Origin of the sequence: Mesorhizobium sp. YR577 (genome assembly GCF_900116595.1) — a bacterium.
In the GTDB taxonomy this organism is placed as follows: Bacteria; Pseudomonadota; Alphaproteobacteria; order Rhizobiales; family Rhizobiaceae; genus Mesorhizobium_M.
On record NZ_FPBI01000018.1, the window covers coordinates 1 to 57,671 of the forward strand.

Annotated in this window: 32 protein-coding genes and 1 tRNA gene (1 of these 33 running past the window's edge); 20 read left to right on the forward strand and 13 right to left on the reverse strand. The window is 63.0% G+C overall.

Annotated features, from left to right (window positions below; genetic code table 11):
• Positions 1–264 precede the first annotated feature (264 nt).
• Genes BM413_RS23290 through BM413_RS23305 form a run of 4 tightly spaced genes read right to left on the reverse strand, consistent with a single transcriptional unit; the run spans position 265 to position 5,958 of the window.
• Positions 265–2,382: a site-2 protease family protein gene (locus BM413_RS23290; protein ID WP_091917246.1), complete on the reverse strand. Its 2,118-nt coding sequence runs from the start codon at positions 2,380–2,382 to the stop codon at positions 265–267.
• Entirely contained in the window at positions 2,379–3,782 is a 1,404-nt protein-coding gene (locus tag BM413_RS23295) for an efflux RND transporter periplasmic adaptor subunit (protein WP_091917247.1), read from the reverse strand. Before BM413_RS23295 ends, BM413_RS23290 begins: the two co-directional genes overlap by 4 nt.
• Positions 3,775–4,521, reverse strand: coding sequence for an efflux RND transporter periplasmic adaptor subunit (locus tag BM413_RS23300; protein WP_091917248.1), 747 nt, complete (start codon positions 4,519–4,521; stop codon positions 3,775–3,777). Before BM413_RS23300 ends, BM413_RS23295 begins: the two co-directional genes overlap by 8 nt.
• Before the next feature lie 33 nt (positions 4,522–4,554).
• Positions 4,555–5,958 (reverse strand): TolC family protein, encoded by a 1,404-nt coding sequence (locus BM413_RS23305; RefSeq protein WP_091917249.1) that lies wholly within the window; start codon positions 5,956–5,958, stop codon positions 4,555–4,557.
• Positions 5,959–6,340: 382 nt separating this feature from the next.
• Between BM413_RS23305 and BM413_RS23310 the strand changes: the two genes are divergently transcribed.
• Complete coding sequence (locus tag BM413_RS23310; RefSeq protein ID WP_091917250.1) at positions 6,341–28,603, forward strand: Ig-like domain-containing protein; 22,263 nt, start codon at positions 6,341–6,343, stop codon at positions 28,601–28,603.
• A 186-nt stretch (positions 28,604–28,789) separates the two neighbouring features.
• Here BM413_RS23310 and BM413_RS23315 read toward each other — a convergent pair.
• A tRNA-Ser gene (locus BM413_RS23315) sits at positions 28,790–28,879 on the reverse strand.
• Positions 28,880–29,122: 243 nt separating this feature from the next.
• On the opposite strand from BM413_RS23315, the gene BM413_RS23320 reads away from it, so the two are divergent.
• The 4 genes from BM413_RS23320 (at position 29,123) to BM413_RS23335 (ending at position 32,655) form a co-directional block, all read left to right on the forward strand.
• Positions 29,123–29,419 carry a hypothetical protein gene (locus BM413_RS23320; RefSeq protein ID WP_091917338.1) on the forward strand — a complete coding sequence of 99 codons (297 nt, stop codon included), beginning with the start codon at positions 29,123–29,125 and terminating at the stop codon, positions 29,417–29,419.
• Between the two features lie 76 nt (positions 29,420–29,495).
• A complete protein-coding gene (gene msrA, locus BM413_RS23325) occupies positions 29,496–30,167 on the forward strand; it encodes a peptide-methionine (S)-S-oxide reductase MsrA (RefSeq protein ID WP_091917251.1) in 672 nt (223 codons plus the stop codon).
• A 216-nt stretch (positions 30,168–30,383) separates the two neighbouring features.
• Positions 30,384–31,373 (forward strand): BMP family lipoprotein, encoded by a 990-nt coding sequence (locus tag BM413_RS23330; protein WP_091917252.1) that lies wholly within the window; start codon positions 30,384–30,386, stop codon positions 31,371–31,373.
• Positions 31,374–31,446: 73 nt separating this feature from the next.
• Positions 31,447–32,655, forward strand: a complete 1,209-nt coding sequence (locus BM413_RS23335) for an MFS transporter (RefSeq protein WP_091917253.1) — start codon at positions 31,447–31,449, stop codon at positions 32,653–32,655.
• Between the two features lie 72 nt (positions 32,656–32,727).
• On the opposite strand, the gene BM413_RS23340 is transcribed toward BM413_RS23335, so the two are convergent.
• Entirely contained in the window at positions 32,728–33,138 is a 411-nt protein-coding gene (locus BM413_RS23340; RefSeq protein WP_091917254.1) for a hypothetical protein, read from the reverse strand.
• A 109-nt stretch (positions 33,139–33,247) separates the two neighbouring features.
• On the reverse strand, positions 33,248–33,457 hold the full coding sequence (locus BM413_RS23345; RefSeq protein WP_091917255.1) for a SlyX family protein: 210 nt from the start codon (positions 33,455–33,457) through the stop codon (positions 33,248–33,250).
• Between the two features lie 208 nt (positions 33,458–33,665).
• Between BM413_RS23345 and BM413_RS23350 the strand changes: the two genes are divergently transcribed.
• The 6 genes from BM413_RS23350 (at position 33,666) to deoA (ending at position 40,003) form a co-directional block, all read left to right on the forward strand.
• A complete protein-coding gene (locus tag BM413_RS23350; protein WP_091917256.1) occupies positions 33,666–35,198 on the forward strand; it encodes an ABC transporter ATP-binding protein in 1,533 nt (510 codons plus the stop codon).
• Positions 35,195–36,334, forward strand: a complete 1,140-nt coding sequence (locus tag BM413_RS23355) for an ABC transporter permease (RefSeq protein WP_091917257.1) — start codon at positions 35,195–35,197, stop codon at positions 36,332–36,334. The genes BM413_RS23350 and BM413_RS23355 overlap by 4 nt, the downstream gene beginning before the upstream one ends.
• Before the next feature lies 1 nt (position 36,335).
• Positions 36,336–37,298, forward strand: a complete 963-nt coding sequence (locus BM413_RS23360) for an ABC transporter permease (RefSeq protein WP_091917258.1) — start codon at positions 36,336–36,338, stop codon at positions 37,296–37,298.
• A 6-nt stretch (positions 37,299–37,304) separates the two neighbouring features.
• Positions 37,305–37,697 carry a cytidine deaminase gene (gene cdd / locus BM413_RS23365; protein WP_091917259.1) on the forward strand — a complete coding sequence of 131 codons (393 nt, stop codon included), beginning with the start codon at positions 37,305–37,307 and terminating at the stop codon, positions 37,695–37,697.
• Positions 37,694–38,500 (forward strand): purine-nucleoside phosphorylase, encoded by an 807-nt coding sequence (locus BM413_RS23370; protein ID WP_091917260.1) that lies wholly within the window; start codon positions 37,694–37,696, stop codon positions 38,498–38,500. Before cdd ends, BM413_RS23370 begins: the two co-directional genes overlap by 4 nt.
• Positions 38,501–38,683: 183 nt before the next feature.
• Entirely contained in the window at positions 38,684–40,003 is a 1,320-nt protein-coding gene (deoA, locus tag BM413_RS23375) for a thymidine phosphorylase (protein WP_091917261.1), read from the forward strand.
• Positions 40,004–40,173: 170 nt separating this feature from the next.
• Here the strand turns inward: deoA and BM413_RS23380 are convergent, their stop codons facing one another.
• On the reverse strand, positions 40,174–41,397 hold the full coding sequence (locus tag BM413_RS23380; protein ID WP_091917262.1) for an MFS transporter: 1,224 nt from the start codon (positions 41,395–41,397) through the stop codon (positions 40,174–40,176).
• Positions 41,398–41,470: 73 nt separating this feature from the next.
• Here BM413_RS23380 and BM413_RS23385 point away from each other — a divergent pair, with 73 nt between their 5' ends.
• Positions 41,471–42,451 (forward strand): AraC family transcriptional regulator, encoded by a 981-nt coding sequence (locus BM413_RS23385; protein WP_091917339.1) that lies wholly within the window; start codon positions 41,471–41,473, stop codon positions 42,449–42,451.
• A gap of 9 nt (positions 42,452–42,460) precedes the next feature.
• On the opposite strand, the gene BM413_RS23390 is transcribed toward BM413_RS23385, so the two are convergent.
• The 4 genes from BM413_RS23390 to BM413_RS23405 all read right to left on the reverse strand — a co-directional run bounded on the left by BM413_RS23390 (position 42,461) and on the right by BM413_RS23405 (position 45,235).
• Positions 42,461–43,018 (reverse strand): TIGR02281 family clan AA aspartic protease, encoded by a 558-nt coding sequence (locus BM413_RS23390; protein WP_091917263.1) that lies wholly within the window; start codon positions 43,016–43,018, stop codon positions 42,461–42,463.
• A 113-nt stretch (positions 43,019–43,131) separates the two neighbouring features.
• Positions 43,132–43,524 (reverse strand): lysozyme inhibitor LprI family protein, encoded by a 393-nt coding sequence (locus tag BM413_RS23395; RefSeq protein ID WP_091917264.1) that lies wholly within the window; start codon positions 43,522–43,524, stop codon positions 43,132–43,134.
• An 8-nt stretch (positions 43,525–43,532) separates the two neighbouring features.
• A complete protein-coding gene (upp, locus tag BM413_RS23400; RefSeq protein ID WP_091917265.1) occupies positions 43,533–44,159 on the reverse strand; it encodes a uracil phosphoribosyltransferase in 627 nt (208 codons plus the stop codon).
• A gap of 101 nt (positions 44,160–44,260) precedes the next feature.
• A complete protein-coding gene (locus BM413_RS23405; protein ID WP_091917266.1) occupies positions 44,261–45,235 on the reverse strand; it encodes an adenosine deaminase in 975 nt (324 codons plus the stop codon).
• A gap of 132 nt (positions 45,236–45,367) precedes the next feature.
• On the opposite strand from BM413_RS23405, the gene ubiE reads away from it, so the two are divergent.
• The 8 genes from ubiE to BM413_RS23445 all read left to right on the forward strand — a co-directional run bounded on the left by ubiE (position 45,368) and on the right by BM413_RS23445 (position 55,273).
• Positions 45,368–46,144 (forward strand): bifunctional demethylmenaquinone methyltransferase/2-methoxy-6-polyprenyl-1,4-benzoquinol methylase UbiE, encoded by a 777-nt coding sequence (ubiE, locus tag BM413_RS23410; protein WP_091917267.1) that lies wholly within the window; start codon positions 45,368–45,370, stop codon positions 46,142–46,144.
• 13 nt (positions 46,145–46,157) lie between these two features.
• Positions 46,158–47,732, forward strand: a complete 1,575-nt coding sequence (gene ubiB, locus BM413_RS23415) for a 2-polyprenylphenol 6-hydroxylase (protein WP_091917268.1) — start codon at positions 46,158–46,160, stop codon at positions 47,730–47,732.
• A gap of 86 nt (positions 47,733–47,818) precedes the next feature.
• Positions 47,819–48,058 carry a FitA-like ribbon-helix-helix domain-containing protein gene (locus BM413_RS23420; RefSeq protein WP_091917269.1) on the forward strand — a complete coding sequence of 80 codons (240 nt, stop codon included), beginning with the start codon at positions 47,819–47,821 and terminating at the stop codon, positions 48,056–48,058.
• On the forward strand, positions 48,055–48,483 hold the full coding sequence (locus BM413_RS23425; RefSeq protein WP_091917270.1) for a type II toxin-antitoxin system VapC family toxin: 429 nt from the start codon (positions 48,055–48,057) through the stop codon (positions 48,481–48,483). The genes BM413_RS23420 and BM413_RS23425 overlap by 4 nt, the downstream gene beginning before the upstream one ends.
• Positions 48,480–49,697 (forward strand): bifunctional phosphopantothenoylcysteine decarboxylase/phosphopantothenate--cysteine ligase CoaBC, encoded by a 1,218-nt coding sequence (gene coaBC / locus BM413_RS23430; RefSeq protein WP_091917271.1) that lies wholly within the window; start codon positions 48,480–48,482, stop codon positions 49,695–49,697. The genes BM413_RS23425 and coaBC overlap by 4 nt, the downstream gene beginning before the upstream one ends.
• 4 nt (positions 49,698–49,701) lie before the next feature.
• A complete protein-coding gene (locus BM413_RS23435; protein ID WP_244537994.1) occupies positions 49,702–50,994 on the forward strand; it encodes an ArgE/DapE family deacylase in 1,293 nt (430 codons plus the stop codon).
• A gap of 230 nt (positions 50,995–51,224) precedes the next feature.
• Positions 51,225–51,482 carry a hypothetical protein gene (locus BM413_RS23440; protein ID WP_091917272.1) on the forward strand — a complete coding sequence of 86 codons (258 nt, stop codon included), beginning with the start codon at positions 51,225–51,227 and terminating at the stop codon, positions 51,480–51,482.
• Between the two features lie 242 nt (positions 51,483–51,724).
• Positions 51,725–55,273, forward strand: coding sequence for a M10 family metallopeptidase C-terminal domain-containing protein (locus BM413_RS23445; RefSeq protein ID WP_091917273.1), 3,549 nt, complete (start codon positions 51,725–51,727; stop codon positions 55,271–55,273).
• A gap of 59 nt (positions 55,274–55,332) precedes the next feature.
• On the opposite strand, the gene gyrB is transcribed toward BM413_RS23445, so the two are convergent.
• On the reverse strand, positions 55,333–57,671 hold the 3' portion of the coding sequence (gyrB, locus tag BM413_RS23450) for a DNA topoisomerase (ATP-hydrolyzing) subunit B (RefSeq protein WP_091917274.1). 136 nt of this gene lie beyond the right edge of the window; 2,339 of the gene's 2,475 nt are visible here — the last part of the coding sequence; the start codon falls outside the window, past its right edge; it ends in the stop codon at positions 55,333–55,335.

Here is a 57,671-nt window from a genome sequence, read left to right on the forward strand (position 1 = left end):
TCGTTCTGCCACCCTCCAACAGCTCCACACCCCAATCCACAGCCCCATCCGCCCCCAACGCAACAGCCACACGATGAATGCGCCACCCTGTCGCCTTCGAAGCGGTCTTCCCCTGGCGATGTTGTATTCGCGGTAGCCTGCTTCATCCGCCCAGTAAGCTCAGGTTCGCTGCATGTTGGCATTGGACTGGAGAGCGTTCACGCCGAGCTACGCGGTGAACTGATGGATGTCTTCGACTTTGCCAGCCACCGAGCCGGCCAAGCCTCACGCTCCTGCCTCGCGAACCAGCACCTTGAGAACCTGTCGCCAGGCGCGGGCCAGCAGGCTCTCGGCGCGGCCGTCCAGCAGGAGCACGCCGCGCCAGGTCTGGGCCGGATCGCCCCGTTCGTCGACCGCGCGTGCGGTCACTGCATACTCCGCGGCGATAGGCACCAGCCGTTTGCCATCGGAGGCATGCACGGCAATCCGGCCGCCGAACTGCGAGGTCAGTTGCGGGATTTCGAGTTGCTGGGCGCCTGATATCGCAACCGATGCCAGGACTACTCTCAGCTTCGGTTGAGTGAGGTCGTCGGGAATGAACCAACCGGTCGATCCGGGTTCGATGCGGGCGCGGTCATTGCCGGACACGTAGCCGCGTATGACCGATCCGTCGTCGGCCGACAGGAAAGCGAGCTGCTCCTTGCGCGAAATCCATTGTCCCGGCGCGATTTCAGCGTTCATGTCGGCGATCCTGCCGTTGAAGGGAGCCTTGATGACGAGCTTCGCCTCACGCTGCGCGAGACCGTCGCGCTTTGCCACGAGGCTGCTCAGCTGGGTGGCGATCACGCCCCGCCCGGCAAGATCCTCCGCATCGGCGCCGATGCGGCCAATGCGCTGCTGCGCTAGGTCGATCTCGATTTCGGCCAGCCCGCGTTCCTGCGCCAGCGTGGGTGAAGAAATGACGAAAAGCACATCGCCTTTTCGCACCATGTTCCCACGCTTGGCATTTATCTCTTCGATGCGACCGGCTTCTTCGGCAAAGAGCCGCACAAACGTTTCCGGCAGGATCAGAGCAGGGGCGCTGACGCGGGTCGAAAGCGGCATGGCCGCGAGGACGGCGAGGCCTGCAACGATTGCGAGGGTCACATAGGTCCGGCGGCTTGCAAAGATGTCGCTGCGCATAGCCCTCCACTCCTTGAGCTCCGACCAAACGGGGCGGATGATGAAAAACCCGATCTCGACGGCAAACAGCATCACGCCAACCAGCTTGATGGTGAAATGATAGACCAGCAGCGCGATGCCGAGATAAAGCGTCAGCCGATAGATCGCCGTGCAGATTGCATAGACCGTCACGATGGCATCGAGGCGCGGCGGGAACGGCTCCGGTGGCGGATAGCCGAGCCCGAACAGGAATTCGCGCAGCCGCCAGCGCATGTGGCGGAACGCCCTCGGCTGCAGGTTCTCGATGCCGAGCAGGTCCGCCAGCATGTAATAGCCGTCGAAACGCATGAACGGATTGGTGTTCACCAGCAGGCTCAACACCCAGCCTGCCGCCGCCAGGACGAAGACAGCGCTGCGCAACGGGCCGTCGGGTATGAACACCCAGAGGAACAGCGCAAAGGCTGCCACGCAAAGCTCGGTGATGACGCCAGCGGAATCGATCGCCATGCGCGAACGGCGGGATTTCAGTTTCCAGGCTTCGGTGACGTCGGTGTAGAGCAGCGGCATCATCACCATGAAGGCAACGCCCATGGTCGGCACGCGGCAGCCGTGCCGGTGCGCGACGTAAGCATGGCCGAGTTCATGCAGCGATTTGATCAGCACGATCGAGACGAGCGAGATCGCAGCACCTTCGAACGAAAAGACATAAGGGAAGGTGCCGATGAATTCTTCCCATTGCCGGGAGACGAGATAGAGACCGGCCAGGCCGACAAGCGCCGCAAAGAGCAGGAAGCCACGGCTGAACAGAAACGAGACATAGGGCCAAGTCGCGCGAATGAACGGCTCCGGCCTGACCAGCGGAATCCTGAAGAACAGATAATTGTGGATCAGTTGCATGAACAGCGAATGGCGCCGCTGCGAGGCATCGTAGAGCCCTCGCCATGATCCGGAGGCCGGCTGCGCCAGGAAAAAGTTTACGTCGAGCATGCGCAGCACCATGCCCACCTCTTCGGCGTCGGTCTGCCGGCCGAAACGGGCATTGAGGGTTCGGTTGAGCGCTCCAATGGTCGCACTGCGGTTCCACACCGAAAGCAACTGGAACATCTCGTAGGTGACGCGGAAGAAGCGATTGCGCAAAGGGTCTAGGACGACCCATACCGGCTCACCGGAATAACTCGTCCCGCCGCGCATGATCTGCAGGTCTTCGCGCAGGGACGGCAGCGGGATGTCGGGCGCGTTCATAGGCCGAGCCGCTGCCTTATCGCGGCAATAGGGCGGCGGAACAGATAGTAGGCCAGCGGCACCTTTTCGCCGGAGACTTGCGCGGTTCCGCGAATGCCCAGCCGCAGATCGGTCTGGTTCTCGTCGATCGAGGCGTAGACGCGGTAGGCGAGCACATTGCCTTCGATCAATTGCGCCTCGTAGGAAGCAGTCCGGACATGGGCGGTGATTGGGCGAAGTGGGTCGGAATCGAGAAATGCTCGCACCCTGGCGCCGGATGTCACGGCGACCGCATCGGCCACGGGAACGTCGACGCGGATCTGTATTTTCTTCGGGTCCGCGATTTCCATCACGCGTTCGCCAGTGGAAACCGGCCGGCCGATCCAGTCCCGCTTGTCGGTGAATATGACGACACCTGAAGCGGGAGCGGTAACTTCGGTGCGCTTGAGAAGATCGCCGGCATAGTCTCGTTTTGCGGTGGCAAGAGACAGCTCCGTGCGCGTGACCGCCAGGTCGCCGCGCACCCGCGGATCTGCCACCGCACCTTGCGAAACCTGCTTGAGCTTGGCCTCGGCCACCTTCACGTCCTGCTCGGCGACAGCCAGTTCGTTGCGAAGTGCAGTATCCGACATGCGAAGGAGAAGCTGGCCTTCCTGCACGCTGGCATTGGGATCGACCACGATCGAGTCGATAACGCCGTCGATTGGTGCTGCAACGATCCGGGGTTCGATCGGCGCGATTTCGGCCGGTGCCAGAACGGTCAGCGGCACGGGATAAAACCCCGCCGCGATCGCCGCCACCGCACCAACTGCGAGCCACGGTTTTAGACGAAACCGCCGCTTCAGCCGCCGTTCTCCCGTCAGCGCCGACCAAGCGTGGCCATAGGTTTCCGCCAGCCGCGCCGCGACGATCAGGTCTCCTTCGTTCCATGGCACTTCGCGGGCCAGAAGCATGCCGGCAAAGACGTGGCCATCGCGCAGCTTCAACGGCAGCCAGACGAGGAAGCGGTAGGGGAACGATTTGTGTTCCTCATCGTCCGGCGGACAATAGGCCGGCAGCACGAACTCACGCTTGCCGTTCAGGCCGGCGTCAGCCTCGAGCGCTCGCACGATACCTTCGATCCAGCGGATGCGCGGTGAGTCCCGCTCGACCTTGCCGATCGAAGACACCGCTTCAACCCTCTGCCGGGCGCGTTTGTTGGCAAAGACGAATATCTGCCGCGCGCGGGTTAGCCGGAGTGTTTCATTGGCGATGAGGAAGACCAGCTCGCCGACTGTCTCGGCCCGCCGGGCTTCCGCCTCGATCTTCAGCAACAGATCGAACGCCTGCTGGTTCGGCGGTTGCTGGGGGCCGAGGGGGGGCTTCGCCTGAATCAAGGTCGGTTTGGCCTGTGCAGGCTGCGGGCCGACTTTCTCAGCCATCGGGCGCCTTGAACTTCGCCGGTCCGCTCATTCCCGGCAGCACGCCGTTCGTATTGCCGGTGAAGCGGCCGATCACCTTGACGGTCTGGCTGACGGGGTCGACGACCGCAGCAATGCGCGACACCTCGGCCGGCAATGAACCGCCGGTTTCCTCGATGCTGAAATCGAAACTCACACCAGGCTTCAGCCATTTCAGCCACAGTGACGGCAACAGCATCTCGATTTCCAGCTCGGACTGGCCGACGATCTGCATGATGGGCTGGGTGCGGTCGGGGATCTCATAAGCATGGGCGCGCATCACCGCAACGCGGCCGTCGAACGGCGCCTTGATGGTGCAGCGGGCAAGCTTGCTTTGATAGGCCTCGACCATCGCCGCAGCCTGGTCCGTCTTGGCCTTGGAGAGCTGAACCTCAAATTTGCCTGCGGCGTTCAGCTTGGCGAGGCGGGAGTTGTTCTCATAAGTGATCTGTTCCGCCCGCAATTGCGCTTCGGCCGAGTTCAATTCGGCCATGAGGTCGCCGCAGTCGAATGTCGCAAGTATGTCCCCCTTGCTGAAGGACTGACCCTCGCGAAACGGCAGCGTCTCGACGCGAAAACCGAGATCGGTGGAGATCCAGGCCTCATCTACCGAACGAACAATGCCGCGGACAGACGTTTCCTCGTTCTGGGACGATGCAGGCAACGCAACCATCAAGCCGACAAGCAATGCCGAGGCAAAGGCGTAGCGTGATGCAATCATGCTTTAGGCTCCTCCCTCATCAACCACTGCCTTCTACTGCAGGCCTGCAACCTCCGTGCCGGCTTTTGTTCCACGCTCGATCCACATGCCCTTGAGCTTTTCGGCGATGACAGCGACGCTTTCGTCCGTACTCAGATTTGTCGGGAACGGATTTAGGCCCAGCGAAGCGTAGACATTGGCGTAGGCGTTCTGCAGGTCGGCATAAGCCATATCCAGCTTGGCATCGGCGAGCAGGGCGTTCATCTCCTCGCGGATCAGCACCTGTTCGCTGGTGCGCTGCGCTGCCGTCTCGGCGCGAACCTGGGTGAGGATGCGATGAGACACATTGGAGAGTGCTGCTGCCGTGCCGTAGGATTTTTGCAGATGAGCGTAGCGGACGCGGCTGATATGGACTTGCGTCATGATCGCCATGGCGACTGAAAGCGACCTTGCGTCAAGGGCTGCCTGTTGTGCTTCCACTTTCTTCATCACCGCCGGCATCGTTGCCAGCTTCATGAGGTTCCAACTGACCTTGGCGCCCCACGATACCCAATCGTTCGAAGAGATGAACTTGTTGGAGTCGTAGTTCACACCGGCATAAAGGTTGAAACTCGGCAGCAGCTCGAGCAGTGCCGCGTCGACTTCCTTCTCGTTGATGCGCATGCGGTAGGCGACTTCACGCATCTCCGGTCGGTTGGTTACAGCGATCTGGAAAAGGTCGCCGGATTTGCCGGGAAGGCCAAGCTTTGTCGTGCGGCGCTTGGGAACGGCCAATGTGTAGTTCGAGCCGGGGGTCACATTCATCAAAGCCGCAAGCTGGCTTTTGGAGACCTTCAGTTCGCCTTCGAGAAGTTCGATCTCCCGTTGAACCTGGATGAGTTCCCGCTCGTAGGTCAAGGCAACGAGCGGTGAGCTTTCACCGCTGCTTGCCAGCCGGCGCGTATCTCTCAGTGCGCCGGCAACACGGCCCTCGAGCGCGCGCATGCGACCGACAAGGCGCTCATAGCTGACCGCGCGCCAGTAAGCCGTGCGGACATCTTCGATCACCCTGTTCACGATCTTGCGCTTCATCTCCTCCTGGATGAGCGCCTCGTCAGCAGTCTGCTTTGCCCGAACATATGAGAGACCGAAGTCGAGAATGTTCCAGGAGAAGGTCAGGTCGTCGGTGAAGATATCCGGATCGCGCGTGGACGGCGTGCTCGAATCAGGGTCGGTGCGGCCCGCATAGCCGGAGTTCACAACGAGTTTCGGTAGTGCTGAATAGTTTGCGAGGTCGAGTTCGCGGACCTTGAGCGCCGCCTCCATGATCTCGACTTTCGTGTCCAGGTTGTATTTCAGAGCCCGGGCCATTGCCTCGTAGAGGCTGATCGAACCGGAGACCGGCTCCTGGTTGGCTGTCGCACGGATAAGTCTTTCGCTGGCGAATGCGAGATTTTGATCCTCGGAAAGAGGCTCCATCTTCAACGCGCAACCAGTCGCCAGCAAGCCGGCGGATAGCGCCAATATCTGCAACCTCAACGCGTCGAACCCCGGTTCTGACCCCGCCCGCCCTGAGCTAAGCCCGTCCCCCGATTCACCACTGGTTACAGCCTTACCTTGTCTTTCATGTTTGTTGCAATTGTAAAAAGACCACAGGCCAGGCAGTAAAATGTGACGTTGACCAAGATAACCGATTCAACCTTGAGGAATTGCTCAAGGTCGTTAAAGGTAGGCAAGTTTGGTGGGGTGAGTATCGAATCAGTCCACTAATGGCTGTTGTTCGGTGGGCTGCCGGAAGCGGTCGGGCGCGGGGGGCTAAACTTCAAGGGTTGCTTTATTAGCAATCTCTGCGAGTGCGGCTATGAATGAACGCTTCCGTGACCCGAAGTCCAGCTCAACCGGCGGTGCCGCTTCTTCTCGCAAATCCCATAATAAATACGCCACCATGCTCATGGAACTCGAGCAGCGCATCGCGTTCGATGCTGCCGGTGCTGCGGCCGCTGAGAAAGCCCAGCATGCAGAGCCGTCGCATCCTGCCGAGGTGTCGCAGGATGGCAGCTCCGGCAATTCCGATCATGCCGCCCTGGTGGAAGCGCTGCGGCACACCGTGCCGGAAACGGGGGATGCTCCTCAGCCAGAAGTTGAGAAGCCCAGTCAGGTTGTTTTCGTCGACAGCTCGGTCCCCGATTATGACGAGCTTCTGAAGGGCATCGAGGGCGATTATGAAATCGTCGTGCTCGATGCCAACAGGGATGGCGTCGAGCAGATGGCACAGGTTCTCCAGAACATGGAGGACGTGCAGGCCATCCACATCATCTCGCACGGCAATCAGGGCACGCTGTCGCTCGGCTCGGCGACGCTGACCACGGAGTCGATGACTGGTGAATACAAGGATGAATTGCAGAGTCTGCGATCTGTCCTGACGGACGATGCCGATATCATGATCTATGGCTGCAACTTCGCCCAGGGCGAAGCCGGCATACGCGCCGCAAATCTGATGAGCGACCTGACCGGCGCCGACGTTGCCGCCACGAGTGACAATACGGGAGCGGAGGAACTCGGCGGCAACTGGGATCTGGAGTATCGCGTCGGGTTAATCGATACCGATGCCATCGATGTCCATGGCTATGACAGCCTGCTTGCCCAGTTGACGATCAACCCGACAGGCGGTGTTTTGGCGAGCGGGGCGGATGGCCTGAGGATCTACGTTACCAATCTCGGCCAGATGCAGGTTCTCTATCAGAACCAAACCCAGTTCTACTCACCGAACAGAACCGATACCGCCATCGACCTGCTCAACGGCATGTACATGGCCGTCGGCACCCAGCTTGTCGGCCCGGACACCAACATTGATGTGGCGGCCAACAGATGGCTGCCACTCAACCAAACACTGACAGGTACCGGCACCGCCGCTGACCCATACGTGGTGACCACCACAATGTACTACAACGCCAATGGCGTCGCCGGCTATCAAGCCAACGCTGACGTTCAGGCAACGGTGCTGACCTCCTACATTGCCGGCGCAAAATACTTCACCAACACTGTGACGGTTACGCCGCCGTCGACCAATACCGCTCAGATAAAATGGTATCACGCGGCAGACACTTACCTTGGCGGCTCCGATGCGGGGCCGGCCTATGCGCTTGCCCCCGGGGTTGGGTCGACAACCAGCACTTCCGCAGACGTCCAGGTGATTGCAACGCGCCGCGACTTCGGCACGGCCAGCGAGGTATTCGTCGGTTTCGCCGAGGTGGATGGCGGACGACAGTTCGATCGCTTCTATTCCGGCGTCTACAATGGTGCGCCTCTTTACAGCACCGGCATGGCGAGCGGCGGCAACATCACCAACACGATCACCACGGCCGCGAGCACGGACAACGGTCTCGGCGTCCAGTTCAACCTCGGTGCCATCACTTCGGCGACGACCTTCAGCTACCGTCTCGTTTTCGATGGCGACACCGCTCTCGACCTCGACGCCAACAACAGTACGGCCACTGGCAACAACTATGTCACGTCCTATGGTGTGGGCAGCAATACGCCTGTCGGCGTCGTCGATTCCGACATTGCCGTCAGCAATGTCATCGCAGACATTTCGCGCGCCACGGTAACCATCGACAATGCGCAGACCGGAGATACGCTGAGCGTCGTCGGCACCTTGCCGTCGGGTATCACGGCGTCGATCGTCGGCAGCACGGTAACACTGACCGGCAGCGCGACTGAGGCGGCCTACCAGGCGGCGCTCCGTCAGGTGATGTTCAATTCAACCAGCGCGGTCCTCGTCAATCGCAGCCTGTCGGTTTCGGTCTTCAACGAGATATCGTCGGATGCGACGACAGCGAACACGACCATCAACATTGGCCGTGCGCCCGTTGTGGATCTGAACTCCGGCACCAATCCGACCGAGATCGTTTCCAATGGCGGCTTCACCGGCACGACCGGCTGGACGACCAGCGGAACGGGTGCAACCAGCAATGGCGGCTTTGCCTGGACGGGAGACAACGCCACCGGCGCGTTGTCTCAATCCGGAATAACAGGCTGGGATGTTGGCTCCGCACCGTCGGGTGCTGCGCAGCTGACATTCGAGTTCGGCTGGAACAACCCGTCGGGTGCGTTGGCGGACAACAGTTCGTCGGCGACGTTGGAAATATCGGTCGGCGGTGTCGTCTATGCGCGGATCACCAGCGGCAACACGTCCGGAGCGGCCAATACGGCGACGATCACCTATCTGAATGGCGCATCGGGCAGTCCCGCTACCGTTGCCAGCTCGACCTTCGGCGCCTGGACGCGCACGCCGATCACAATCAACCTGCCGTCTACCGTCGCCGCGACGGGCGCGCTCGCGTTTGCCTACGACTCGGGCGGCAACATTCTGTTCCCCGGCCGTGACGACATGTTCATCGACAATGTCAGCGTGCTGACCCAGGTCGATGCGACTGCCGGGGTGAATTTCAGCGGCGCCTATACCGAAAACGGAACGCCGGTCGCCATATCGGATACGGACAACACGGTGCGCGATGTCGACAGCACCACCATGGCATCGGCGACGATCGTGCTGACGAATGCTTTCGCCGGTGACGTTCTCAATGTCGGCGCGCTGCCCGCAGGCATCGCCAGTTCCATCGACACGTCCGTCGCAGGGCAGATAACCCTACGGTTGACCGGCGTGGCCACGAAAGCGGACTACGCGACGGCGATCCGCGGCGTCACCTTCTCCAACACCGGAGACAACCCGTCGACGACCGCGCGCGTCATCAACGTGACCGTTAATGACGGCGCGCTGAATTCTGCCGTGGCGACAACGACGATCACGGTTGCTGCGGTCAACGACGCGCCAGTCAACGGTCTGCCGGCTTCAGGCTGGACGACCAATGAAGATACCAGCCTCGTTCTCAATGGATTGTCCGTCACCGATCCGGACGCCGGTGCGGGAACGATCACGGTTACGCTGAATGTCGACACGGGCGCGCTGACCGCCGCGAACGCAGGGAGCGTGACGGTCGCCGGTTCGGGCACCTCCTCGATCACGCTGACGGGTACGCTCGCCAACATAAACGCATATCTCGCCGCTGCTTCCGCGCCTGTATACGTCCCGGTTGCCAACGCCAACGGCCCCGTAAACTTGCAGATGGTGACCAATGACGGCGGCAACACCGGCACCGGCGGCGCTCTGACGGACACCGATGCCCGCACGATCACCATCACCCCCGTCAACGATGTGCCGACGATCGACCTTGATGCGTCAGGCGCGGGGACCGGCTTCAGCTCGACCTACACCGAGGGCGCAACGGCAGCCGTCATTGCCGACACCGACAGCCTGATCGTCGATGTCGACAGTGCCAACATGACGTCGGCAACGATCGTCATTACCAACGCGCAGGCCGGCGATCTGCTGTCGACTGCCGGACCCCTGCCCGGCGGGATCACCGCGACATGGAACCCCGCCACGTTTACGCTCACGCTGACGGGCTCCGCGGCCAAGGCCGCCTACGAGACGGCGATCGAGCTGATCCGCTATTCGTCGACCTCCGACAACCCAACCGCTGGTGGCGCCGCAACATCCCGGACGATCAACGTCATCGTCAATGACGGCGAGCTGAATTCGAATACGGCGGTCGCTGTCGTGACGATCACCGACGTCAACGACGCGCCGGTGAACACATTGCCGGCCGCCGGCTGGACCACCAATGAAGATACCAGCCTCGTGCTGACCGGCATTTCGGTCAGCGACCCCGATGCCAATAGCGGGACGGTCATCGTCACGCTCAGCGTCAACTCCGGCATCATCACTGCGGCGTCAGGGGGCGGCGTCAGCGTCTTCGGTTCCGGCACAGGCCCGGTTACTTTCACCGGCACGCTTGCGGCGCTCAATGCCTATTTCGCCTCGGCCTCGGCACCCGTCTTCACGCCGGCCGCGGACGCAAACGGGCCTGTTACGTTGACGATGACGACCAATGACGGCGGCAACTCCGGCACCGGCGGTGCGCTCACCGACACCGACACCCGCACCATCACCGTCAACCCGGTCAATGATGCGCCCATCCTCGACCTCGATGCGTCGGGCGGCGGAACCGGCTTCTCCACCACCTACACCGAAAACGGTGCCGGAGTGGCGATCGCCGATATCGACAGCCTGATCACCGATGGTGACAGCGCCAACATGACGTCGGCAACGATCGTCATCGCCAATGGCCAGGCCGGCGATGTGCTTGCGATTGCGGGCGGCCTGCCGGCAGGGATCACCGCCAACTGGAATCCTGCGATCTTCACGCTGACACTGACCGGCTCGGCGACCAAGGCCGACTACGAGACAGCGCTTGAGCAGGTGCGCTTCTCCTCGACGTCCGAGAACCCGTCGACGACCCAACGATCCATCAATGTCACGGTCAATGATGGTGCTGCGAACTCCAACACCGCTGTCGCCAGCGTCAATGTCATCGCCGTCAACGATGCGCCGGTGAATGCCGTCCCGGTCTCGGCTACCGTTTCGGAGGACGTGCTGACGGCGATATCCGGCATCTCGGTTGCCGATGTCGATAGCGGCACGGTGACGGTTACCCTGTCCGTCGCCAACGGCACGCTTTCCCCATCCGTCGTCGCCGGCACGGTCACTGGCAACAACACCGGCACCGTTACGGTTTCCGGTACCCAGGCACAGGTGAACAGCGTTCTCGCCTCCTTGCGCTACCAGGGCAATGCGGATTTCAACGGCAGCGATACGCTGACAGTCGTGTCGTCCGATGGAACACTGAGCGATACCGACACCGTCGCGATTTCGGTGACGCCGGTTGCCGATATCGTCGCCGACAATGTCACGACTGCCGAAGATACGCCGATCAGCTTCAATGCCATCACCGGCACCAACGGAGCGTCGGCGGATAACTTTGAAAGCGCAGGGCGCGCGATCACCGCGGTGACCCAGCCTCCGGCGGGGCAGGGCTCTGTCTCGTTCAATGCCGATGGTACGCTCACTTACACCCCGGCCGCCGATTTCAGCGGCACGACATCATTCACCTACACGGTGACATCGGGCGGCGTGACTGAAACCGCGACCGTCACGGTTACCGTCAATGCCGTGAATGATGCACCGGTCAACACCTTGCCCGCCGCAGGCTGGACCACCAACGAAGACACGGCTGTGGCGCTGGCGGGCATTTCCGTTGCTGACTCCGACGCTGGTGGCGGCACGATCACCGTCACGCTGGGTGTCGGCGCCGGCACGCTGACTGCAACTGCCGGCGCGGGGGTCGCTGTGAGCGGTTCAGGCAGCGGCTCGCTGACGCTGACCGGCACGCTGGCGAACATCAACGCCTATCTGGCATCGGCTGCTGCACCGCTCTTTGTGCCGGCATCCGATGCGAACGGCCCCGTGACGCTGACGATGACCACCAATGACGGCGGCAATACCGGCTCGGGCGGAGCGTTGACGGATACCGATACGCGCACGATCACTGTCGCGTCGGTCAACGATGCGCCGGTCAATACGATGCCGGCCAGCTATGCGACGAACGAGGACACAGCGCTCGGCCTGACGGGGCTGCAGATTGCCGATATCGATGCCGCGAGCGGCACCATGACCGTGGTCCTGTCGGTCAGTTCGGGCAATCTCACTGCCGTTGCTGCAGGCGGTGTAACCGTTGCCGGCTCGGGCGCATCCTCGATCACACTGACGGGCACGCTCGCCAACATCAATGCATTCCTGTCGGGTGCTTCGCGCCCGACCTTTACTCCGGCAACGGATTTCAACGGGCCTGTCACGCTGACGATGACAACCAGCGACGGCGGCAACACCGGCTCCGGCGGCGTGCTGAGCGACACCGACACACGCACGATCACCGTCAACCCGGTCAACGATGGACCTGTGCTGGATCTCGACGCATCAGGTTCGGGAACCGGCTACTCCACCGGCTATACGGAAAACGGCGCTGGCGTCGCCATTGTCGACACGGACAGCCTCATCACCGACATCGACAGCGCGAATATGGCGTCGGCAACGCTCGTCATTGCCAATGGCCAGGCCGGCGACGTGCTGTCGATTGCCGGTACGCTGCCGACGGGGATCACCGCGACCTGGAATCCCGCAACCTTCACGCTGACGCTGACCGGCTCTGCAACCAAGGCGGACTATGAGACGGCGCTGGAGCAGGTGCGCTATGCCTCGACTTCGGACAATCCTTCGACCGTCACGCGTACGGTCAATGTGACCGTCAACGATGGTGCTGCGGACTCGAACACCGCCGTGGCTACGGTCACGGTGACGGCGGTCAATGACGCGCCGGTCAACACACTTCCGGCAGCCGGCTGGACCGTCAACGAAGACACCACGCTTGCGCTGACCGGGTTGTCGGTAAGCGATCCCGATGCAGGTGCGAGCACGATCACCGTCACGCTGAGCGTCGGTTCGGGCACGTTGACGGCGGCCAATGGCGGCGGTGTCTCGGTCGTAGGTTCCGGCACTGGCACGATCACGTTGACCGGGACGCTGGCGTCCATCAACACCTATCTCGCATCCGCCGCCGCGCCGGCCTATGCGCCGGTGGCGGATTTCAATGGCCCGGTAACGCTCAGCATGACGAGCAGCGACGGTATCGAGACCGATGCGGACACGCGCACCATCACGGTGACGCCGGTTGCAGATATCGTGAACGATGCCGCCACAACCGGTGAAGACGCAGCGGTCACGATCAATGTGGATGCAAATGACAGCTTCGAAAACGCTGGCCATGCAATCACCGCGGTCAACGGAAGCTCGATCGTAGCGAACGGTGTCGTATCGGTTGCCAACGGCACGGTCAGGCTCAATGCGGATGGTACGCTGACCTTTACGCCGAATGCCGACTACAATGGCGTGGCGAATTTCTCCTATACCGTTACCTCCGGCGGCGTGACGGAAACGGCGACTGTCAGCGTCACGGTCACGGCGGTGAACGATGCGCCCGTCAACACCGTTCCCGGCGCACAGTCGATCGCTGAAGATACCTCGCTTGCCATCGACGGCGTTACCGTGGCCGATGTCGATGGCGGCACGCTGACGACCACCCTGACCGTCACCAATGGCACGCTTGCCGTGACCGCTGGCGGCGGGGCGACGATCGGTGGAAACGGCACGGGCACAGTGACCATTTCCGGTACGGCAGCTCAGATCAATGCGGCACTGGCGGACCTGACCTACGATGCGACCGCGGACTACAACGGCCCGGCGCAGCTGACTGTTCAGACCTCCGACGGTACGCTTTCCGATACCGATTTGGTGGCGATCACCGTCACGCCGGTGGCTGATATCGTCGCCGACACCGTGACGACAAACGAAGACACGCCGATAAGCTTCAACGTCATTACCGGCACCAATGGCGCCTCGGCGGACAGCTTCGAGAATTCGGGCCGTGTCATTTCCGCCGTCACCCAGCCGCCGGCCGGGCAGGGGGTCGTTTCGTTCAACGCCAACGGTACGATCACCTTTACACCTGCCCTGAATTTCAACGGCACGACGAGCTTCACCTACACGGTAACTTCCGGCGACGTGACGGAGACCGCCACGGTTACGGCTACCGTCAATCCGGTGAACGATGCGCCGGTCAACACGGTGCCGACCGCGCAGACGACGGCAGAAGACACCACGATTGTCTTCACGCCGTCCGCCGGCAATCCGATCACCGTCAACGACGTCGACGGCGGTACGCTCACGGTGACGCTGTCGGTTACGAACGGCACGTTTTCGCTGGCCGGCACTGCCGGCCTGACATTCTCCACGGGCGATGGCACGTCCGATACGACGATGACCTTCTCCGGCACGGCGGCGGCAATCAATGCCGCCCTGGCTGGTGCCGGTTATATCCCTACGGCCGATTACAACGGGCCGGCACAGATCAGCATCCAGACCTCCGACGGCACGCTTGTCGACAACAACACGATAGCGATCACCGTTACGCCGGTGGCCGACATAAGCGACGACAACGCCTCGACGGATGAAGACGTGCCCGTAACGATCTCCGTGCTCGCCAATGACAGTTTCGAAAACACCGGCCGTGCCATCACGGCGGTCAACGGGCTTGCTGTCACGCCGAACGGCGCGGCGGTCGCCGTCGCCAACGGCACCGTGCAGCTCAACACGGCCGGGCAGCTCATCTTCACCCCGACGACGGGTTTCAACGGCGGTCTCAGTTTCACCTATACGGTGACTTCCGGCGGGGTAACCGAAACGGCGACGGTGAATGTCGCGGTCGCCTCCATCAACACCCCGCCGACCAACACCCTGCCGTCGGCCTATTCGACACTCGAAGATACCGGGCTCGGTCTTACCGGTTTGCAGATAGCAGATGCCGATGCCGGCTCGGGCACGGTTTCCGTGACACTTTCCGTCGATGCAGGCGCGTTGACTGCCGGCGCGGCCGGCGGCGTCACCGTGAGCGGTTCGGGCAGCGGCTCGATTACGCTCTCCGGCACGCTTGCCGACATCAACGCCTATCTTGCCGGCGCGACACGGCCGACCTATACGCCCGCCGCCAATGCGACTGCCAGCGTGACGCTGACCATGACCACAAGCGACAACGGCAATACCGGCGGCCCGGCGCTTGTCGATGTCGATACGTCAACGATCACGATCACGCCGGTCAATGATGCGCCGGCCGGGACGAACCGCACCGTGACGATTGGCGAAGACACGAGCTTCACCTTTACCGCTGCCGATTTCGGCTTCTCCGATCCGAATGACAGCCCCAACAACACGCTTGCGGCGGTCGTCATCACAACGGTCCCTTCCAATGGCGTGCTGTCGCTCGGTGGAACGCCGGTGACGGCGGGCCAGGTGATCACGGCGGCAAATATCGGCAACCTGACCTGGACGCCGGCCGCCAACGCAAACGGCACCGCCCTGGCGTCTTTCACCTTCCAGGTGCGCGACAATGGCGGCACCACCAACGGCGGGCAGGATACCGACCAGACGCCGAATGTCTTCACCTTCAACGTCACCACCGTGAATGATGCGCCAGAAAATACTTTGCCGGCTTCATACGGTGTAAACGAGGACACCGCGCTCGGCCTTACGGGCTTGCAGATCAGCGACGTGGATGCGGCAGGCGGCGTTGTCACGGTCACGCTGAATGTAGGCTCGGGCACCTTGTCCGCGCTGGCCGGTGCCGGCGTTGGCGTCAGCGGTTCCGGCAGCGGCACGCTTGTGCTCTCCGGTACGGTTGCCAATCTGAACGCATACCTTGCCTCGGCGTCCCGGCCGACCTTCACTCCGGTCGCCAATTTCAACGGCCCTGTTACCCTGACGATGACGACCAGCGACGGCGGCAACACCGGTGCCGGCGGCGTCCTGACCGACACCGACACGACGGTCATCACCGTTGCACCGGTCAACGATGCTCCTGTCGCGGCCGACACAGCGATCGTGACCAACGAAGACGTGCCTTTCACCGGCAACCTGCCGACGGCCACCGATGTCGATGGCGACACGCTGACCTACGGTGCGGGTGCAACCGCGCCGGCGCATGGCACCGTCACCATCAATCCGGATGGCAGCTACACTTATACGCCAGCGTTGAACTATGGCGGCCCTGATACCTTCACCTACACGGTGAACGACGGAACCGTGACGGTGGAGTACACGGTCACCGTCACCGTTAATCCGGTCAATGATGCGCCGGTGGCCGTCAATGATGCGGCGCAGACGGATGCCAACACCGCCGCCAACGTCAACGTCGTCACCAACGACACCGACGCGGACGGCGACACCTTGACGGTCGCGCAGGTCAACGGGGCGCCCGCCAATGTCGGCACCGCGGTGGCAGGATCCAACGGCGGCACATTCACCGTCGGTGCTGACGGCGTGGCGGTGTTCAATCCGGCCGGCGCTTTTGCCGATCTCGCAGCCGGCCAGACGCGAACCACCTCGGTGACATATCAGGTTTCCGATGGTCATGGCGGCGTCGATACGGCGACGCTGACGATCACCGTCATCGGAACGGACGATGCGCCGGTATCGACGCCGATCCCGGGCCAGGCCTCCAATGACGCGCAGGCGGTCACGCTCGATGTAAGCGGCAATTTCAGCGATCCGGATGCCGGCGACACGCTGACCTTCACCGCGACCGGCTTGCCGGCTGGGCTGACCATCGATCCCGCGACCGGCGTCATCTCCGGGACGATCGACCGCAGCGCCAGTGCCTCGGCCCCCTATGCGGTCACCGTTACCGCGACCGACAGCACCGGCTTGCAGACGAGCCGGAACTTTACCTGGGCGGTTCTGAACCCCGCGCCGGTCGCCCGCAACGATGCGCTGGCGACAACTGAAAATACGGCACTCGGCGGCTCGGTCTTTGCCGACAACGGCAACGGCGCCGACAGCGACCCGGATGGCGATCCGATAGTGGTTTCCGCGGTTGGCGGCAGTGCCGCCGGCGTAGGCGCTGCGGTGACGGGCTCCAACGGCGGCACCTTCACCATCAACGCCGACGGTATCTATAGTTTCGTACCCGGAACGAGCTTTGACGATCTTGCTGCGGGGCAGACGCGAACGACGACGGTTGCCTATACGATCTCGGACGGTCAGGGCGGAACATCGACGGCGGTCGTCTCGGTTACGGTGACAGGCCAGAACGATGTGCCGGTTGCAGCCAACGACACCTTCACGACCAATGAGGATACGCCTGTCACGTTCGACGTGCGCACCAATGACAGCGATGTCGACGGCGGCACGCTCGCGGTCACCCAGATCGATGGCCAGAACATTACCGCCGGAGGGTCGGTGGCCGTCACCGGCGGCACTGTCACGCTGAATGCCAACGGCACGCTGACTTTCGCGCCGGCGCCCGATTTCAACGGCACGCCATCCTTCGCCTATACGGTTTCGGACGGGCAGGGCGGCACTGCGACTGCCACGGTGAACGGCACGGTCAATCCGGTACAGGACCCGCCGGTTGCTGCCAATGACACCTTCACGACAAACGAGGATGTCGCCGCCACATTCGACGTGCGCGGCAATGACAGCGATCCCGATGGCGATGCACTTTCGGTGACGCAGATCAATGGCACGAACATCGCACCCGGCGGCTCGGTCGCCGTTACCGGTGGCACGGTTACGCTGAACGCCAATGGCACGCTGACCTTCACGCCGACTGCCAATTTCAACGGCGCGCCGTCCTTCACCTATACGATCTCGGACGGGCAGGGCGGCACGGCGACGGCGACAGTCAACGGAACGGTCATTCCGGTGCAGGACGCGCCAGTGGCTGTCGACGATGGCTTCACCACGAATGAGGATGTCGCGGTGAATATCGCCGTGCTTGGCAATGACAGCGACGCCGACGGCGATCCGCTGACGATCACGCAGATCGACGGCCAGGCCATTGTCGTTGGCGGGTCCGTTGCCGTGACTGGCGGTACGGTGGTGCTTAACGCCAATGGCACGCTCACCTTCACGCCCACTGCCAATTTCAACGGTTCGCCTTCCTTCAGCTATACCGTGTCCGATGGCCAGGGCGGCACGTCGACGGCGGCGGTGAACGGCACCGTCAATCCCGTGAATGACCCGCCGGTTGCGGTGGATGACACATTCACCACCAATGAAGACACCGCGGCTATCTTCGACGTCCGGACTAACGACACCGACATTGAAGGCGATGCGCTCTCGGTCACGCAGATCAACGGCCAGAACATCGCGGCAGGTGGCTCGGTCGCGGTTGCGGGCGGCATAGTCTCGCTCGGCGCGGATGGCCGGCTGACCTTCACGCCCACTGCCAATTTCAACGGTGCGCCATCCTTCACCTATACGATTTCGGACGGGCAGGGCGGCACGGCGACCGCAACCGTCAGTGGCACGGTCGCTCCGGTCAACGATCCGCCGGTGGCGGTGAATGACGGCTTCACCACCAACGAAGATACGCCGGTCATCATCGATGTCCGCGCCAATGACAGCGATGTTGACGGCGACAGCATCACGATCACGCAGATCAACGGCGCGAACATAGCCGTCGGCGGTTCGGTCCCTGTCACCGGCGGCAGCGTGATGCTCAATTCGGACGGCACGCTGACATTTGCGCCCAACGCCAATGTCAACGGTACGCCAAGTTTCACCTACACGATCTCGGATGGGCAAGGCGGCACGGCGACCGCAACCGTCAGCGGCACGGTCGTCGCAATCAACGACGCGCCGGTGTCATCGGATGCGACCGTCACGACGCCGGAAGACGGCACGCTCAACGGCACCTTGCCACCCGCTACCGATCTCGACGGCGACACGGTGACCTATTCGGCAGGCACGACCACGCCGGGGCATGGTTCCGTCACCATCAATCCGGACGGAACCTACAGTTACGTTCCCGGCCCGAACTTCAACGGCACGGACAGGTTCAGTTTCGTTGTCAGCGACGGCAATGGCGGCACGAACGAGTACACGATCACCGTCAATGTCACGGCGCAGAACGATGCGCCCGTTGGCACACCTATTCCCGACCGGTCGCATCCGGACGCAACCAGCATCAATTTCAACGTTTCCGGTTTCTTCAGCGACGTCGATGGCGATACGCTGAGCTTCGCGCAGACCGGGTTGCCGGCCGGCCTGAGCATCAACGCGGCAGGCGTTATTTCAGGCACCATCGATCGGCAGGCAAGCCAGGGCGGGCCGAGCGGAAACGGTGTCTATACGGTCACGGTGACAGCCAGCGACGGCAATGGCGGCACGACCAGCGAGACATTCACCTTCACGGTGAGCAATCCGCCGCCGGTCGCGGTCAACGACACTGCCGCGACGAACGAGGACACGCCGGTCACCATCAATGTGCTCGATGGTTCGGCGAGCGGCGGCACGGCCGATAGCGATCCGGACGGTGACCCGCTGACGGTAACGGCAGCCAGTGCCGCCAACGGCACGGTGACCATCGGCGCGAATGGCCAGGTCACCTATGTGCCGAACACCAATTTCAACGGCACCGACACGATCACCTACACCATCTCTGACGGCAATGGCGGAACGGCCGTCGGAACGGTGACGGTAACGGTCAATGCGGCCAATGATGCGCCTTCGGGCCTGCCTATCGCGGATCGCACGCGCAACGATGGCGACACGGATTCGATCAACGTGTCGGCCTTCTTCTCCGATGCGGATGGAGACGCACTGTCCTACTCGGCCACCGGCCTGCCGCCCGGCCTGACCATCGACCCGGCCACCGGCGTGATTTCAGGCAGGATCCAGAACGATGCCTCCGGCTCGACCGGCGAGCAGATCTATACGGTTACGGTGACAGCCAGCGACGGCAATGGCGGAACGACGCCCGTCACCTTCAACTATACCGTCCTCAACCTGCCGCCAGTTGCCGAAGACGACACTGCAACAACGGCCGAGGACACCCCGGTCGATATCGCCATTCTCGCCAACGACAGCGACCCAGACGGCGACACCGATGAAGTGATCCGCGTCAACAATGTGGTGCTGACGGTCGGCGGCCCGGCGATTGCGACGGCCAATGGAACGGTTCAGCTGGTGCTCAACGGTGCCGGGCAAGAGGTGCTGCGCTTTACGCCGAACAGCAACTATACCGGCCAGGAATCCTTCACCTACACGATCGACGACCGCAATGGCGGCGTCGATACGGCGACCGTCACGGTCACGGTGACGCCGGTCAACGACGATCCGGTCGTCACCAATCCGATCCCCGATCGCGTGCGCGCGGATGGCCAGGCATTCACCTATGACGTCAGCGATTTCTTCGCCGATCCCGATGGCGATGGCCTCAATTTCGTGATCACCGGCTTGCCGGCGGGGCTGACCTATGATCCCGCGACCGGCGTGATCTCCGGCACGATCGACCACAATGCCAGCCAGGGCGGCACAGGCGGCGTCTATGCCGTCAGCGTAACGGCCTATGACAGATCGGGCGCCACCGGGCTTTCGGTCACCCAGACCTTCGACCTGACAGCGACGAATCCGGCGCCGACGGCTGCCAATGACGCCGTGACGGTCAATGAGGATGCGACGGCATCGTTCAACGTCATCACCGGCGCAGGTACCACGAGCGGGGCGGCGGGAGCCGATACGGATCCGGACGGCGATACGCTGACGGTCACCGCGGCGAGCGCCGGCAACGGCACGGTGACGATCGGCGCCAACGGCCAGTTGAGCTATACCCCGAACGCCAATTTCAACGGCACCGATACGATCATCTACACGATTTCCGATGGCGACGGCGGCACGTCGACCGCAACGGTTACGGTGACCGTCGTGCCGGTCAACGATGCGCCGACCGTCGCGCCGATCCCGACACAGATCGACAGTGATGCACAAGCTGTCAGCTACGATGTCAGCGGTTACTTCGACGACGTTGACGGCGATACGCTGACATTCTCCGCGACGGGTCTGCCGCCCGGCCTGTCCATAGATCCGAATACCGGCATGATCACTGGAACGCTGCCGGCGGATGCCTCAAACAACGATCCCTATGTCGGGACCATCACCGCTTCGGACGGCAATGGCGGCACGGTCCAGCAGACGATCACCTGGATCATTTCCAACCTGCCGCCAAAGGCGTTCAGTGACACGCTGACCGTGTCGGAGAATGCCTCCGGCGGTGGCAATGCTCTTTCCAACGACAGCGATCCCGACGGCGATCCGATCGCGGTCGATCAGGTGAACGGCAATGCAGCCGCTGTCGGCCAGCCCGTCGTCGGCTCCAACGGCGGTACCTTCGTCATCAACGCCAATGGTACATACACCTTCAATCCCGGCACGGCATTCGACGACTTGCAACTCGGAGAAACCCGCACCACCACGGTGACGTATCGCATCACCGATACCGATGGCGGCAGCGATACCGCCACGATCACCGTGACGGTCAATGGCGTCAACGACGCGCCGACTGCGGGCACGATCCCGCCCTACACCCACGCCGACGGCCAGTCGATGACGGCCAATCCGCTGAATGTGGCGGCCTTCTTCCATGATGTCGAAGACGACGCGCTGGCCTTCAGCGCGACCGGTCTGCCGCCCGGTCTATCGATGGACGCCGCCGGCAACATCGTTGGCGTCATCGCAAACGATGCTTCCGTCGATGGTCCCTATACGGTGACCGTGACGGCCAGCGACGGCAATGGCGGCACGGCCCAGCAGACCTTCACCTTCAACGTCACCAATCCGGCACCCACGGCGGTCAACGACACCGCGACGACCGCCGAAGACACCGCCATCGACAGCATCGATGTGATCGGCAACGACACCGATCCCGATGGCGATACGCTGTTTGTCGATCCGGCCTTCCCGCCGCAGGCAGGGCACGGCACCGTCACGATCAATCCGGACGGTACGCTGCGCTATGTGCCTGACCTCGACTACAATGGCACCGACACGATCGTCTACCGGGTGAGTGACGGGCAGGGCGGCTTCTCGACAGGCATCGTCACCGTCGATGTCGGCGCGGAGAACGACGCTCCAAGCGTGACGCCGATCCCGAACATGCAGCGCAACGACAGCGATGTCATCAGCCTCAATGTGACCGGCAACTTCTCCGATCCGGAAGGCGACCCGCTGACGTACAGCATCACCGGCCTGCCGCCGGGCCTGACCTATGATCCGGATACCGGCGTCATTTCCGGCAGGATCGCGCCTGACGCCTCCGGCCCGACGGGCAGGCAGAACTATGTCGTCACGGTCACGGCCAGCGATGGCTTCCCGGGCGGCAGTACCTCGACGCAGTTCACCTTCATCGTCAACAATCTGGCGCCGGAAGCGAACAACGATACGGCGACAACGGCCGAGGACACGCCGGTCAACATCCCTGTGCTCGCCAACGACAGCGATCCAGACGGCGATACCGGCGTGGTCATCAGCGTCAACGGCGTCGACCTGATCCTCGACGGCCCGTCCGTGCAGACGACCAACGGTTCGGTCCGCCTGGTCATGGATGGCACCGACATGGTGCTGCGCTTTACGCCGAACCCGAACTATGTCGGCACGGAATCCTTCACCTATTCGATCGACGACGGCAACAGCGGCGTCGACACCGCGACCGTCACCATCAGCGTGACCGCGGTGAACGATGCGCCGGTTGCCGGCACCATACCGGACCGGTCGCAGCCGGATTCCTCTGCGGTCAATCTCGACGTCTCGAATTTCTTCAGCGATGTCGATGGGGACGATCTCGACTTCACCGTCACCGGCCTTCCGCCCGGCCTGAGCTATGATCCCGAAACCGGCGTCATCTCGGGCACGCTTGCCGCCAATGCCTCGCAGGGCAGCCCTTATACGGTGACGGTCGTCGCGAATGACCGCGATGGCGGCGCCGGCCTGTCGGCAACGACGAGCTTCATCTTTACCGTGACCAACCCTGCGCCGGTAGCGGCGAATGATACGGTCGCTACCAGTGAAGACGCTCCGGTAACCTTCAATCCGATCACCGGAGCCGGAACCACCAGCGGCGCCGGCGGTGCGGATAGCGATCCGGATGGTGATCCGCTGATCGTCACGCAGATCGAAGGCCAGCCGATCGCGGCCAATGGAACGGTCGCTGTTGCCACCGGCACCGTGCGCCTGAATGGCGACGGCACCTTGACCTTCACCCCGGCCGCCAACTTCAATGGTACGGCGGTCATCGGCTACCGCATCAGCGACGGCAATGGCGGCTTTGCCGATGCTTCGATCACCGTCACGGTCAATGCCGTCAACGATGTGCCTGCGATAGATCTCAATGCCTCGACCGGGGGAACGGGCAATTCCGCGAGTTTCACAGAGGGCGGCAGCCCGGTGATGATCGCCAATGGCGATGCCGTTGCCTTCGATGTCGAGGACCAGATCGTCAGCCTTGACGTTGCGCTCGCCGGTTTCGTCAATGGCAGCGCCGAGCGCATCCATCTCAACGGGTCGGTCGATCTCGTCTATGGCACTGCCCGTAGCGGCACCATCGCATTTGGCGGCACTACCTTTGCTTTCACCTATGACGGTGCCAGCGGGCTGCATTTCGAGAACGCAGCAGGCGCGACTGCGCCTATGTCGGGCAGCGCGGTCAGTGCCCTGGTTCGGGCACTGCAATATGACAACACCAGCGACAATCCTGCGACCGGCGCCAGAACGCTGACATTTACCGTGACCGATGCGGAGGGCGCGACATCCGCGTCGGCCGTTGCGACGATCACCGTCGTTCCGGTGAACGATAACCCGGTCGCGGTCGATGATACGGCAACCACCGGCGAGAATACGCCGCTGACGGGCAACGCGCCGGGCGTGCTCGGCAACGACAGCGATCCGGAAAACGATGCACTGGTGGTGACTGCCGTTAATGGCGGAGCCGTGGGCGGCACCGTGACGGGGTCGAATGGCGGCTCATTCACCATCAACCCTGACGGCAGCTACAGTTTCGATCCGCTGACGGCCTTTGACGACCTCCAGTTGGGAGAAACGCGCGCAACCAACGTCACCTACACGGTTTCCGACGGCAATGGCGGCACGGCAACGGCGACGCTGACCATCGTCGTCACAGGTGCCAATGACGCGCCCGTCGGCGCGAATGATGCCATCACGGCGGTCGAGGACACGCCCTTTACCGGCACCTTGCCGGTAGCGACCGATGTTGACGGAGATAGCCTGACCTATGCGGCAGCGACACAGCCGGCACATGGCTCGGTCTCGATCAGCGCCGACGGCACCTATGTCTACACGCCCGCAGCAGACTACAATGGACCCGACAGCTTCACCTACACGGTGAGCGACGGCACCACGACGGTCACCTACACCGTTTCCATCGACGTGACGCCGGATCAGGACCCGCCGGTCGGCAGCGACATTCCCGATGCATCCTATGTCGATGCCCAGGCGATCTCCCGTGACGTGTCCGGCTATTTCACGGATATCGACGGCGACACGCTGACTTTCTCGCAGACCGGACTGCCAGCCGGCCTCTCGCTCGACCCGGCGACCGGGCTCATCACCGGCACGGTGGCCAGCGATGCCTCGCAGGTTGGCGGGGGCGTCTATTCCGTGACGATCACCGCGACCGATACTGCCGGCAATCCGGCGAGCGAAACGTTCACGATCACGGTGACCAACCCGGCGCCGATCGCGCGCGACGACAGCGCCGCGACCAACGAGAATACGCCGGTATCCGGCTCGGTCTTCGCCAACAATGGCAATGGTCCCGACAGCGATCCTGATGGCGACACGATCGTGGTCAGCGCCGTGAATGGCGTGCCGGCTGGTGTTGGAACGGGCATTGCCGGCTCGGCAGGCGGCACTTTCACCATCAATGCAGACGGCAGCTATGATTTCGATCCGGGCACGGACTTCGATACGCTGCAGGTTGGCGAAAGCCGCACGACCAGCATCCTCTACACCATCTCGGACGGCCAGGGCGGCACGTCGACGGCAACCTTCACCGTTACCGTGAACGGCCAGAACGATGCGCCGGTCGGCTCGAATACGGCGATCGGAACGCAGGAGGACACGCCGGTCAGCGGCACCTTGCCGGTGGCGACGGATGTCGATGGCGATGCGCTGACCTATGGCGTCGGCTCGCAGCCGGCGAACGGCACCGTGACGGTCAATCCGGACGGCACCTATACCTATACGCCGAACGGCAATTACAACGGCGCCGACAGCTTCACTTACACGGTGACCGATGGCGCCACCACCGTGACCTACACGGTGTCGGTGGCGGTCGGGCCGGTGAACGATCCGCCCGTTGCCCAGGACAACACCCACACGATCGTCGAGGACACGCCGGTCAGCGGATTGATCAGCTTCACCGATGTCGACAATCCGCCCTCGGAAATCACCGTTTCACTGCAAACGGGCCCGGCCAACGGAACCGTAATCGTCAATGCCGACGGCTCCTACACCTACACGCCGGATGCGAATTTCAACGGCACCGATACTTTCGTTGTCCTTGTCGCCGATGCCGATGGCGGACAAACCACGGCGACGGTGACCGTCAATGTCGGGCCGGTCAACGACGCGCCGGTGGCGGTCGACGATACGGCTGCGACGACTGAGAACACCAATGCATCCGGTAACGTCATTCTCGACGTTCCGGGCCGCGACAGCGATGTGGACGGCGACACGTTGACCGTGGTGGGTGTCGGAGCAGCGACGGGCGGCGTGGCGGCCCCGGTCGCAGGCACCAATGGCGGCGCTTTCACAATCCAGCCGGACGGTTCCTTCAATTTCGATCCGGGTACCGATTTCGACAATCTGCCGGTCGGCCAGACACGCATAACGACGATAACCTACACTGTTTCCGACGGTCACGGCGGCACCGATACGGCGACGCTGACGGTCACCGTGACCGGCGTGAACGATGCACCGAACGCGACGACACTGCCTGCGCAGTCGAACTCGGATGGCGCGGCGGTGTCGTTCGATGCGGGCGCGGCATTCTTCGATGTCGATGGCGACACGCTCACCTTCGACGTCACCGGCCTGCCGCCGGGCCTTACCTTCGATCCGGCAACCGGGCTGATCAGCGGCACCATCGATCGCGATGCATCAGGACCGTCAGGCACGACGAACTACAGCGTGACCGTCATGGCCGATGACGGCAATGGCGGAACGATTGCGCGCACCTTCACCTGGACAGTCACCAATCCCGCGCCCGATGCGGTCAACGACAACTTCACGGTTGCCGAAGACGGTAGCCTTTCCGGTTCGGTGTTTGCGGACAACGGCAACGGTGCCGACAGCGACCCTGATGGTGACCCGCTTTCGGCGTCGCTGGTGACACAGCCGGCCAACGGCTCGGTGGTGCTCAACGCGAATGGGACCTTCACCTATATCCCCAGCGCTGATTTCAACGGCGTAGATAGCTTCACCTACCGGATCAGCGACGGCAATGGCGGCTTCGACACCGCGACCGTCACCATCAACGTGACCGCAGTCAATGACATCCCGGTTGCCCGCAACGACAGCTTTGTCGTCAACGAGGATGGGACCGTCGATATTCCGGTGCTGCAGAACGACAGCGACGTGGATGGCGACACGCTGACGGTAACCGAGATCAACGGCCAGCCGATAGCGGCTGGTGGCTCGGTGGCTGTGACCGGCGGCACGGTGACGTTGAACGCCGATGGGACGCTGCGCTTCACGGCCAACCCCGACTTCAACGGCGCGCCGTCCTTTGCCTATACCGTGTCGGATGGCACCGCGAGCGTTCAGGCGATCGTCAACGGCGTGGTTCTGCCGGTCAACGACGCACCGGTCAACACTCTGCCGCCGACCTTCAACGGCACCGAAGACCAGCCGCTGACGCTTGCCGGTCTTGCGGTGACGGATGTCGATGCAGGCAGCGGGCCGATCAGGGTCACGCTGTCGGTGGATGCCGGCACATTGGCGGCAGCCTCGGCCGCAGGTGTCACCGTGACGGGTTCCGGCACCGGTGCCATCACGCTGTCTGGAACGCTGGCTGACATCAATGCCTATCTCGCCGGCGCCTCGGCCCCGGTCTATACGCCGGTTGCCAATTCCAATGATCCGGTCACCCTGTCGATGACGACAAACGATCGTGGCAACACCGGCAGTGGCGGGCCGCTGTCCGACACGGATACGTCAACGATCATCCTGCAGCCGGTCAACGACCTGCCGGTTGCCTCCGGCGCTTCCCACACCACGCGGGAAGACACACCGGTCGCCGGCGTGATCAGGGCAACGGACGTCGATGGCGATGCCCTGACATTCACGCTGGTCGGCCAGCCACCAAACGGCACCGTCGTGCTCGATGCCGACGGCACCTACATCTACACCCCGAACGCCGACTTCAACGGCACCGAGACTTTCCAGGTATCCGTCAATGACGGACATGGCGGGATCACTACCGTAACGGTTGCCGTGACTGTCACGCCCGTAAACGACGCGCCGGTGGGCCAGGACACTGCGATCACCGCGACCGAAGACACGCCGTTCACCGGAACGCTGCCGGCGGCGACCGATCCGGAAGGCGATCCGCTGACTTACGGCCTGGGTTCCCAGCCTGGCCATGGCACGGTGACGGTCGACCCGGACGGCAGTTACAGCTACACGCCGGACCCCGACTATAACGGGCCCGACAGCTTCACCTACACGGTGAGCGACGGCAAGACGACGGTGACCTATACCGTCTCCATCGACGTGACGCCGGTCAACGACGCGCCTGTCGGGTCCGACGCAACGATCGACGCCGACGAAGACACGACGCTTCATGGCAGGTTGCCGGTCGCGGTCGATGTCGACGGCGATCCGCTGATCTATGGTGCGGGTTCGCAGCCCGGTCATGGCACCTTGGTGGTCAATCCGGACGGTACGTTCACCTACACGCCCGATCCCGACTACAACGGTCCCGACAGCTTCACCTATACGGTTAGCGACGGCACCACGACTCTGACCTACACGATCACGCTCAATGTGCGGCCGTCGGGAGAGACGGAACGTCCGCCGCTCGAGATCGATCCGCCGATGGTCTTCCCCGAAGAGGAAATACCGGGCCCGCCCGACGTTTCCGTTGATGGCGAGATATCGGGATCGATTGGGGATCTCGGCAGCATCTATGACGGCATCACCGCCGACGGGCCAATAGACAGCGTCGTCAACGCCTTCCGCTCGCTCAACAGCATTTCCGGCCTGCCAGCCGAGGGCGCGGTGCTCCATGCGGTTCGAGAGATCGGTGAATGGTCCGACAGCACGAAGCGGATCGATGATCTCATGGTCGAACAGCTGCGTGGCGGCTCGACAATCCACCTGGCCGATGCGGGCGATGACCGGACCTGGTTCGAGGTCGATACGATCTTCAATGAAGGTCTTCTCTATATCCTGATCTCCAGGCGAAGCAGCGGAGATGCGATCGAGTTTCGGGTGACGCAGGCTGATGGGCGTGCGCTGCCGGCATGGCTGGGTGTTACGCGCAACGGGGTGACGATCGGGCAACCGCCGGCCGGTCTCCAGTTCATCGACCTGCGCGTCCAGGCTGTCAGCGAGGATGGAGTGGTCGAGGATACGTTCCGCCTCGATCTGTCCACCGGTTCGATAACCGGTCACAGTGCCGATCGCCATGCCAGCGTCGGCAACGGATTTTTCTCCGACCGGCTCCACCACGAACTGAATGGGGGCGAGGAAGAAGCGAACCTGCTCTCGAGGGCGCTGGGCAGTTGGACTGCCCTGCAGATTATCGACCAAGCGTAGTCCGCATGAACCCAGATCCCATGATTGGATCTGGCGGCGGGACGGGAGACGAAAATCTCATCGATTTTCGCGCGACCGAACCAATCGAAGCCTGCATGAATTGGAAAATGAGGGCATCATAAAGCGTGCCGACAGATCGATCACCGTCCTCGATGCAAGCCGGCTGGGGGCATTTACGTGATTATCTGGCGGAGAGAGCGGGATTCGAACCCGCGTTACGGTCTCCCGTAAACACACTTTCCAGGCGTGCGCCTTCAACCACTCGGCCACCTCTCCATGCGCGACAAATGCCTCTGGCATCAGTGCGCCGGGCTCATCTAGTCGATCCTGCGCCGAATGCCAAGCCTGCCGGACATATTGTTTGTTGGTTGGCGCAGAACTTTATTCCGAGTGCGCTTTATAGGCGTCATAGGGTCAAATTCATGGTGGGTGATTGCGAAGGAGCGTCGCGCGCCATATCTATCTGGTCGAAAGCTCCGGAGGATTTGAAGTTTGCGCTTGCTGTTCAGGCTCCTGGCAATGGTCGCGCTTGCGATCGCCGTAATCATGGCCGTGCTCGACGCCACGCGCACCGTGGCGGCGTCACAACTGGTTATGACGCCGCTTGCCACCAGTTGGCTCGCGGTGTCGCCTGAGACGCTGAACACCGTGCAGGAATTCGTACGCGCCAAAATCCACCCGCTGGTGTGGGATCCGGTCATCACCGGCATCCTCAACCAGCCGGGGTTCATCGTGTTCGGCGTGCTTGCCTTTCTTTTGTACGCCATCGGGCGCAAACCGCCGCGCCGCATTGGCCGCTTCATCGCCGAGAGCTGATCGGACGCTGCGAGACGCGGCGTCTGGACGAACAAACAGGGTGCCGAGCGCCCGCAACCCGGAAAGGGAGAATGCCATGTTTTTCCTGAGCGACATGCTGAACAAGAAGCTGCAGCTGCCCAAGCCTGGAGAGGCTCTGCCCGGCCGCGACAAACCGATGCCGACCGCCTCGAAGCATTATGTCTCGAAGCGCCCGCTGAAAGGCCCTTATCCCGAAGGGCTGGAGACGGCGATGTTCGGCATGGGCTGTTTCTGGGGTGCCGAGCGCATGTTCTGGCAGATGGACGGCGTCTGGGTCACCGCGGTCGGCTATGCCGGCGGCGTGACACCGAACCCGACCTATCAGGAAACCTGCACCGGCCTGACCGGTCATGCCGAGGTGGTGCTGGTCGTGTTCGACCCGAAGATCATTTCCTATGCCGATCTCCTGAAGGCGTTCTGGGAGAACCACGACCCGACGCAGGGCATGCGCCAGGGCAACGATGTCGGCACGACGTATCGCTCGACGATCTACACCTTCGGCGACGCGCAATATCAGGCCGCGATCGCTTCGCGCGACGCCTATGGGGCTTCGCTGAGCAGTGCTGGACGCGAGAAGATCACGACGGAAATCGCGCCGGCGCCGGAGTTCTATTTCGCCGAGGAAGACCACCAGCAATATCTGGCCAAGAATCCCTACGGTTACTGCAACCTGAAGGGCACCGGCGTGGCCTGCGCCATGCCGCAGGTGGTGTCTGCCGAGGCCTGACCTGAAACCACGCCGTGGTCGAAAATACTCGTTGCGGCGCACCTGCCGCAGCGTTTTTCCAAGTGGTCAAGATTCCGCGTGAATTTTGTTTTTCGCCGTGCAAGACTGCCGGTTGAGTGGGAGGGCAAACTTCCCGCCATGTGCCGCGAGGCGCCCGGGGACCGAGGCATCCACGCGGTACGTTATTGGAAAAATAACCGACAGGGTGTGGATCACATGAAGCGTATTGTTCTCGGCCTCCTGGCCGCAACCGCACTGGCCTTCCCGGCGTTTGCCGCGGACGTCAAGCCGGCGATCATCTACGATCTCGGCGGCAAGTTCGACAAATCCTTCAACGAGGCCGCCTTCAACGGCGCGGAGAAGTTCAAGACCGAGTCGGGCATCGCCTATCGCGATTTCGAAATCCAGAACGACGCCCAGCGCGAGCAGGCGCTGCGCAAATTCGCCGAAGACGGCAACAACCCGATCGTCATGGCCGGCTTCTCCTGGGCGGCGGTGCTGGAAAAGGTATCCGCTGACTTCCCCGACACCAGCTTCGCCATCATCGACATGGTCGTCGACAAGCCGAACGTCCGTTCGGTCGTCTACAAGGAGCAGGAAGGCTCCTATGTCGTCGGCGTCATGGCGGCGATCGCCTCCAAGTCCAAGAAGGTCGGCTTCGTCGGCGGCATGGACATTCCGCTGATCCGCAAGTTCGGCTGCGGCTATGTCGGCGGCGCAAAGGCAGCGGGTGCGACCGAAGTCATCGAGAACATGACCGGTGACACGCCGGCTGCATGGAACGACCCGACCAAGGGCGGCGAAATCGCCAAGGCGCAGATCTCGCAGGGCGCTGACGTGGTTTACGCTGCGGCAGGCGGCACCGGCGTCGGCGTGCTTCAGGCGGCAGCCGATTCCGGCAAGCTCGGCATCGGCGTCGATTCCAACCAGAACGGCCTCCAGCCGGGCAAGATCCTGACCTCCATGGTCAAGCGCGTCGATGTGGCCGTCTACAACGCCTTCACCGACGCCAAGGACGGCAAGTTCACCGCCGGCATCAACGACCTCGGCCTCAAGGAAGGCGGCGTTGACTACGCCATGGACGACAACAACAAGAGCCTCGTGACCGACGAGATCAAGGCCGCCGCCGAAAAGGCCAAGGCCGACATCATCGCCGGCACCGTCAAGGTTCACGACTATATGTCGGACAACGCCTGCCCTTACTGATCGGCAGCGACTGAATGAAACCGCCGGCCCAGTGCCGGCGGTTTTCGTTTGTGCCTTTGGGGGAGGGGATGGAATGAACGATCGGAAGCTGCGTCTTGCCGCCATCATTGCGCTGCTGCTGGCAGGCGTTCTGGCCGGCTCGCAGCTCGGCAAGCTTGCCCCTCTGGTTGGCTGGTATCAAAATGAGGCCGGCTTTTCGCTGACGCTGATCGGCTGGCTTACCTCGGCCATCGGCATTTTCGTGGCGCTGGTCGCGCTGCCGGCCGGCTGGGTGATCGAGCGCGCCGGCATGCGCCTGAGCTTCGCCTTTGCCGCGGCGGTCATGACGGTAGGCGGGCTGGCGCTGGCTTTTCTTCATGCGCCCGGCGCCATTCTTGCCGCGCGGCTGGTCGAAGGCGTCGGCTATCTCATTCTCGTCATCGTCATTCCAGCGCTTCTGAACTCGGTTTCGCCGCTGTCCTGGCGGGCGCCTGTGCTGGCGATCTGGGGTGGTTTCGTTCCGGTCGGCTTTGCCGTTGCCGATTTCATGGCCGGCGAACTCTTGCCGATCGCCGAGCCGAAGATCTTTCTTCTGGCCGCCATCCTGGCGTTTGCCGTGCTCGCGCTGGTCGCGGCTGTGCTTCTCGGGTTGATCGATGACATGGACGCCGGTGAGCGTGCAGACGCGAAGCAACCGGCACGCAGTTTCGGCGCGACGATGACCTTGCCTGTCGTGCTCGTGGCGCTGGCATTCGGCATCTATGTCATCGCCTCGGTCGGGTTCTTTGCCTTCATGCCGGCTTTCATCTCCTGGTCCGGCGCCGGCATCCTGCTCGCCGCCGGGGTTATCGCCCTGGTCGGGCCGGTCGGAAACGGGTTGACCAGCCTGCTGGTCGGGGGCCGCGACGGGCGCTTCATCGTGCTGCTTGCAGCTCTTGGGCTGGGAGTCGCTGCACTCACTGCGATCCCGGCATTCGGCGGCTCGGCTCCGATGTTTGCCACGCTTGCTTTGTTGCTGTTTGCCATGTCCGGCGGCTTCGTTGCCTCGGCGCTGTTTGCCGGCCTTCCGTCGATCGTGCCCAAGGGCGGCTCTGTCGCGGTGGCGATTGGTCTCGTCTGCCAGGCCGGCGGCATCGGCACAGTGCTTGGACCGCCGCTGGCCGGCCACATCATCGAGGCATATGGCTGGCCCGGTTTCGGCGTCTTTCTGGCGCTGGTCTCCGCTGTCGGGGCGCTATGCCTCTTGCCTGTGCTGCGGTCGCGCGCATTTATGCCGGAAGCGGCGACGATCTCGATGAAATGATGGCGAAGCTTAAACAGGCAGGCATTGCCACGGAAACGCGCCAATGGATTCCGAAGTCGGTCGTATCTGCGTTTACAGGCTGGCGGTCAGGTAGCCGAGCACGAATGCGGCGATCAGCGCTGCCGCCATCAGCAAACCGCGTGAGCCGCCTACGGAATGCGGGCCGCGCCAGATCGCCTTGGTGCCTTCCGGCTGGATGATGGGGCGGGTAGGCGTATCGGCTTTGTTGTCGCCCGGCGATGCGGCCCGCATCTGCGGCATATCGGCGATGCGTGCCGAAACCGTCTCCCACATCGTCCTGGGCAAGGTTTCCGGCGATGCCGTGATGTCGAACATGTGCATGCGCTCGGCGATTTCGACGACTGCGTCGCGAAAATCGGCGTCGCGCTCAAGATCGCGCTCGGCCCGCTCGCGCTCGTCGTCATCCAACAGGCCAAGCACGTAATTGCCGGCCCGCGTCATGCGATCACCACCGTCGACCATGACACTCCCCCTCATGATCAAGCCTGCCGCGCCCTCGAATCCTCCAGGCCGGTCAGCAACCGACATCACCAGCTATTTTGCCGGGCGTAAAGCCGCTATGCGGCCGTCCTCACCAATGCGGCGGCTTGGTTATCTCGTGGCCGGGCGTCGCCACCTCTTCCAGCGACAGGAAGCGCTCGGTCAGCGCGTCGAGCTTCTTTTGCAGCCGCTCGATGACCTTCCACTGTTCGGCGATCTGGCCGGACAGTTCCTCGATGATCTTTTCCTGCTCGACAGTTCGGATTTCGAGCGTCGTCAGCCGGTCGTCGGGCAATGTCATGTCGAAAATCCTTGCTTTACCTTGGGGAGCCCGCCGCGGCGTGCTCGACAAACTGTCGATATCACGCGTGGCTTCACCTTGGAAATTGACAAGCGCATGGCGATTTGTCGAGAGTGTAGGCAAGCCGCTTGCCGATTGGCAGGGGAAAGGCGGCATGCTAGCTCTTTGACCAAACGATAAAAAGAAGAACGAGAGGTGGACAGGTCGCATGGCGGAAGCTGCAATCGAGCTTATCGGCATCAACAAGAGCTTTGGCGCCGTTCGCGCCAATCGCGATATTAATCTCGAAATCGCGCCCGGCACGATCCACGGCATCATCGGCGAGAACGGTGCCGGCAAGTCGACGCTGATGTCGATCCTCTATGGCTTCTACCAGGCCGACAGTGGCGAAATCCGCGTCGGCGGCAAGCCGATCACCATCAAGACGCCCAATGACGCCATCGCGGTGGGCATCGGCATGGTGCATCAGCATTTCATGCTGGTCGAGAATTTCACCGTGCTGGAAAACGTCATTCTCGGCGCCGAGAGCGAGGCGCTGCTCAAGAAAAGCATCGCCAAGGCGCGCTCGGAGCTGCAGCGGCTGGAGCGCGAATACGGGCTGGAAGTCGATCCCGACGCGGTGATCGAGGAACTGCCCGTCGGCCTGCAGCAGCGCGTCGAAATCCTGAAAGCGCTCTATCGCGGCGCCGAAATCCTGATCCTCGACGAGCCGACCGGCGTGCTGACGCCGCCCGAGGCCGACCACCTGTTCCGCATCCTCAAGCAGTTGAAGGAGCAGGGCAAGACGATCGTGCTGATCACGCACAAGCTGCGCGAGATCATGGCGATTACCGACACCGTCTCCGTCATGCGCCAGGGCACGATGGTCGCCACCCGCGAGACAGCGAAGACGACCGTCGGTGAGCTGGCCGAGCTGATGGTCGGCCGCCGCGTGCTGCTGCGCGTGGAAAAGGGCGAGGCCAAACCGGGCGCGGTAAAACTCTCCATCAGGAACCTGACGGTCAGGGATTCGCGCGGCGTCACCATGGTCGAGGACGTCTCCTTCGACATTCGCGGCGGCGAGATCGTCGGCATCGCGGGTGTTGCCGGCAACGGCCAGTCGGAACTGATCGAGGCGATCTCCGGCATCCGCCGCGCCGTTTCCGGCAGCGTCATGCTCGACGGCAAGCCCATAGACGTGACCGGCATTGCCGATCCCGGCGAGCTGCGCGACCGGGGCTTGGCCCATGTGCCGGAAGACCGCCATCACGTCGGCCTCGTGCTGGCCTTCGAGGAAAACGAGAATTCGATCCTCGGCTATCACGACGACCCGAAATATCTGAAAGGGCCGCTGCTCAACATCGATGCCATCCGCAACGATGCCAAAGACAAGATCGAGAAATACGACATAAGGCCCGGCGATTGCCGCCTGAAGACCGCCAATTTCTCCGGCGGCAACCAGCAGAAGATCGTGCTGGCCCGCGAGATGGAGCAAGATCCCGGCGTGCTGATCGTCGGCCAGCCGACACGCGGCGTCGATGTCGGCGCCATCGAATTCATCCACAAGCGCCTCATCGCCATGCGCGACCAGGGCAAAGCGGTGCTGCTGGTGTCCGTCGAGCTCGACGAGATCCGCTCGCTGTCCGACCGCATATTGGTGATGTTCGACGGCCGCGTCGTCGGCGAGCGCGGGTCGGATGCGACCGAGGGCGAACTCGGCCTGCTGATGGCCGGCGTCGAGCGCAAGGAGGCCGCCGAGTGAGCACGCCCTACACAAAGCTTCCCGGCTGGGCCGATTACGGGCTGATACCAGTCATCAACCTGATCGTGGCCTTCATTGTCGCCGGGCTCGTCGTCCTGCTGGTCGGGGAAAATCCGCTGCATGCGGCAACCGTTCTGGTCGATGGCGCATTCGGCAGCGGGCAGAATATCGCCTACACGCTGTTCTACGCCACCAACTTCATCTTCACCGGCCTTGCCGTCGCGGTCGCCTTCCATTGCGGCCTTTTCAACATCGGCGGCGAGGGGCAGGCCTATATTGGCGGGCTTGGCGTGGCGCTGGTCTGCCTTGCCTTCGACGGTTTCATGCCGTGGTGGCTGACCTTTCCGCTGGCGATCCTGGGTTCGGCAGCCCTCGGCGCGCTGTGGGCGCTGATCCCGGCCTATCTGCAGGCCAAGCGCGGCTCGCACATCGTCATCACCACCATCATGTTCAACTTCATTGCCGCCAGCGTCATGGTCTATCTGCTGGTCGACGTGCTGAAGCCGGCCGGCTCCATGGCGCCGCAGACGCGCGATTTCCTGCCCGGCGCGCAGCTGCCCAAGATGGGCTGGCTGCTGGAGATGTTCGGGCTTTCCGTGCGCTCCGCGCCGCTCAACATCTCCTTCCTGCTGGCGCTGGTCATGGCCTTCCTCGTCTGGGTGCTGATCTGGCGCACCAAGCTCGGATATGAGATCCGCACCATGGGTTTCAGCCCCAAGGCGGCGCGCTATGCCGGCATTTCGGAGACGCGCATCATCATCATCACCATGATGATCTCCGGCGCGCTGGCCGGCATGATGGCGCTGAACCCGATCATGGGCGACCAGCATCGTGTGCAGCTCGATTTCGTCACCGGCGCCGGCTTCGTCGGCATCGCGGTGGCGCTGATGGGCCGCTCGCACCCGGCCGGCATCGTGCCGGCGGCGATCCTGTTCGGCGTGCTTTATCAGGGCGGCGCCGAACTCGCCTTCGAGATGCCCGCCATCTCGCGCGACATGATCGTCATCATCCAGGGTCTGGTCATCCTGTTTGCCGGCGCGCTGGAGCACATGTTCCGCCCGGCCATCCAGACGTTGTTTGCCAGCATCAGCCCGCGCTCGGTTGGCGTGACGGCGGCGAAAGGGGAGGGTGTCTGAGATGGATGTACTCGTTCAGCTCATCGATGCGACCATCCGCGTTTCGGTGCCGCTCCTTCTCGCCTGTCTTGCCGGCCTCTATTCGGAACGGGCGGGCATTTTCGACATCGGCCTCGAGGGCAAGATGCTGGCCGGCGCCTTCGCAGGCGCGTCTGCCGCTGCCGTCACCGGCTCGGCCTGGGTCGGCTTGGGTGCGGCGATCCTCACCGCCGTCTGCTTCGCGCTGGTCCACGGCTTTGCCTCGATCACCCATCGCGGCAACCAGATCGTTTCGGGCGTGGCAATCAACTTCATCGCCGCCGGTTCCACCATCATTCTCGGGCAGGCCTGGTTCAAGCAGGGCGGGCGCACGCCGTCGCTGAGCGGCGGTGGCCGCTTCGAGGCGATCACGCTGCCGGGCGCGGAAGCGGTCAAGGACGTGCCGATCCTCGGCACCATCTATTCCGACATTCTCTCCGGCCACTCGCTGCTGGTCTACGTCGCCTTCCTGATGGTGCCGTTCACCTGGTGGGTGCTGTTTCGCACGCGCTTCGGCCTGCGGCTGCGCGCGGTCGGCGAAAACCCGGCGGCCGTCGACACCGCCGGCATTTCGGTCGCCTGGCTGCGCTATCGCGCTGTGATCTGCACCGGCATCCTGACAGGGATTGCCGGCGCTTACCTGTCGGTGGCGCAAAATGCCGGCTTTGTGAAGGACATGACCGCCGGCAAGGGCTTCATTGCGCTTGCAGCCCTCATCTTCGCCAAATGGAAGCCGGTGCCGGCGATGTTTGCCTGCCTGCTGTTCGGCTTCCTCGAGGCAGCCTCAATCCGCTTCCAGGGCATGGCATGGCCGATGATCGGCAAGGTGCCGGTGCAGCTCATGCAGGCGCTGCCCTACATCCTCACCGTCATTCTGCTCGCGGGCTTCATCGGCAAGGCGATCCCGCCACGAGCCGGCGGCGTGCCCTATGTGAAGGAAAGATAGCCTCTTATGTCGCATGACCTTTTCCTCGCCGCGCGCGAGGCCATGGCGAAATGCCATGCGCCCTATTCGAAATTCCCGGTCGGTGCTGCCCTTCGCACCGAAGACGGGCGCGTCTTTTCCGGCTGCAACATCGAGGTCGCATCCTACCCCGAAGGCTGGTGCGCGGAGACGACCGCGCTCGGCCACTACATCATGGGCGGCGGCGGCAAGATCACCGAGATCGCGGTCGTAGCCGAGCGCATGGACCGCATCACACCTTGCGGCGGCTGCCGTCAGCGGCTTGCCGAATTCGCCGGCGCCGACACGAAACTTTTCCTCTGCGACCAGACCGGCGTGGTCGAGACGGTAACGATGGGCCAGATGCTGCCCTACGGTTTTGAGGGCGGAATCCTGAAATGATGCAGACGATCGATCTTCTGGTGGAGCGGCTCGGCGGACTGGCGCCGAAGGTTGCGATGGTGCTCGGCTCCGGCCTTGGCGGGCTGGTCAACGAGGTCGAGAACGCGGTGCGCATTTCCTACGCCGAGCTGCCGGGGTTCCCGGCCAGCGGTGTCACCGGCCATGCCGGCGAGGTGGTGGCCGGCAATTTCGCCGGCGAACCGGTGCTGATGCTGGCCGGCCGCGCGCATTATTACGAGCACGGCAATGCCGCGGCCATGCGCCCGGTCATCGAAGTGCTTGCGGGTATCGGCATCGAGAAGCTGATCCTCACCAACGCCGCCGGCTCCGTCGATCCCGACATGCTGCCCGGGTCGATAATGCTGATCGAGGATCACATCAATTTTTCCGGCTCCAACCCGCTGTTCGGGGAGCCGAGTGACCGCCGTTTCGTCGGCCTGACGGAAGCCTATGATGCCGGCCTGCGCGCCGCCTTCGAGAAGGCGGCTGAGGTCTCCGACACTGCCCTCCACAAGGGCGTCTATATGTGGTTCTCCGGCCCAAGTTTCGAGACGCCGGCCGAAATCCGCATGGCACGGCTGATGGGCGCGAATGCCGTCGGCATGTCGACGGTGCCCGAGGTCATACTGGCGCGATTCTGCGGCCTCAAGGTCGCCGCCTGCTCGGTCATCACCAATCTCGCTGCGGGCATGACCGGGGCAGAGCTTTCGCATGAAGAGACGAAGGATATGGCGCCCATCGGTGGCGGTCGCCTGGCGACGGTGCTGAAGACCATGTTCCGGGAGGGGTTGGTGGATGGGTAGTGCGGCGACCTTTCCCTCCCCCTTGAGGGGAGGGTGCCGAGCGCAGCGAGGTGGGTGGGGTCATAGCGGCCGATCGCTACCTACTTGTAAGCTGGCGGGCTTCAATTGGCGTCGCGCACTTCCGCAACGACCCCACCCGACCGCTTCGCGGCCACCCTCCCCTCAAGGGGGAGGGAAAAGCTGATGCTCCCCCAGGAAATCATCCGCCGCAAGCGCGACGGCAAGCCGCTCTCCGCTGATGAAATCGCCGGCTTCGTGCGCGGGCTGACGACCGGCGCGGTGTCCGAGGGTCAGGTTGCGGCGCTCGCCATGGCGGTGTTCTTCAACGGCATGAGCCGCGACGAGGCAGTGGCGCTGACGCTCGCCATGCGCGATTCCGGCGACGTGCTCGACTGGTCGGACCTGCCCGGTCCCGTCACCGACAAGCACTCGACCGGCGGCGTCGGCGACAATGTCTCGCTGATGCTGGCTCCGATCGTTGCCGCCTGCGGCGCCTATGTGCCGATGATTTCGGGGCGCGGGCTCGGCCACACCGGCGGCACGCTCGACAAGATGGATTCGATCCCCGGCTACACCACCCAGCCGGACAAGAAGCTGTTCCGCAAGACGGTGCTTGCCGCCGGCTGCGCGATCATCGGCCAGACTGCTGATCTCGCACCCGCCGACAAGCGCTTCTATGCCATCCGCGATGTCACGGCGACGGTCGAGTCGGTCGCCCTCATCACCGCCTCGATCCTGTCGAAGAAACTCGCTGCCGGGCTGCAGTCGCTGGTGCTGGACGTCAAGCTCGGCAACGGCGCCTTCATGGCAAAAACCCGCGACGCGACCGCACTGGCGACCAGCCTCGTCGAGGTCGCCAATGGCGCGGGGCTGAAAACATCGGCACTCATCACCGGCATGAACGAGCCGCTAGCATCTGCCGCCGGCAATGCGGTGGAGGTGCAGAACGCCGTCGATTTCCTGACCGGCCGTTTCCGCGACCGAAGGCTGGAGCAGGTGACGCTGGCACTCGCCGCCGAAATGCTGCAGCAGGCAGGGCTTGCCGCCTCGCATCAGGATGCCGCGCGGCAGGCACATAAGGCGTTGGAGAGCGGCAAGGCGACGGAAGTCTTTGCGCGTATGGTGGCGGCCCTCGGCGGGCCGAAGGATTTCGTCGAGAAGAGCGAAAGCTATCTGCCGAAGGCGAAGGTGGAATTCGCGGTAAAGGCACCGGAGAGCGGTTTCGTCACCGCCATCGAGACGCGCGATATTGGCCTTGCCGTCGTGGCGCTTGGCGGTGGCCGCACCAGGCCGGAAGACAGCGTCGATCATGCCGTGGGCATAACGCGGCTGCTGCCGGTTGGAGCGGAGGTGAAGGCCGGCGAACCGCTGGCGCTTGTCCATGCCCGCAACAAGACCGATGCCGAGAGTGCTGCGCTGGTACTGTTGTCCGGCTATACACTTGGTGACACGAAACCAGCCGCCGCCAAGGTCATCGTGCGCCGGATCGCGCCGCGCGGCTAGCCCTTCCAGCTGAGGTAGAATCGCCCCTCATCCTGCTGCCGCGACCTTCTCGCCGTGAAGGACAGGGAGAAGGAGGCTGTCCGCAACGTTGACGACCCCACTCCCCGCGTGCGGGGAGAGGGTAAGGGTGGGGGGCTGTTTCCATCAGGACCTGAAACGATCGAGGATCGTCAGGCAGTCCCGGTTTCCCGCTTCGGGCCAAGCAGGAACACCGTAACAGCCGCAAGCAGCGTGGCTGCCCCGCTATAGGCGAAGGCACTGGCAACGCCGGCATTGTCCACCAGCAGGCCGCCGAAGATCGCGCCTGCCGCAATCGCCACCTGGAAGGTCGCGACCATCAGCCCGCCGGCGCTTTCGGCCTGATCGGGCGCTGCCCGCACCAGCCAGGTCTGCAACCCGACGGGAACCGCGCCGAAGGCAAAGCCCCAGAGCGTGACAGCGATTGCCGATGCGACGGTTGACGTTCCCAGCACCAGCAGCGAGACGGCGGCTATCGCAATCAGCAGCGGCGCCAGCGCCACCGCCGCCTTGAGGCTGCGCTCGGCGAGGAAGCCGCCGGCTATGTTGCCGAAGAAGCCGCCGATGCCGAAGGCGAGCAGAACCAGCGAGATCGTCTCGATATCGAGCGCCGGAACCTTTTCGAGGAAGGCGCGGACATAGGTGAAGCCGGCGAAATGGCCGGAGGCGACCAGCACGACGACCAGCAGCGCGATCCTGATCATCGGCCTGCGCGCGACATCCAGCAGGCTGCGGAAGCTCGCCACGCCGACCGGAGGCAGCCGCGGAATGGTGACGAGCTGCACCAAAAGCGTCAGCGCGGCGACGACGGCGGCAATCATGAACGCGGTGCGCCAGCCCCAGATGTCGCCAACATAGGCACCGATGGGAGCCGCGGAAACGGTGGCGGCGGAGACGCCGGTCAGGATGATCGACATGGCACGCGGCAGGAGATGGCTCGGAACAAGCCGCATCGTCAGCGCCGCCGACATCGACCAGAAACCGCCGAGCGCTATGCCGAGCACGACGCGCGCCACGAGCAGAACGGGCAGCGACCATGCGACGGCCGCCAGCACATTCGACAGGATCAGCAGCAGCGTCAGCCCCCACATGACGATCCGTCGATCGACGCGCTTCGTTATGATGGCCATGGTGGGTGCCGATATCGCGCCGATGATGGCAGTGGCGGTGACGGCCTGTCCGGCTGCACCCTCGGTGATGCCGAGATCATGGGCGATAGGCGTCAGCAGGCTGGCAGGCAGGAACTCCGCCGTCACCAGCCCGAAAGTGCCGAGTGCAAGTGAAAAGACCGCCCCCCAAGCCGCGTCGGATCGTTCGTCGGGTTTTTCGAGGTCGAGCGGAATGGCGTCCATGACGCCTGTCGCCGGTTCGGTCATGATGGAATCTCCAGTTTGGATGCAGTGCAACATGGTGGTGACTCTCTGGAGTTTCCATGCTAGAAACGCCATCATGCTTGACCGTTCGTCCAAACTTCCGATTACCGGCGATCCGCTCACCGACATTTTGCGCGGCCTTCGCCTCGATGGCGTCGAATATGGCCGCTCCGAAATGCAGGAGCCCTGGGGCGTTGAATTCCCGGCGCAGGAGGCCGCGCGGTTTCATTTCATCGGCCGGAAGGGTTGCTGGCTTCTGCGTCCTTGCGGCGAATGGGTGCAGCTCAATGCGGGTGACGCCGTGCTGCTACCGCGCGGCGACGTGCATGTGCTGGCGAGCGAACCCGGCGTAAAGACCTCGCCGATCACCGGCTATACCGTCGCCGAGCTTTGCAAGGACGTCTACTGCATGTCGGACGACGGCGATGTCCGGGAAGGCTGCCAGCCGGGCACGCTGCTGTTCAGCGGCAGCATGTATTTCAATCTGGACAGGCTGCATCCGCTGCTCGGCATGATGCCGGATGTGATGCTCACCCATGGGCTGGAAGCGTATGACCCGGCGATCCCGCATCTGCTGGAGGCGATGGCGCGCGAAGTGACCATGGAGCGCGTCGGTTCAGGCGGCATTCTGGCGCGGTTGGCGGACGTGCTCGCCGCCACCATCATCCGCTCATGGGTCGAGCGCGGCTGCGGCGCAACCAGCGGCTGGATCGCGGCCGTGCGGGACAGGGATATTGGCCGCGTGCTGGCGGCGATCCATCTGGAGCCGAACCGCGAATGGACGGTGGAAGCGCTGGCGAAGATGATGGGCGCCTCGCGCTCGGGCTTTGCCGAACGCTTTGCCACGATCGTTGGCGAAACGCCGCTGAAATATGTCACGCAGGTCAGGATGCATCAGGCACGGCAGTGGCTGGTCCGCGACCGGCTCAAGATTTCCGTGGTCGCCTCACGGCTTGGCTATGAATCCGAAGCCGCCTTCAGCCGCGCCTTCAAGCGCGTCGTCGGCTCGCCGCCCAGCCATTTCCGGGCCGACGAACATCCAGGCAGCGCTGCCTGATTCGCAACCTTACTGCACAAGCAGCAGCGACCCGTTCTCGACCTGATATTTGCCGAGGCGGCTGAGAAAGCTCATGCCGATCAGCGTGCCGTTGAGCGCCTTGTCTTCGAGCACAAGGGCCGGAACCTTGTCGACGGAAATCCGGCCGATCTCCAGCCTGTCGATGATGATGACGGCGGCCCCCGTCCTGCCGTTGGCCGTATCGACCTGCTGCGAGAAATCCGATTGCTGAAGCGATATGCCGATGCGCCGCGCCGTCGAGCGGTTGATCGCAACGGCGGTGGCGCCGGTATCGATCATCCCCGTGACCATGCGGCCGTTGAGCCGGAAATCGGCGCTGAAATGGCCGCGCTGATCGGCGGCGAGCCGCACCTTGCGGCCGGACAGATCGTCGGCGAATGACGGGGCTTGCGGCTTTGCGGAATTCACCGCTGCAACCGGTTGCGCCACAGTCGCCCGCTCGGGTTTCAGAACACCGAGGATCGTTTCGCGATGGGCTTGGTAAAGGCCGGGAAGCGAGGCCGCCACCACGGCGCAAACCGAAAATATGATCACCTGACGCAGCATGCATTCGCCCTGTTTTTGGCGAATGATGGACCTCTTAAGGTGACTTTGGCTTTAACGGAATGCGGGCTTCCGTGGTGACGGTTAGCAAATGCTTGCTATGGCCGTCAGCATTGTCAGTTACCGTCTTCGCTGGACATGTAGGATTTGAGGTCCTTGGTTCTCGCTTCGATCACACCGGCCCGGCAGATGGGATAGCTCAGAACCTGGCCCTCCCGTCCATAATCGCCATTTGCGTAGAACAGGCAGGACTTTTCCTTGAAGTCGTTCCAGGCCCGCTGTTCGTCGACAAGTGCTTTCGCAGTGTCGCCGTCAACGGAGGCGCGCAGTTCCTTCCATGCCGCGTTCAGCGCTTTGTCGGCGCGGTCCACCCATTCGCCGCCGCATTGGCCCCAGGCCGGGTTGGAGCCGTCGCTGGCGTCGATGCATTTGTCGTAAACATCGTCGGCGAATGCCGGCGTGGCGACGAATAGCGTGGTGAGCAGCGCCAGCGGCACCAGCCGTTTCATGACAGCCTCTACTTCGTGCCGTAGAGCCGATCGCCGGCGTCGCCCAATCCGGGAATGATATATCCCTTCTCGTTGAGCTGGCGGTCGATCGCGGCGGTGTAGACCGGCACGTCCGGATGGGCCTTCGTGAAGCGTTCGATGCCCTCAGGCGCGGCCAGCAGGCACAGGAAGCGGATATTGGTCGCGCCGCGCTCCTTCAGCTTGTCGATTGCCGCCGTCGCCGAATTGGCGGTCGCCAGCATCGGGTCGACGACGATGACGAGGCGGTCGCCGAGATCGCTCGGCGCCTTGAAGAAATATTCCACTGCTTCCAGCGTCTCGTGGTCGCGGTAGAGTCCGATATGAGCAACGCGAGCAGCGGGCACGAGGTCGAGCAGGCCTTCGAGCAGGCCGTTGCCGGCGCGCAGCACCGAGGCGAACACCAGCTTCTTGCCTTCCAGCGTCGGCGCCTCCATCGTCTCGATCGGCGTTTCGATCGTCTTGGTGGTCAGTTCGAGGTCGCGCGTCACCTCATAGCCGAGCAGCAGCGAGATTTCGCGCAGCAGCCGCCGAAAGCTCGCCGTTGACGTTTCCTTGTCGCGCATGATGGTGAGCTTGTGCTGGACAAGCGGATGGTCGACGACGGTCACGCCCATGAGAATTCGCTCCTGATGTCTTTTTCTCAGGCGATACTATCGGCTGAACCGTGCGCGTGAAACCGCTGGCGGCGCGCCAGCCACAGCTTTGTCGCGGCAGATCAGCGCTTTGCACCGTTGAGTTTCGCCAAAAGCGCCGTCTTGGTCTTGCGATCGACGAAGGCAGCCTCGATCGCCGTCTTCGTCACTGCCGTCAGCGCCTTGTCGTCCATGCCGAAATGGGTGGCGGCAATGTCGTATTCGCGCTTCAGCGTCGTCCAGAAATAGGGCGGGTCGTCCGAATTGAGCGTGACTTTGCAGCCGGCGGCCTGCAGCGCCAGGAACGGGTGGGTCTCGAAACTGTCGAACACCTTCAGCGCGATGTTGGAGCCGGGGCAGCATTCCAGCACAACGCCCTCGTCGGCAATGCGCTTGACCAGGTCGGGGTTCTCGATGGCGCGCACGCCGTGGCCGATGCGGGAAGGGCGGATGTGGTCGAGCGCTGCCTTCACGCTTTCCCAGCCGCCGAATTCGCCGGCATGGATGGTGATGCCGAGGCCTGCCTCGCGTGCGATCTCGAAGGCGCGCACATAATCCTCGAACTCGCCCTGCCGCTCGTCGCCGGCGACACCGAAGCCGGTGACCAGCGGATGGCCGCATTTCGCCGCGAAGCGCGCCGCCGCCTCGATCGAATCGACCCCGACATGGCGCACGCCGGTCACGATCATGCGGCCTTCGATGCCGGTCTTGTCGCGGGCGCGCATCATGCCTTCGCCCAGCGCATTCGTGTAGGCCTGCGGCGACAGGCCGGCTTTGACGGCATGATCGGGCGAGGTGAAGATTTCGGAGTAGATAGCGCCGTCGCGCGCCAGGCTGGTGAGGTAATGATCGGCCAGCCGCGCATAGTCCTCCTCGGTGCGGAACAGGTCGGAGGCAACGTCGTAAGCGGCCAGGAAGCTGGTGAAATCGTGCCAGACGAAGGAGCCGTCCTTGATGATGGCGGAAACATCCTTGCCGTATTTCTGCGCTTGCTTCAGCACGAGTTCCGGCGCTGCCGCACCTTCGATGTGGCAGTGAAGTTCCGCTTTCAATGGCATTCCGGTTTTCCTCGTGTGATGCGCGTTTCGAATCGTGCCGCCCCGAAGCGCGGCTGTTCACCGCGCCTTAAACAATAGCGTCCCCCATCCTGATCGGCTATGGTCCCGCCGGTTTTATGGCGGATCAAAATAATGTCAGAACATCGCACAACGGCAGCCGGCGGCATGGAAACCTCCTACGGTTTCAAGGAGGTCGGCCAGGGCGACAAGCAAAGCCTTGTCAACGACGTGTTCCACCGCGTCGCCAGCCGCTATGACCTGATGAACGACCTGATGTCCGGCGGCCTGCATCGCCTGTGGAAAGACGGCCTGGTGTCGTGGCTCAACCCGCCCAAGCGGCCGGGCTGGAAAGTGCTGGACGTTGCCGGCGGCACCGGCGACGTCGCGTTCCGCATCATCGACGCCTCGCAGGGGCAGGCGCATGCGACCGTGCTAGACATCAATGGCTCGATGCTCGGCGTCGGAAAGGAGCGCGCAGAAAAGCGGGGCTCGGCTGCCAACACCGATTTCGTCGAGGCCAATGCCGAGGAACTGCCCTTCGCCGACGAGACTTTTGACGCTTATACGATCGCCTTCGGCATCCGCAACGTGCCGCGCATCGACGTCGCACTGTCCGAAGCGTTCCGGGTGCTGAAGCCGGGCGGGCGCTTCCTATGCCTGGAATTTTCGGAAGTCGACATGCCTGTGCTCGACAAGGTCTATGAGGCATGGTCGTTCAACGCCATTCCGCGCATCGGCCAGGTCGTCACCGGTGATGGCGAGCCCTATGCCTATCTCGTCGAATCGATCCGCAAATTCCCCAATCAGGCGAATTTTTCAGCGATGATTTCGCACGCCGGCTTTGGCCGCGTGTCGTTCCGCAACTATTCCGGCGGCATCGCCGCCCTTCATTCGGGCTGGAAGCTTTGACGGGCGCCTCCGCATGAGTTCGCTCAGTGCCGCATTCCGGCTCGCCAGGGCCGGCTGGATTCTGACGCGCGAGGGCGTCGTCGCAGCATTGCCGGGCGAGGAGCTTTCGGGGCCGCCGAAATTCGGCTGGCGTATGGCGAAGCTTTTGACGCGCCGCCGCGCCAAGAAGCGCCAGCGCTCCGAGCGGCTGGCAGGCGCTGTTGCGCGGCTCGGCCCTTCCTACGTAAAACTCGGCCAGTTCCTGGCAACGCGCCCGGATGTGGTCGGCAACGATATCGCGCTTGATCTGGCCCTGCTTCAGGACCGGATGCACACATTCCCGCGCGAGCAGGCGGTCCACGCCATCGAAGGCTCGCTCGGCCGACCGGTGGGTGAACTGTTCCGCGAACTCGGCGAGCCGGTGGCGGCCGCGTCGATCGCGCAGGTCCATGCGGCCGAAGTCGAGCGCGAGGGTGTTGTTTCGAAGGTCGCCGTCAAGGTCATACGCCCCGGCGTGCGCAAAGCCTTTGCCCACGATCTCGAAAGCTTCTTCCTCGCCGCAAGGCTGCAGGAGCGCTACATCCCGTCGAGCCGGCGTCTGCGCCCGGTCGATGTCACGGAAACGCTGGCCCAGACCACCAAAATCGAGATGGATCTGCGGCTCGAAGCGGCGGCCCTGTCGGAAATCGGCGAGAATACGCAAGGCGATCCGGGGTTTCGCGTGCCGCATGTCGACTGGGAGCGCACCGGCCGCGATGTGCTGACCATGGAATGGGTCGACGGCATCAAGATGAGCGATGTCGAGGGCCTGCGTGCCGCCGGCCACGACCTGCCGCTGATTGCCGCGAACCTGATCCAGTCTTTCCTGCGCCACACGTTGCGCGACGGTTTTTTCCATGCCGACATGCACCCGGGAAACCTGTTCGTCGAGGCCAATGGCACCATCGTCGCCGTCGATCTCGGCATTGCGGGGCGGCTTGGCAAGAAGGAACGGCATTTCCTGGCCGAAATCCTCTACGGCTTCATCACGCGCGACTATCTGCGCGTTGCCGAGGTGCATTTCGAGGCCGGTTATGTGCCGCGCAAGCACAATGTCGCCGCCTTCGCCCAGGCCATCCGCGCCATCGGCGAGCCGATCCATGGCCAGCCGGCCGAAACCATTTCCATGGCCAAGCTGCTGACGCTGTTGTTCGAGGTGACGGAACTGTTCGACATGGCGGCCCGCCCCGAACTGGTGCTGCTGCAAAAGACTATGGTGGTGGTGGAAGGCGTCGCCCGCACGCTCGATCCCGCCTTCAACATGTGGAAGACGGCCGAACCCGTCGTCGGCAACTGGATCGCCAGCAATCTCGGCCCGCGCGGCATGCTGACCGATGCCCGGGACGGCGTGAAGGCGCTGCTGTCGCTGGCCCGCCAGGCGCCGGACTTCGCCGCCCGCACCGAGCGCCTGTCGCGCGAGATCGACAAGATGGCCGAGCACGGCCTGCGCTTCGACGACGAAACGGCGAAGGCCATCGGCAAGGCGGAAGCGCGGCATACGCGATCCGGCCGTGTGGCGCTGTGGGTGATCGCGCTGACGCTGGTCTATATCGCGTGGAAGCTGCTCTAGACTGGGTGGTTTGACAGCATTGCTAGCAATGCAGTCATTGAAAGCGCGGCTTTAGCACGCTATCTTGTGAATGCAGGAGCGAAGCCATGAGCACCATCACGATCCGAAACCTCGACGACAGCGTCAAACAGGAACTGCGCAAGCGCGCCGCCGAGCGTGGCGTTTCGATGGAGCAGGAGGTGCGTGACGCGTTGGCCGATCGCATTGCCGGACCTCGGCAGAGAAAATCCATCCTTGAGGATCTAAGGCGCTTGGGTGCCAATCCCGACAAGCCATTCGATCAGAAGAGGATTAGTGACGAAATGTGGGATGAAGGCCTGCTTTGAGCGGCTTTGTCATCGATACGTCCGCGATTATCGCGATTCTGCTGAGGGAGCATGACGCTGACCATTTCAGGCTCTATCTGGATCAACAGTTGTCGCCGATGATCAGCGTGGCGACGTTGCACGAAGCCTATTGCGTTTCGACACGTGAAAGCTTTCCGCAAAAGGCGCGACAGGTCGACGATCTGCTTGCCTTGGTAGAACCTGAAATGATCGCCTTCGATCTCGATCAACTGATCGTGGCCCGCCGCGCTTATTCACGCTATGGCCGTGGCTCCGGCCACAAGGCAAATCTCAACATGGGCGACTGCTTTTCCTACGCGCTTGCCAGGACGCGGAACCTGCCGCTGCTTTTCAAGGGCGACGATTTCATCCATACCGACATCGAGCCGGCATTGAAGCCTGCTCCAACGGCAGGCAAGGCATGACCCTCTCCGGCAAGCGCATACTGCTCATCATCGGCGGCGGCATCGCGGCCTACAAGTCGCTCGATCTCATCCGCCGCCTGCGCGAGCGCGGTGCGGCAGTGCGGTGCATCATGACCGAGGCGGCGCAGCAATTCGTCACGCCGCTTTCGGTCGGCGCGCTTTCGGCAGATCATGTCTTCACCGACCTGTTCGACCGGCAGGCCGAGCACGATATCGGCCATATCCGCCTGTCGCGCGAGGCTGATCTGGTGGTCGTAGCCCCAGCCACCGCCGACTTGATGGCCAAGATCGCCAACGGACTTGCCAACGACCTCGCATCCACAGCACTTCTCGCCACCGACAAACGCGTGCTGATGGCGCCGGCGATGAACCCGAAAATGTGGGCGCATCCGGCGACGCGGCGCAACCGCGCGACGCTGGAGAAGGACGGCATTGCCTTCATCGGCCCCAACCGCGGCGAGATGGCCGAAAGTGCGGAAGCCGGCGAGGGCCGCATGGCCGAACCGCTGGAGATCGTGGCTGCGGTCGAAGGGTTTTTCGACACCAGCGCCAAGCCGCTTTCGGGCCGAAAGATCATCGTCACCTCCGGCCCGACGCATGAGCCGATCGACCCGGTGCGCTACATCGCCAATCGTTCTTCGGGCAAGCAGGGGCACGCCATTGCTGCCGCCCTTGCCAAGCTCGGAGCTGACGTGCGCTTGGTATCCGGGCCTGTGACGCTTGCCGATCCGGCCGGCGTCAAGACCGTTCATGTCGAAAGCGCTCGCGAAATGCAGGACGCTGTCGAGCAATTGCTGCCGGCTGACGGGGCCGTTTTTGTCGCCGCGGTTGCCGATTGGCGCACCGCGGATTCCGCCGGCGAGAAGATCAAGAAGGTGGCTGGCGAGGGGCCGCCCGCGCTGAAAATGGTCGAAAACCCCGATATTCTGGCCGGCGTCGGTCACCACAGGAAGCGCCCCTATCTGGTCGTCGGCTTTGCCGCCGAAACGCAGGATGTGGTCAAGAATGCGCAAGCCAAGCTGAAGAAGAAGGGCGCCGACTTCATCGTCGCCAATGATGTGTCGCACGAGGGCGGCGTCATGGGCGGCGACCGCAACCGGGTGAAGATCGTCTCCAGCGCCGGCGTCGACGAATGGCCCGAAATGGGCAAGGACGAAGTAGCAAGCAGGCTCGCTGCACTGATCGCCGAACGCCTCAAGACGATCGAGGTCTGACGCTTTGCAACCCATCGATGACACCGCGCGCCGGCGCATTCTGGATGCGGTCGACGCGGCTTTCGATAAGCAAGTCGATTTCCTGGCGAGCCTTGTCCGTTGCGCCTCGCAGCGCGGCGAGGAAACCGGCGTGCAGGATGTCGTCGAGGCCGCCTTGCGCGAGCGTGGCTACGATGTCGACCGCTTCCTGATCGACCCGGACATGGTCGGCAAGCACCCGGCCTTTTCGCCCGTGACGGTGCCCTACGACAAGATGGCGAATGTCGTCGGCATCCGGAAAGCCGTTGCTCCGAAAGGCCGCTCGCTGGCGCTCAACGCCCATGTCGATGTCGTGCCGACCGGTAATCCGGCACGCTGGGAATTTCCACCCTATGATGCGGTAAGGCGCGGCGACTGGCTTTATGGCCGCGGCTCCGGCGACATGAAGGCCGGCCTCTCGGCGGCACTCTTCGCGCTCGATGCGATCAAGGCGGCAGGGTTCGAACTGACGGCGGACGTTCAGCTTCAGTCGGTTGTCGAGGAAGAGATCACCGGCAATGGCGCGGCCATGGCTTTGGTCAAGGGCTATGTCGCCGATGCGATCCTCATTCCCGAACCGACCGACGAAAAGCTGGTGCGGGCCAATTCCGGCGTCAACAAATTCGCCATCACAGTCGAGGGCGTGCCGGCGCATCCGCGCGAGATCGGCCATGGCATCAGCGCCATCGACGCGGCAGTGCGGCTGATCGGCCATCTGCGCAAGCTCGAAGCGAAATGGAACGAGGAGCGACCGTCAAAGCCGTTCTTCGATGATGTCGACAATCCCGCGGCCCTCACCATCGGCACCATCACTGGCGGTGAATGGATCGCCTCGGTGCCGTCCTCATGCCGCGTCGAAGGACGCATCGGCTTTTATCCGGGCGATGACCCGCAACAGCGGGCACGCGAATTCGAAGCGTTCGTTGCGGAAGCCGTTGCTGGCGATCCGGGCTTTCGCAACTGCCCGCCGCCGCGCGTGGAATGGGTCGGCGTCATGCATGCCGGCTACGCGCTGGAACCCGGCTCCGATGCCGAGGCCATGCTGGCGCTGGCGCATCAGGCCGCGCGCGATGGAAGCGGGCCGCTGGAAGCCTATGTCATGGCCTGTTATCTCGACGCTGCGGTCTTTGCCGTGCATGGCAACATCCCGTCGCTGGTCTATGGACCGGTCGCGGAAAACATCCATGCTGTCGACGAGCGTGTCAGCCTTTCGTCGCTCAGGCGTGTCACCAAGACCATTGCGCTGTTTGCTGCCGGTTGGTGCGGGATACGGTCGTAGGATCGAGGTCCCGTCAGCCCGGATCCCGACAGGCATCATCCAAAGGCTAAGTGGTCTAATCCAGATGGCGTAGGCAAGGGCTTGTTTTCTACCGCTGCCGGTTCATCTCAAAGGTGAATCTACCGCGAATTTGGTACCTCAAACCCGTCGTTTCTACCCGTCCGGGTGATGTGCGATGCGGTCCGCTGGCTTCAAAATTTCGCCGATTCCACTCGCTGACGAGCGTGGCAATGGTCCGATACGAAAGTGAATATGCCGGCAGGTACAAGCACTGGTCGAAGGACGATATCAACCTTCTGAAACGGCTTGCGCGCAAGAACGAAAGCGTTGCCCTGATCGCACGGCGTCTCAACCGCACGGTCGGAGCGGTCCGTACGCGTGCTTCCGCCGAGGGCATAAGCCTTGCGCGGGCTTCGAGCGATGGCGAGCCGACTGCACCGAAAGCACCATCCGGCCAGGGAGCGAATGCTTCGTCGACAGGTCTCTGATATCCATTCAGAAAGCGCTGTAGCGCTTGGTAACCTTCTCCACGGAAGGCTTTGCCGCTCCCATTTTCCGTCATCGATGCTGACGCCGACAAAAACCGCGGTCAGATCTGATTTGAATGAGAGCAACTAGAGGTCGATCCCATAACAGTCACAACTGCCTTGCACAGAGAGCGCTAACGGTTAAAGATAGCTCTTAGGGGCTATCCGGCTTGGGGCAAACTCGAACCCAGGGAAGTTGAAAAATGCCGAACCCCCCGGAATGGCAGAACATTGATCAGACACCCGAAAATCCGTTCGACAAGAGTACTGATTATGAGGCTTTTCTAAATTATCTCGGAGCTCTGAACCGCCCTTTGACGGTCGCGATGGCTCACCAGCCAATCACCGTAAATCTTGAGGAGCTCAACAACCATCCCGAGTACAAGGAAGCGGCGGCCGGCGCGCTCCAGCAATGGTCCGCGGTAACGCCGCTCCAGTTCGAGCTTGTCACCAGCGGCGAGTATCTGACCGTTGTCAGTCCGGAGATCGGCGAGGAAGATGACGGCAGTGCCTATTCCGCCGGCCGCTATGTCAGTGTCGGCCAGAGATTTCACGATACCGAGCCGCACAAGACCGAACCGGGCGGCTATCTCTTCAACACCTTCGTCCACGAATTCGGCCACGAATGGGGGCTGAACCATCCCGGCGTCTATAATTACGGCGGTCCCGGCGGCGAGCAGATCACCTTTCTTGCCGGTGCGACCTGGGTCTATGACCAGCAGCGCTACAGCGTGATGTCCTATTTCGACGGCATCGACGTCGGCGAGCGCACGCGGTGGACATCGACGACGCCGATGGTCGGCGACATCGAGGCGGTTATCCGTCGTTATTTCTCGACGGTTGTCGACGGCGTGAGAACCTACGAGGATATCCAGCTCAACACCGGCGACAATGTCTACGGTTTCGGCAGCACGAAGCTCGGCTACGAGCTGACCGCCGCCGGGCCACGCCATGACGTCGGCTTCGTCATCCACGATACGGGTGGCTACGATACGATCGACTTCTCTGGATCTACTGCGGATACGATCCTCGATCTGCGCGAAGGCCGTTGGTCCAGCGTGAACGGTCACCGCAACAACGTTGCGATTTTTGACGGCCACAACGCCGATGCGACGCAATACTACGTCGAGAAGGGCGTCGGCAGCAGGTTTGACGACATCATTCTTGGCAATGATGGCGACAACGAGCTGATTGGCGGCGCCGGCGACGACAAGATCGCGGGTTTTGCCGGCAACGACAACATCAATGGCGGCGCTGGAGCCGACATACTGGACGGCGGAACCGGAGACGACACGGTCAATGGCGGCGCCGGTGATGACGAGATGGTCGGCGGCGACGGTGCCGATACGCTGAATGGCGCCGGCGGCAATGACAAGCTGGATGGCGGCGCCGGAAACGACAAGCTTGCCGGCGGCGCGGGCGACGACCTGGTCATCGGCGGTGCCGACGACGATACGTTGACGGGTGGCGTCGGCAACGACCGGATGGACGGCGGCGACGGCGCAGACGTGGTGCGCGGCGGCGACGGTGATGACATGATAGCCGGCGGGCGCGACACCCTTGCCAGCCGCGACATCAACAACACGCTTCCCATCCCGTCGCTGGAAGACCAGACCGAAAGTAACGACGGCAATGACCGGCTCTACGGCGAGGCCGGCAACGACACCATCGAAGGCGGTGCCGGCGATGATCTTCTCGATGGCGGAACAGGCGACGACATCCTGCGCGGCATGGCAGGCGTCGACGTCTTCCGGGGCGGCGACGGCTCGGACACGGTCGACTACAGCAAGGAAAGCCCGTTCCAGCTATTGGTCAATCTCGAGCTGAACATCGCCAGCGGCGGCACTGCCTCCGGCGACACTTTCTACAGCATCGAAAACCTGATCGGCTCGGATGACCGCATCGACCGCTTCATCGGCAACGCTGCGGACAACCACTTCCAGGGTCTCGGTGGCGGCGACGTCTTCAATGGCGGCGACGGCAATGACATCCTCGATGGAGCACGCGATGCCGATGTTCTCTATGGCGACGCCGGTGATGACACGCTGATCGGCGGTGCGGGATATGATTATATCCACGGCGGCGACGGCAACGACACCGCAGTCTACACCGGCAGCACAAGGGGCGTGACCGTTGATCTCGCCCAGCATCTGGCTGCCGGCGGTGATGCCGAAGGCAATACGGTGAACGGGGTCAAGGGCGACACCCTGATCTCGATCGAGAACCTTGTCGGTTCAGCCCTCAACGACAATCTCTTCGGCGATGCTGGCGTGAACAGGCTGAGCGGCGGTGCCGGCGACGATGTGCTGGGTGGCGGTGCCGGCCAGGACTATCTCGACGGCGGCGCTGGCAGCGACATGGTTGCGTTCTACGACAGCACGCAAGGTGTCGTCCTCGCGCTCGGTCAAGCCGGCGAAGACACGCTGGTGTCCATCGAGGGAATTGCCGGGTCGGCCTTTGCCGACACCCTGACCGGTGACGCCGGCGACAACAGCCTGGTCGGGCAGGGTGGCGACGACACGCTGGCCGGCGGTGCGGGCAACGACGTGCTCGACGGCGATTTCGTGCCGTTCCCGGTCTCTGGCATCGGCATGGGTGACGGCTATGTCACTTTGCCAGCAAGCGCGACGAACAACTCGACTGCCACTGCCGTTGATTTCACCAACGGCTTCTCGCTCGCTGCCGACGCCGAGATACGCGACGCCGCGACCGTGCCGCATTGGACGGTCAACGCAACCGGCAACGGTTCGTCGGGCTTCTACAAGGTGGTGCTGAAAGCCGGCTCGACCATCACTGCCGACATCGACGGCATTGCCGATCCGGACCAGCTCGACAGCTGGATCCAGCTGATCGGCGGCGACGGCACCGTGCTTGCCGACAACGACGACAATGGCGGTGACCCGGGTTCGTCGTCAGGTCGGGATTCCGGGCTCACCTTCACCGTGGAGGAAGACGGCACCTACTACATCCAGGTCGGAAGCTGGGTTCCGGGCAGCGACGGCTTCCAGCCGGTCGTCGGCTCCGGCATCGCCTATGAGCTGAATGTCTCGGTCGCGCCGCCGGCACCTGTCATGCCCCATATCGGCATAGCCGGCAACGATACGCTCGATGGCGGCGAAGGTAACGATACCCTCTACGGCCGGGCTGGCAACGACACGTTGAACGGTGGCCTCGGTCAGGACTATCTCGACGGCGGTGCCGGCACGGACAGGATGGTCGGCGGCGACGGCGGCGATACCTATGCCGTCGATACCAGCAGCGATATCGTCGTGGAGGCAAGGACAGGGACCGGGATTGATCTGGTGAACAGTTCCGCCAGCTTCAGCCTCGGTGGCCAGTTCATCGAGAACCTGACCTTGACCGGTGCGGCCAACATCAATGGCACCGGCAACTCGCTTGCCAACGCAATCACCGGCAATGGCGGCACCAACACGCTTCGCGGGCTCGGCGGCAATGACACGCTGACGGGCGCTGGCGGCAACGACACGCTGGCCGGTGGCGACGGTAATGACACCTTCCTGTTCGCGGATGATTTCGGCCTGGACACCATCACGGACTTCGTCGCCGGCTCGGTGGACGACGTGATCGGCTTTGCAACCGATCTGTTCGAGGACTTCGCCTCGGTCCTGGCCGCGGCAACTCAGGTCGGGTCGAACACCGTGATCACCTATGATGACGACAACACCCTGACATTGCGAAATGTCGCGGTGGCGAACCTGCAGCAGAGTGATTTCCTGTTCGCTGCAGCCTGATCGAAGACGATCGAAATGGACTGTGCGCCGGCCCCGGCGCACAGTCTGGTGCCTAGCCGTCAGACGTCCAGATTGGCGACGCTCAGCGCGTGTTCCTGAATGAATTCGCGCCGCGGCTCGACCTCGTCGCCCATCAGGCGAGAGAACAGCGAGTCGGCGTCGGTGGCGTCGTGGATCTTGACCTGCAGCAACGAGCGCACATTCGGGTCCAGCGTGGTTTCCCAGAGCTGCTCGGCATTCATCTCGCCAAGGCCCTTGTAGCGCTGCATCGTCAGGCCCTTGCGGCCGGTGGCGAAGATCGCGTCGAGCAGTGCCATCGGTCCCGAGATCGTCTCGGACACCTCTTTGCGCCGCAGCACAGGCGACTGGGCGTAGACTTCGTGCAGGCGGGCGGCATAGCGGTCGAGCGCGCGCGCATCGGCCGAGTTGATCAGCCCCATGTCGAGATGGGCATATTCCTTCACGCCGCGCACCGTGCGCTCGAAAATGAAACCGCCCGGGCCTTCATTCGAGGTCGCGGTGCGGCCCTCCCAGCCGCGCTCGGTATCCTCGGCGATGGCGTCGAGGCGCTGGGCGATGGTTTCGGCCATGGCGTTGGCGCGCCCGAGGTTGGAGAAAATGTCAGGGTTGAGCCCGCCGGCGATAGCGGCCTGCTCGACGACCGTCCGCGAGTAGCGCGTGTGCAGCCCGTTAAGCAGGGTACGCACAGCCATTGCATCATCCACCGCGCCGCGCAGGTCCTGCCCGGTGCGGACTTCGCCTGTCGACTGGGTGAGAGACGCTTCTTCGAGGCCCGATCCGATCAGGAATGCCTCGAAGGCGCTTTCGTCCTTGATGTATTGCGAGCTCTTGCCGCGCGAAACCTTGTAGAGCGGCGGCTGCGCGATATAGAGGTGGCCGCGCTCGATCAGCTCCGGCATCTGCCGGAAGAAGAAGGTGAGCAGCAGCGTGCGGATATGGGCGCCGTCGACGTCGGCGTCGGTCATGATGATGATCTTGTGGTAGCGCAACTTGTCGGCGTTGAACTCGTCTTTGCCGATCGAGGTGCCGAGCGCGGTGATCAGCGTGCCGATCATGTCGGAGCCCAGCATGCGGTCGAAGCGCGCGCGCTCGACATTCAGGATCTTGCCGCGTAGCGGAAGAATGGCCTGGTTTTGGCGCGAGCGGCCGCCCTTGGCCGAGCCACCTGCCGAGTCACCCTCGACGATGAAGATTTCGGACTTGGCCGGGTCGCGCTCCTGGCAGTCGGCAAGCTTGCCGGGGAGCGAGGTGATGTCGAGAACGCCCTTGCGCCGCGTCAGCTCACGCGCCTTGCGCGCGGCTTCGCGGGCGGCGGCTGCTTCCACCACCTTGGCGATCAGTATCTTGGCTTCCGAAGGGTGTTCCTCGAACCACGTTCCGAGCGCCTCGTTGACGAGGCTTTCGACCACCGGACGCACTTCCGACGAAACCAGCTTGTCCTTGGTCTGCGAGGAGAATTTCGGGTCGGGAACCTTGACCGAAAGAACGGCGGTCAGCCCTTCGCGGCTGTCGTCGCCGGTGATGGAAACCTTTTCCTTTTTGGAAATGCCCGAGGATTCGGCATAGCCCGTGACCTGACGTGTCAGCGCGCCACGGAAACCGGCCAGATGGGTGCCGCCGTCGCGCTGCGGGATGTTGTTGGTGAAGGCCAGCACGTTCTCGTGATAGCTGTCGTTCCACCACATCGCCACTTCGACGGTGATGCCGTCGCGCTCGGCCTTGATGGCGATCGGCGAGGAAATCAGCGGCTTTTTCGCCCGATCGAGATATTTGACGAACTCGATCAGACCGCCATCGTAGAGCAGTTCCTGCGTCTTGACGTCGGCGTGGCGCTTGTCGGTCAGCACGATGCGTACGCCGGAATTCAGGAATGCCAGTTCGCGCAGCCGGTGTTCCAGCGTGTTGTAGTCGAACTCCACCATGGTGAAGGTGTCGGTCGACGGCATGAAGGAGATTTCGCTGCCGCTGCGCCCTTCATATGTGGCGGGAAGCTTGTTCGGCACATAGGTGCCGGTCACCTTCAGCGGCGCATCGGAGTTGCCGTGGGTAAAGCTCATCTCGTGGATGTTGCCGTCGCGGCGGATCTTCAGCTTCAGCCACACCGAAAGCGCGTTGACGACGGAGACGCCGACGCCGTGCAGGCCGCCCGAAACCTTATAGGAATTCTGGTCGAACTTACCGCCGGCATGAAGCTGCGTCATGATGACTTCAGCCGCCGAAATGCCTTCGCCGGTGTGAATATCGGTCGGAATGCCGCGGCCATTGTCGATGACCGTGCAGGAACCGTCGGGATTGAGCGTTACCGTCACCAGATCGGCGTGGCCAGCCAGCGCCTCGTCGATGGCGTTGTCGACGACTTCGTAGACCATGTGGTGCA

What these genes read in the sequence shown, in the direction of transcription:
- BM413_RS23290 (WP_091917246.1), bottom strand. Translation starts at nt 2,382, where the DNA reads ATGAACGCGCCCGACATCCCGCTGCCGTCCCTGCGCGAAGACCTGCAG.
- BM413_RS23295 (WP_091917247.1), bottom strand. Translation starts at nt 3,782, where the DNA reads ATGGCTGAGAAAGTCGGCCCGCAGCCTGCACAGGCCAAACCGACCTTG.
- BM413_RS23300 (WP_091917248.1), bottom strand. Translation starts at nt 4,521, where the DNA reads ATGATTGCATCACGCTACGCCTTTGCCTCGGCATTGCTTGTCGGCTTG.
- BM413_RS23305 (WP_091917249.1), bottom strand. Translation starts at nt 5,958, where the DNA reads ATGGAGCCTCTTTCCGAGGATCAAAATCTCGCATTCGCCAGCGAAAGA.
- BM413_RS23310 (WP_091917250.1), top strand. Translation starts at nt 6,341, where the DNA reads ATGAATGAACGCTTCCGTGACCCGAAGTCCAGCTCAACCGGCGGTGCC.
- BM413_RS23320 (WP_091917338.1), top strand. Translation starts at nt 29,123, where the DNA reads ATGGTCGCGCTTGCGATCGCCGTAATCATGGCCGTGCTCGACGCCACG.
- msrA (WP_091917251.1), top strand. Translation starts at nt 29,496, where the DNA reads ATGTTTTTCCTGAGCGACATGCTGAACAAGAAGCTGCAGCTGCCCAAG.
- BM413_RS23330 (WP_091917252.1), top strand. Translation starts at nt 30,384, where the DNA reads ATGAAGCGTATTGTTCTCGGCCTCCTGGCCGCAACCGCACTGGCCTTC.
- BM413_RS23335 (WP_091917253.1), top strand. Translation starts at nt 31,447, where the DNA reads ATGAACGATCGGAAGCTGCGTCTTGCCGCCATCATTGCGCTGCTGCTG.
- BM413_RS23340 (WP_091917254.1), bottom strand. Translation starts at nt 33,138, where the DNA reads ATGGTCGACGGTGGTGATCGCATGACGCGGGCCGGCAATTACGTGCTT.
- BM413_RS23345 (WP_091917255.1), bottom strand. Translation starts at nt 33,457, where the DNA reads ATGACATTGCCCGACGACCGGCTGACGACGCTCGAAATCCGAACTGTC.
- BM413_RS23350 (WP_091917256.1), top strand. Translation starts at nt 33,666, where the DNA reads ATGGCGGAAGCTGCAATCGAGCTTATCGGCATCAACAAGAGCTTTGGC.
- BM413_RS23360 (WP_091917258.1), top strand. Translation starts at nt 36,336, where the DNA reads ATGGATGTACTCGTTCAGCTCATCGATGCGACCATCCGCGTTTCGGTG.
- cdd (WP_091917259.1), top strand. Translation starts at nt 37,305, where the DNA reads ATGTCGCATGACCTTTTCCTCGCCGCGCGCGAGGCCATGGCGAAATGC.
- BM413_RS23370 (WP_091917260.1), top strand. Translation starts at nt 37,694, where the DNA reads ATGATGCAGACGATCGATCTTCTGGTGGAGCGGCTCGGCGGACTGGCG.
- deoA (WP_091917261.1), top strand. Translation starts at nt 38,684, where the DNA reads ATGCTCCCCCAGGAAATCATCCGCCGCAAGCGCGACGGCAAGCCGCTC.
- BM413_RS23380 (WP_091917262.1), bottom strand. Translation starts at nt 41,397, where the DNA reads ATGACCGAACCGGCGACAGGCGTCATGGACGCCATTCCGCTCGACCTC.
- BM413_RS23385 (WP_091917339.1), top strand. Translation starts at nt 41,471, where the DNA reads ATGCTTGACCGTTCGTCCAAACTTCCGATTACCGGCGATCCGCTCACC.
- BM413_RS23390 (WP_091917263.1), bottom strand. Translation starts at nt 43,018, where the DNA reads ATGCTGCGTCAGGTGATCATATTTTCGGTTTGCGCCGTGGTGGCGGCC.
- BM413_RS23395 (WP_091917264.1), bottom strand. Translation starts at nt 43,524, where the DNA reads ATGAAACGGCTGGTGCCGCTGGCGCTGCTCACCACGCTATTCGTCGCC.
- upp (WP_091917265.1), bottom strand. Translation starts at nt 44,159, where the DNA reads ATGGGCGTGACCGTCGTCGACCATCCGCTTGTCCAGCACAAGCTCACC.
- BM413_RS23405 (WP_091917266.1), bottom strand. Translation starts at nt 45,235, where the DNA reads ATGCCATTGAAAGCGGAACTTCACTGCCACATCGAAGGTGCGGCAGCG.
- ubiE (WP_091917267.1), top strand. Translation starts at nt 45,368, where the DNA reads ATGTCAGAACATCGCACAACGGCAGCCGGCGGCATGGAAACCTCCTAC.
- ubiB (WP_091917268.1), top strand. Translation starts at nt 46,158, where the DNA reads ATGAGTTCGCTCAGTGCCGCATTCCGGCTCGCCAGGGCCGGCTGGATT.
- BM413_RS23420 (WP_091917269.1), top strand. Translation starts at nt 47,819, where the DNA reads ATGAGCACCATCACGATCCGAAACCTCGACGACAGCGTCAAACAGGAA.
- coaBC (WP_091917271.1), top strand. Translation starts at nt 48,480, where the DNA reads ATGACCCTCTCCGGCAAGCGCATACTGCTCATCATCGGCGGCGGCATC.
- BM413_RS23440 (WP_091917272.1), top strand. Translation starts at nt 51,225, where the DNA reads ATGGTCCGATACGAAAGTGAATATGCCGGCAGGTACAAGCACTGGTCG.
- BM413_RS23445 (WP_091917273.1), top strand. Translation starts at nt 51,725, where the DNA reads ATGCCGAACCCCCCGGAATGGCAGAACATTGATCAGACACCCGAAAAT.